The organism is Brevibacillus sp. NPDC058079 (assembly GCF_042885155.1).
GTDB lineage: Bacteria > Bacillota > Bacilli > Brevibacillales > Brevibacillaceae > Brevibacillus.
In genome coordinates this window covers 1-41,093 of sequence record NZ_JBHVSO010000024.1, presented here as the reverse complement: position 1 = coordinate 41,093, position 41,093 = coordinate 1, and the positions used below count along the sequence as shown (strand labels likewise).

The window sequence follows — 41,093 nt, the reverse complement described above, 5'->3', positions numbered from 1 at the left end:
TTAGCAATCATGCGTATTCAGTTTTGAAGGAATGAGACGAAAAGCTGTATTCCCGATTACTTGTAAAAAGTAATGGAGAATGCAGCTTTTTTTGTGTAATAAGTGTAACCGTGCATTTGTTCTGCACGGTTTTTTTGTTTTCTTTTTTTGTCCCGCTATTCTCCCCTACGCTAGAAACAATGGAGAGGAGGGGGAGAATGTCTATACATCCGCTACGACTATTGGCTATATTGCTTTTCGCTACATGTATAGGTGTAGCGACCTACATCATTTTGAAGCCGCATCAAGTGACCTATATACAATTGCAATCAACAGTGGAAAAAGAAAGTGGCCAATTACTTGAAGCGAGGGATATGGAGCCATTGACACTGAGACTGGGAGGGATCTTTCAACAACCCATTGCTCCAATTCCAGGCTTGATTCCATGGGAAGAAGGACAGAGCCTTGTCGGTTTAGCATTCACACGACAAGTGAAGGGAGGCCGACCATTATTGCAAAGTGATTTGGAACAAAAAAGCAAGGCGCAAGGCAGCGGAGGGATATCAGAAAAAATGACAGGTATGAGCATTCCCGTAGACAATGTAGCAGGAGTTTCACCACATGTATCAAGCGGAGAAAGTGTACACGTCTATGCTTCCTTTGAAGATGAGACAGGAGCACATTCTGGACTCCTATTGCAAAACATGCCGATCATTGGAGTTCAACGCGAAATGGAAGGTGATCATCCCAATTTGGTAGCTGTTACTCTCTCCCTGACACGTGATGAGGCTGTCTTGCTAACACACGCACTTCATTATGGAAAAATCAGATTGGGCTTGGCGGCAGTGAAGGATGGGGGAAATCCGGGAATAGGAGACGCAAAATTCGCTGCAGAGTTAATGAAGACGAAAACACGCTGGGGTATTCAAAAGGAGGAGCATGAGTGAAGAGGCGTTTGCTCATAGTAGATGATGATCGAGATTCAGTTCGCTTGTTAACGGCTCAACTTATAAACAGTAGATGGATAGAAGTGTGCGGCGAAGCAATTGGGGTGGAAGAAGCATGGGCAAAATTACAGGCAAGCCAACCCCATTTGGTGTTGCTAGGTGGTATTAAGGGAACGGAAAGAGGGGTGTTGTGTCAGCAGTTTCGGCTAGCCTTTCCTCATCTTTCATTTATTGCTGCTTGCTCAAGCAATGAACTGGTGTGGGAACCGTTTTTCCGGAACTTAGGCTTATGGGTTATTGCCAAGCCTATTGAACCAGGGCAAATCGAAGCGTTGGCCATGATGATACAGCCTTCAGGCATGGTAGCAGAAACTGCGCCACAACAACACCAGTATGTAGTCCAGGAACAATCCAAGGGCTATCCGAGCCAGCCGCCTTCATTCTCCGAGCCGATCATAGATAGACTAGTTCCTGAAATGACTCATCCCAAACAGCTTATTACTGTTTACGGCCCAAAGGGTGGCGTAGGAAAAACATTTATTTCTCGTGAGCTAGCGATTTTCTTTTCCATGCAAAAAAACGAAGGTCTCCCATTGCGGGTAATCGCTGTAGACTTCAATCTTGATCTCGGTACATTTGCGACTACTTTGAATCTCCCTCGTACCCCTAATCTTTTTACGTGGGTAAAGGATCTTGATGCTCAGTTGCATTCGTTTATTCAGAGTCAAGGAAAAGACCCGTATTCCATTAGCAGTGAGGAATGGCAGGAATACGCACAAGCCTTGCCGTTATCTCCTCAACAAATCGAGAAATATGTGGTTGCTCATCCTGATACGGGATTGCATGTACTTACCTCTCCCCGTGATATTCGGCAAAGCTTTGAAATCCGTGACTACCATTTATATCTGATTCTCGAAACGTTAAAACAAAGCAACTACGACGTCATTCTTATCGATACGGCTCCTGATACGACAGATGCAACGATTCAAGCTCTATTTTTTGCAGAGCATGTCGTGATGGTGGGAAATCCGGTGGTAGACTCCATTGAAAATATTCAACGATTGCTAAAACTATTGCGAGAAGCAGAGTACCCTGAAGAACGCATTCAAATTTGTATGAATCGTTTGCAGCGGAAAGAAATGTTTACCCTAGATGAAATTCGTGCTTACTTCCAACTTCATCCTAGCAAAAAAATCTTCTCAATACCTGACGATGTGGAAGTAAAAAAATCGATTAACACTGGAACGCCAGTCATGCTCCAGACAGGGAGAATTCCGGCCAAGGAAGCCATTGAGACATTAGGAAAAGCACTGTTTCCCGTAGATGGGGAGCAAATGAAGGCTGCTGGAAAAGAGAAACAAAAAGAGAAAACATCTCTCTTTAAGTGGTTATGGGGATAAGGGAGGGTGTCATGTTCGATAAAAAACAGTTACTAGGCATTTCTAATCAAGTCCGTACAGCGCATGAATTACGATCAGCGGGGAGGGGAATGGCGGGAGTTCCTTCGACGCTTCACGAAAAAATACAATTCCCCGATCACGAGCGGATGAATGAAAAATGGGTCGGGACAGATAGAGAAACATCGATACGTACCCAGATTGTCGAGAAATACGGAAAACGATTATGGGAGGAAAAGCAGTCCCCACTCTTGTTAGATGAGCTGACGGCAGATATTCGAATGCTGCTGGAGTCGCAAACCACCCTGACATCCATACAAATGGAAGCAGAAGTAAAACGATTACTGCATTCTTTGACCGGTTGGGGACCATTAGACGCTTTATTAGAGGATAACGACATCACAGAGATTCTTTTTCACCGCTATAACTATCTCGTTATTGAAAGAAAAAGTACTGGTCGTCTTGAATCGCCGGACAATGCTGTTTTTCGCGATGAAGAGGAGCTGCTGCGCTTATTGGAACAAATTGCAGCGACAATGGGGCGTGAGTTTAATGAAACAAAAGCAGAGTTGCATACACAGCTTCCAGACGGTTCCCGGGTTGCCGCTACGCATCGCTCTATTTCTCCCGATGGTCATATGCTCACGATCAGAAAACACCGTGAGCTACTCAGCGAGTTTGACTACTTGCGGTATGGATCCATTTGCGAGCCGATGCTTCTCTTTTTAAACAGAGCCGTCCGTTTATCTCGTGCATCTGGCATTGTCAGTGGAGGAACAGGTTCAGGCAAGACACACATGCTCAATCTCATCTCTCAGTATGTTCCTGATCATTTAAGTATTATTACGATCGAGGACGTTTTGGAGATGAAGCTTCAGCATCCTTTTGTGCGCAGATTTTTAGCGAAACCTGCGAATTATGAGGGCAAGGGTGGGTTTTCGATCAAGGATTGTGTTCGTTTGTCCTTGAGAAAAAGGCCAGATGTCATTATGGTCGGTGAGACACGAGGTGGTGAAATCGTAGATATGCTTTGGGCGATGAATACGGATCACCCTGGTAGCTGGAGCACAGCGCATGCAAACTCACCGCGAGCTTTGGTCGATTCAACATTGCCCATTTTATTTGGAAAAGCAGATGAAGGGTATAGTGCTGAAGAGCGCAATTTAATGATCGGTTCAGCACTGGATCTGATTGTTCAAGTAAAACGTTTTGAAGAAGATGGCAGTCGCAAGGTTGTTGCGATAACGGAGGTAGTGGGGACGGGTCAATCGCATGAAGAATGGATAAAACGAGCTTGCAACATTAAACAGGTTCTCCCTGATCGGGTGTATTTGCAGGATATTTACGTGTACGAAGCAACTGGGATGGAGAATGGGAGAGTAAAGGGTCATTTCAAATGGACAGGCTATCGCCCAGAGCGACTTATTAAACGATGGCTAGAGAAAGGACTGTCGCGAGAGGAGATTGAGCAAGTCTTTTTCACCACTCCAATACCTCTATAGGAGGAGAAGGTATGGATATTAGCTTACCTGTTGCGGTAGGGATGGGGATGGCCATCCTCTTATTGATCATGCCAAACAAATTTTATATGCGAGAACCGATGGGGAAGCACGAAATCGTAGAAGTGCTCCAACAGGAACGAAAAACAATTTGGAAGCAGTTTGAGGAGAGGTTGGCGAAATCGCGCTCAGGGTGGGGGGTAAACCAGTATGTGACCCTCTCTTTTTTATTGGGGATCGCGTCCTTTGGTGTGAGTAGTCAGATCTTGCAGTCTTGGTGGATGGCATTGCCTGCTTTGCTGGCAGGGATTATGTTTACCGAACGGTTGGTGAGTGTTTGGGGAGCTCGTCGAAAGGACGATTTCGAAGCAGGCAATGTAAAAGCGATTCGTCTCATGGCTAGTTCTTTACGTACTTCTCCATCGTATTTACATGCGTTTGAACAGGTAGCGGCTAGTCCATTTTTATCAGAAATCGTATTAGAGGAATACAAGCGTATTGTAGAGCTATTGCGGGCACAAGTCCCGTTAGAGCACGTAATGAATCGATTCTTTGAACGTACAGGATCAGCAGATGTCAAATATTTAGCGACCATTGTCTACATTCAACGTGAGATGGGCGGAGATATGGCCAAAACGCTCGATTTGGCTGCCTCTTCGATATTGCGACGCCGACAGTCGCTCCGTAGACAAAAAGCAGCTATGGCTCAGATCGTTGCACAAGTGAATTTACTAAGTGTCATGCCGTTTGTTTTTGTCATTGCTTTGTATGTGAACAATCCCAATCATTTCGATCCACTAACGGCCACAATGGGGGGACGGTTTCTGATTTTAGGAAGCTTGGCTTCTATTTTGGTTGGGGGAGAAGCAATTCGTTATGTTGCGCATAAAAGCATAAGCAGGGGAGCATAGGAGAGGGTGCAATGTTCGTTCTCGTTATAAGTATAGTGGTGAGTGTTGCTATATTTCTGTACGGCTTGCCGTCTTGTGTGAGTAAGGGAGAACCCTTCTCCGCCACACTTTTGGGCAGGATTGATTCTGAGAAACAGGCAAAGCTTGAGAAATCGTTTCAACAAGGACGAAAAAGGTGGACACTGATTCGAGGCTTGGAGAAAAACCAGGTGCTGCTACAGCATTTCTACAAATGGACGGGTGTCGATAAGAAAAAAATAGAGGAAACATTGGCGCGTCTGGGGATCGATATAAGTCTGACAGAGATTGTCTTGTTCCGGCTCATCAGTATGTGTTTCATTGCTTCATCTCTAGCTTCATTGGCAATGAGCATGGTTAACGGTGAAAAAATCGGTACGATGAATGGGCTTCCCTTAACGTTTAGTTTATTTTTGTACTTGTTGCCAAACATGCTGCTAGATTGGGCGGACAAGCGGGCAAAAGCTGAAATTCGTGAGCAGGTTCCTATTTTTTTCAGCATTGTGCAATCACTGGTGGAAGCAGGCATGCCATTGCAGCAGGCTGTTAAGCAGACAGCGAGACGATTTGATGCAAGACTTGGCAGAGAGCTTGCGAGCCTAGAAATGGGAGAAAAAAGGCATGGGAACTGGAGAAAGGCGCTTGAAGAGCTGGCTTTTCGATGGGAGGTAGATTCGTTGACTACCATCGCGTTGGAGATGAACGAGGCGATGAAAAAAGGGGTTAGCATATCACAAATGTTGTCTGTCCAAGTAGAGGAGCAAGTGAGACAACAAGAAGACGAGGCTGCTACCCATATGAATCGGTTAAATATCAGGTTATTGCCTTTTGTCATTTTGTTAATGGGCCTACCGTTGTTGTTCTTGGTGATGGGTCCTGCATTCATTGGCATCGGAGAAAGCTTGTAGAAAAATAAGCGCGTATAAATATTTTTGCGAGAGGCACTGTCTTTTGGCAGAGTGAAAATAGAACCAAAATCTCAATGAGGAGTGAATGGAATGGGAGCCATCGCAGATTACGTCAAGCGTTTTTGGTATGAGGAGGACGGTGTTACGATCGTGGAAATGGTCATTATCATTGCCGTCATCTTGATTGTGCTTATTCCGACACTGACACAACTAGGCACTGCCGAAGACGAGAAGCTGAAGGAACTGCAAGAAAAAATAAGCAAATGACAAACGTAGTCTTGCTGGGCGTATTAGGAGCGGCAGCATGGATGGATTGGAGACGAAGGAAAATACCGAATACTCTTGTTTTTCCAGCGATTGCTATCGGCTTCTGGTATCAGTGGGAAGGTGAATTATTAGCTGGAGCATTGTTAGGTGTGGCAGGAGCCTTTTTGTTGACAGTTGGTCCCGTATTCTTAAAAGGGATGGGGATGGGGGATCAAAAGTTGCTGATGGCTGTTGGTGCTTGGACGAGCTGGAGTGTGGTGTATTCTTTGTTTTTACATTCCATCATTTTGTGCCTGATTGTTATGGTGTTCTATCCGCAAAATTGGGCTCGCTTACGCAACAATCTTCAAATCATGGCAGCCGGATGGTCGGCTCATCGACAAGTATGGCTTCCAGGCAGGGAAAGAACAGCCTTTTCATTCCCCTACGCGGTATATTTGCTGGGTGCTTTTGTGTTCCAATCCGTACGAGATGTTATCGGAGCAAGCGGATGATCACACACATGGGACGAGTGATACGTACGAGGGTGAATGATGAGCGAGGCAGCCAAATGATTGAGTTTATTTTGGTGTTTCCTTTAGTTTGGATCTTGATCGTATTCTCCTTTGACCAATTCAGCATGATGTACAACAAGCAAAAGGCATTGGCGGCTGCTTATGAGGCAGGAAGAATTGCTGCAGTGCAGCCCAATTTCGGTTTGGCCAAATTCCATGCGAAACAGCGAGGTACATCGGAATTAGCACAAGGTATCGGAGTCCTTCACAAAGATGTGCAGTTGGAGCTTGATGGGAACGGCTGGAGAAAAGGTAGTCATGTAAAAGCTGAAGCAACAGTTTCATTTCGGCTTCTCGCTACGGGGGAATTATACGAGATAACCGAAAGCTATCACATGATGGTTGAAAATGCGGAGGAGAAGCAATGAATGATCTGTTGCACCATTTTTTGTTTCGAGTGAAGGAAGAGCGCGGGGCAACAATGATTACTGTGCTCTTCTTTCTCTTCTGCTTGGGCAGCCTGCTCTCTATCCTGTTATTTTTGGAGCAGACAGATTATCTAAAAATGAGGATGCAACATACAGCCGATCTGATTACCAAGGGAGCGCGTGTGGCTGGAAAATGGGAGTACGTGGATTCAAACGGTGATAAGCAAATCAGATTGTTTGCGACAACAGAAGAAGCTGAACGGCGTGATGCGGATATCATTCGCGGGGCACGTGAAGAAGCGGGGATTCTTTGGAGATTAAACAGGCCGAATCTGGAGGGGACAAGTGAAGAGGTCTCTATCATTCACCAAAAAGGTGAACGGCCTTATTTGTACTTGCAAGGAATCTATCATTTAGAAGTAAAGGTTGAAAAGAATATACCTGTATTTTGGGATGAGCTTTTTGTAAAAATGAACAGAGTCTCCCAGTCTGGAGTCTATGAATAAAGTCACAATTTTGAACAAAGGCACTGTTATTTTTGTCCTAATCCCGCATGGTAATTTAGTAGTATATTCCAGAAATGGGGATAGGAGTGAGATGACAGTGCCCTCAAAAATAGTCGATCGGTACAAACGAATTCTTAACGGAGAGCAAAAGCGTTTTTCCCCGTATGAGTTCGAAGAGGTGCAGTACCGTAAGCAAAAAGTCCAATTGGTTGTCAGATATGCGATTGAGAATGTAAAAAGATGGACACCAGAGCAAGCGCGACGTGAATTGAGCTTGCAAGATGTAAAAGAATTGAAGCTGCATTTAGTAAGAGAATTTATTGAGCCGCCTATCGAGGCGAAGGCTGAGGATGTGTATTATTTCTTAGAATTTGCTTATCCGTATTTACCTCGGCTTCCAGAAGAGCAACGAGTGCTATGGGTTTACCAAGAAGTGCTTTCAGGCATAAGACGTCATTTTCCCCCAGCTTATTTTCAGAGCATAAAGGGTGAGGAACGGGCAAAAATATGCGTCGACTATATGTGCAAGCATCTACTAAAGCTGGCAGATTTGCGTCAACTGCCAAGTATCTTCAGCAAAACAGAGAGAGCGTATACGCTCCTGAAAACATATAAACTAAAAATTCTCGTCGATACACTCTACTTTTCACCATTTGATATGGTCACTGAAATGTATCCCGAACTTAGTGATCCCTCTTATTGGGAAGAGTTATAAAAATATTTGCACAACCCTGCTGTCTTTTTTTACGGTAGAGATAGTTTCATAGGCTTATAAGCAGATGAAACGGCCGTACTCTACAGGTGAGAGAAGGAGGCGTTGCGTATGGCAACAGTAGAGGCTCACCAGAAATGCTCTGCATCCGTGGAGCAGCTTCTAGGGCGACAAGTACGCTACCAGAAGCACAAACCCGGCAGATATCTTTCAGTGGAAAGAGTTCCGCAGGGAGCGTTCCAGATCGAATCCGTACATCGATTTGGAGAGAGAGTAGTACTCAATGACGGACTGATTGTAATGGAGAATGCTCCAACCGTCATGGAGCGCGGGGGAAGGATCGCTCTTCTTTTCGCGACCGGAGAAGAACTTTACTTTGTAACGGAGTAGGTTCTCTTAATCGCCTTGCACGGGTGCGTGTGAGGCGACCCATAAAGCGAAATGCCTGGTTTATCAGGCTAAATAAGATTCGACGAGTCGAGAATGCTTTTGGAGAATATCTAACGCTCTATAAAAAGGAAAATGGGGGTATCTTGACGTGTTGGCAAAGAGTGCAATCGAATTAGTCAACCGCTGCTATGAGGAGACAAACAAGCTGACATTGTTGTCATTGGAAGAGTTTAAGGAATCCTTTATTGCTTTTGTTTTTGGAGATTACCAGGAAGAGTTTATGGTTCAGTATGATCTGGAAGAGTTTTATGAGCATCTGAATCAGCTTCAGTTATCGAATTGCCGGAGAGATTTTGATCGAGCAGTTGAGGAATGGTACATCACAGAGTATGGAAGCGGGTATAAAGGCGTCAATTATCATGACATTTTGTTTACGCTAGTAAAGGAAGCAGTCGTTCAATACCAATCGCCAAATCGGATAGCACTCATCCGAGACGTAACCAAGCATCTAACTATGCCAAATGGATTTCTTGCCCGTTGGCAAAATGGGCAGATACGTGAGCGTCCCATCCCCACATATTTTAAATACTTGATGAAGCTCGGTGTACGTACACATGAAGATATTGAAACGTTGGTAGACATGTGGCTGGTAGAGTACCCAAACGCATTTAATAAAAAGCAGCAGGAGCTATTTGCCAATCCACCGAGAAGAGGAAGACCTAACAACGTCGAACTTGCTCTGTTAATCGAGCTAGCTATGAAAGTGAGACCAGAAATGACAGCTCAGGAACGAGAGCGACTGCGCAAAATATACTATTATCATCGCAAGTCCCTCACTGTTCGAGAGATGGTTGAGAAATTTGAGAAATACATTGCCAGTAAAAATAAATCAAATGATTCCCAGGTGGGATAATCATGTTTCACCAAATGAGCCGCTTTGTCTCCAGGTTCCGTGATTTGGAGCAGCAGGAGTTTTCACAGTCTATTCAGGAAGAGCGGCAATGGAGAGTGCTTAAAGAAAAGCTTGCTTCGCCACCAATAGTTGAGCAACAGGAGTTGTATCAGCGTAAATGTATTGCTGTTATGAGTTTGTACGCACAGGCTGGAGCTAGTTTTCTTGCAAGTAACCTAGCGTATGCATGGTCAGGAAAAGGCATTCCTGTCACCCTTTGCGAGTTACCAAAAGTGACTTCCTATTATTATTTTGCACTTGATTTTGAACGTAGAGTTCGACAACAAGAAAGAGATTCTCCTACACCATCGCTCCTCATGCAGAATAACCATCTTCGCATCCAGATAGAATCCCCAGCACAACTTCAGCACGAATCTTCTCAAACAGATACAGCTAATTGGTTACTACGGATTTGTAAGGATAGTCCCATTGTTGTCATTGATGTTTCTTCCTACTGGAATGATATCCACTCCAAACAAATTTTTGAGCATGCCGACGAAATATGGGTAGTATTTGATGCAGATTTGGCTAGACTTACCCGTTTGTTCCTGGTAGATCCAGCCCCTACTTGGTGGAACACAGAAAGAAGAAAAATAAAAATGATAGCAAACAAGTGGAATAGCCAATTGTCTCGGGCAAGCATCATGAAAAAAGTAGAAGGAACGCTCTCCCTATGGGATCAGCAGCCTGGATCTACACAGGTAACTGACATGATTCCGTTGATGGATGGAGAGAAAACAGCAATGGCAAGCGCCAAAGCTAATCTACTATTGGAGCTTTTCCCGGAGGAAGAGATTGAGTTTCAGTCATTGATTCATGCTTATAAAGGAAGGATGTTATGAAGAAGCAAACATTGCTTGTCATTTGCTTAATTTCGTTTCTGCTAGCAGGGTCGTCCTTTTATGCGGCGACTCAATATATTGACGCGATGGCTGCAGAAAAGCTGTTTGCCCCAGTTGTAAAGGTAGCTGGAGGGAAAGAAATAGCAGCCTTCGAGCCGATTACACAAGATGATGTGATACTTGTACAGGAAGAAGTGGATGAAATTCTTCCAGGTTCAGCACGTGATTTGGATACCGTTTTGGGGAAAAGGAGCACGCAGACTATATACGAAGGCGAGCAATTATTAGTGGAAAAGCTGACAGATTCGCAGCTTTTACCGGAAAAAGGGGAGGCGCGCTACGAGTTCCCTCTACTATCCATCCATCCTTTAACGGAATTACGCAAAGGTGATCATGTGAAAATTTGGGTCAAATACAAGAATCTCTCGGAGCTGCAAGACTATCCTGCACCACTGCATTTTAGAAAAACCAATGATACGGCAGATTTGTTATTTGAAAGTCAGCTTGCAAGCGTGAGGGACAATAATGGTATTGAGATCTATACATTAAAGCCGAGCTTGTTGCCATCTCCTGATCAGATGGATTCTATCTTTCATGGATCACGAGAAAAGCCGTTGCAGAATGGCGAAAAACGATATCGTGACTACCGGGTTCAGCCAACAGCACTACCTGCTTTTATCGGCTTTAATTTGACAGACGAGGAGTATGTGATCGTAAGCGAGGCAATGTCATATGGGATGCTTCAGGTAGGTCATATCATGGGTTCAAAGGAGCAAGCATCATGAAAATTTTAGTTTGTTATCCGATGAAGTCACTCGCCAAGACGTATATGCCTGTGTACAGTGATGTGCTGGTAGCTGAGTCGGCGGCGGAGTTTTCACGGCTTGTACAGCTTTATATGCCAGAAGCTACCGTGATCTTTTCCGAAATGTTCAACTCTCCCGTTTGGGAATGGCTTCCGGCCTTGAAAGCACAACTCCCACCAAACTCACCGTTAATTATTGTTCCTCTCTATCGGGATGAGAAGATGATTGAGAAGGTAGCGGAGGAGTCCGGGCTAGAGCATGTATACCTGTTATCGGCCCATTTATCACAAGAAGAAATACGCCATCAAATCAGTCTGATTCTAGGCTTCGTGCAAGAGTGTACAGACATCGGATCGTCAAAAGAAAATGGGCTCGTTTACGCTTTATTAAGCTACGGAGCTTCTGGCATTACTACCTTTTGTATTAATTATCCCGTCATCCTAGCGAGACAGCATCCTGAAAAGCGCATTGTCGTACTTGATATGAATGACGCCAAGCCGGATCTAACACGTTTCTTCAAGCTCCAACAACATCAATTATCATTATTTCGTCCTGACTTTATCGATATACAAACAACTGCCAAGCGTAATTGGAGCAATGTCTGCAAACAGAGCGCGCACTTGCCAAATTTGTATTACGCACATGCTGCTAGCAAATGGAAAAGCTCAGAATTAAGCAATCTAATTCGTGTGTTTCGCATGCAATTTGACTATGTATACGTCGATTGGGGTTACTGCTTTCCTGAGTCTGAAACTCTACAGCGGTTGCTTCATACCGTTGACCGCAATCTTTTATTCGTGAGAGCTGATCCCTTTAGTATCGATAGTGCCAGAGAGTGGCTGCATAAATGGAGAGAAAGAGGAGTGAAATGCGAGGTTCTGCTCAGTCATTTAGATCCTGGGCAACCCTTTCGAATCGGGGAGGATGTTTCGGTCTACGGTGTAGTACCACGCATTTCAGAGAGCAGGCTCAATCAATCTCATCAGAGCTGCAGTGTATTAATAGAAGAGTTTTTCGCTCCCAAATCGTACATCAGCAGTTTGAAGGAAATTGCTAAGGCACAATATATGGATAAAAGTGCGGTGTTTTGCTGATGAGAGGGATAGAACGAGAACAACGAGAACAACGAGTTGGATCGGACATCGAAACGATCGAGGACATTAAACAAGCAGCAAGAGAGTATTTAAATCATTTTGGCAAAACTCGAGAAGAGAAGCTAGAGATGCAACGAATTCTCGCTTTGGCAGAACAGGGAGATCGTGATAGTCACAACCATATTATTCTTCGCTTGCAGCATTATTTTGAGGAAGTCCTCCAACGACCAGTAACCGAACAAATTTTGCCGCATGTCAATGGTTACGAAGGTCTCACCTTTTCTACATACGGGTGGGGCATACTCGATGCCGTCCTTCATTTGTCTCCGTGGGTAGAGGAAGTGCGAATTTCTGCAAACCGCAACATTGCCTACTTGGAGCAAGGGGTCAAAAAATTTCTCTCTTACACACCAAGCTGGAAAGAGGTTGAAACCCTTCAACAAAAGTTGACCAATACAGCGGGTCTATCTTTTAACGAGAAAAAACCTAGATTGAGTGGATACTTACATTCTCTAAAAGCGAGACTGACTATGTTCACTTTCCCTTATTCCAGAGTACCGACCATTCTGGTTAGACGATTTACAACGCCTACTTTTTCACTCGACCAACTTCGTACACAGCAACAGCCAGCCTTCGACGAAAGAATTCAATGGCTAATGGAACAGCAAGTGTACGGACGCAGCAATGTACTGGTTATTGGACCGATGGCTGCAGGGAAAACAACGTTGATGATGTGTATGATGAAACTGAAGGATCCTCGGACAGAATATATCACGATCTTTGAAAGTGAACATGAGATGCGATTTGGTGATATTTGGTCAGGTGAAGTGATTGAACTCCAAAACGTGGAGGAAATCGGCATTGAATTGGGGCATTGCTTCAAAGACATGTACCGATCAACCGCGAATACAATTTTGATTGGAGAAATTCGCGAGCCGATAGAAGCGTACCATTTTATAAATGCCGGAATCAGAGGGACGGACGCAACAATCGGAGCGATGCACGAAAGATTTGCTCATAGAGCGTTACATGATTTGACCGATCTTGTGTATCAATACGGAGGGCGGAGTGTCGAGCTGACCCAGGAGCGGATTAGCAGGGCAGTCAATTTTGTCAATTCGCTTACATACCGCAACAGTGGTCACCGTTTTATTGATGCCATTCATACAACGGAGTGGAATTCATCTTTTAACCGAGTCGAATCTATTCCTCTCGTAGGTCGCAACATGCAGACGGGAGCTTATGAATGGACGGGAAATCAACTGAGCCCACATTTAGTTGAATACATGTGTTACGTCGGCAAAGCAGACATTGAAGTGTTGAAAGAGCTACGTCTTACCGATATAGGCAGGCAGCTATGATTTACACATTTCTTTTCCCAGTGTTTCTATGTCTCTTCTCTGGCTTTCTGTTTCTCGGCTTACACTTGTATAAGGGATGGACAAGTCCACGCGTGTTCTTCCCGCGTACAGTTGAGGTATGGAGAGAGAAATTTTTAAGGCATTCTACCCGGCGTATGATGTATGAACGCTTTGAGCGTTGGTGTCAAATCGTGGGAGGTACACCAGAAGGGTACTTAATACTATCCATGATTGGCGGGATAGCGGGATTCATCTCAGGTATTTTGCTAGGAAATATGATTGTATCCTTGTCGCTTTTTCTCTTATTCCTCTTGCTGCCAACACTGATTCTATACGCACGCTATACCGTCCAAATGAATAAAAAAATCAGCTCATTCTGTCGTTTCGTAGAATTGTTTGCCCGTTATTATAACAGTCGCAAAAACATCGTCCTTACCTTTCGCGAAATGATAGAGGAATGCCCCAAAGAGTTATTGCCTGACCTCCTTCTGCTGAACAATAGCCTTTCGGACGGGGGAAACTCGGTTGCGGCAGTGGAACAATTTGCGCAGAGACTGGACCATCCGTGGGCTTTTGATTTTGCAACGTATATTTCCAGCGGTTTGGAAGGAGAAACAGAAGATATTCAATCACCTCTAAATCGGTTAACGAATGAGATGTTTGTACAACAAGATGAAAAGCATGAGCGTGATAGTGAAATATACTCCATTTGGATCAGTCTGCTTATCGTTATAGCCATTTGTATTTGTTTGATCCCCTACAATCAAGGGTTGCTTCAAGACTCCTATCGTCTCTATTTCTACACGCCAGATGGACAAGCCATATTAGCGATTGCGACGACTGTGTGGACCTTTTCGATCCTGTTGGCGTTTATTTGGGGAAGGAGATATCGCTAATGCCAATGCTAATCATGTATACCTACCTTGGATTAGGCGCTCTATTTGTTTTTAGTGCAACGTTTATGATCGGGAAGTATATGTTTCACAAGCAAAAGCCGAAGCTGTTTGTTTCCGGGGTGTGGTGGGGAAAGTGGGAGCAGGCACTCAAGCCTGACGAAGACGACAAATGGGAACAGTTACTATCACGAGCAGGAAGGCCTTTTGGATGGGGAAAACCAGAGTGGGTGTTTCTGCAATTGTTGACTGGAAGTATCGTTTGCATCCTGATTCTTATGTGGGTCGTCGTAAGCCGAATGGAATCATTTCCACTTCTGTCGATGTGCCTGGCATCTGCTGGGAGTTACATGCTGCCGTACATGGGCTTGAAGATGTGGGCAAATCACAGAGAAGATATGCTGAGCACAGATATCGCCAGATTTATCAATCGCTATGTGACCCTTCTAGAAAATCAGGTGCCCATTTACAATGCCATGGTCAAGGCAGCAAGACCTACTAGAAAGCTAAAAGAGTATATTCCTACTTTATCTGATTGGAACAGAGACCCTAATGAGGCGCTTGAGAGCTTTAAACGCAAAATTGGCGTCGACGACGGAATTATCCTCGTATCGAGCATGCGTACAATTGAGACGCTGAGCGAAGGACAAGTAAGTGCAACTATGCAACGAATGGAGTGGGCTGTCGATCACCGAAGAATGTTCCGTCATCGAAAAAAGATAAAATCTTTGGGGATTGGCTACACGGTCATTGTCTACCCGGCATTTTACATGGGGTTATTGGTAGCTATGTTTCCTTGGTATAAGCTGCTTACAGAAATTCTGGATAAATATTTGACCTGAGGAGGAGCAACTCATGACCAAGCTATTATCTATCATCATGTGCATCGTTTTCTCTTTAGGAATAATCGTTTCTAGCTTGTCCGAAATAAACACATCGGTAGTGAGAGAAGACGGGCTGAGAGATCGAGCAGTTGGGTGGATCGATAAAGCCATACCTTAAATCACGTATGAGAAAAGGGGAAATTCGAGATGTCGAAAATGTTTTTTATATTTTTAGCATGCGTCATGGTGTTAGGGATCGGTGTCAGCAGCTATGGCAATGAGTTAAGCCCCGCGGCAAACGATTCTGCCGAGAGCATTAACCAATCCATCACATCGCTGAACTACGATACTCGAAATGAAAACATCAACTATAGGATGCAAAACGGCACATCCTATACGTCGTCAAACTGATGCTGCACATCCACGTTCTTCTCATCATTTCGATTATGGTAGGGAGCTTGTGCGCGGTGCTTTGGAATCTCCAGCCAGAGGAGCAGCTTAAACAGACGCAACGGGAAAGGGTGTATCGAGCAGCGACGGTCATCTTCCATTAAAGAGGAGCTGGCGTTTCTAAAACGATGGTGAAAGCAAAAGTCTTTCTTATTTGTCTACTGGTCCTTCTATTGATCACTTCTGCACTGGGAGCTTACCACTTGTACGCAATGGAAAGGGCGATTGCCCGTGGAATCTATGCTGACTTACTGGATGATATGCAGGACATCGGGTATTTGGAACCTACGTTAGCAGATTACTATCTCCTTAAAATGAAAGAACTAGGTTGGGAAGTGACAGGGGATGTGTTTGCCGGGAGCTGGCCTCGAACCGAGAGCGAGCGAGCTCGCAAAGAGCGGCAGGAGGCGATTACCTTGTCGGTTACCATCCAGCCTTCAAAAGTGACCCAATGGCTGCACAAATTTGTGGAGGGGGATACATCCTTTTCCTTTACGGGAAGTCGGCCGTCCGAATACTTTGATCCAGGGTGGTAGTGTATGAATAAAATGATTAGCATTTTGGCTGTAATGGCTATTGTTTTGCCTTTGACGGTAGGTTTGCTTCTCACCGGTCCGCAAAATCTCCTATCGGCATGCACGCAGTTTTTCGGTGATTTGCTCGCTGAAGTAACGCGTTTTGGTACAGGCTAATGGGTCAATTAATCGCTGTGATTTTGAACATTATGGTTATGCTACTCGTTCCATTAGGGCTTTTACAGGTACATACGGTTGTTCAGGCCAGAAACGAATTATTGGAAGTGAGCTCGGCCGCTACAAAATACGTCAGCAACCACGGGGGAACGAGTGAAGCCAACTTGCAACAAGAGGTTCGGGCATTGATTGCTAGTGAGCTGAGGGAGAAAAAGTTTTCTGTTTCAGATCAGGACTTGTCTGTCAGTGTCACTCGCACTCGTTCACTTGATCCCGTCCTATGGAGCCACGAAGATGAGTTTGTTGTGGAGCTGGCAATTCCATACCCCCGCTTTACCTCATGGATTCCAATGCCGGCTGATTCCTTGCAAGTTCAAAGAATAGGAACAGTTAACATCATGGACTACGATCTGTAAAAGCTCCCGTTAGGAGGCTATCGTTACGGGTATAAACATCTTATCTATTTCTACGATGCTGTTCTTTTTGCTGGTAGGTATGTTTATTGTAGATGCAGACATCGCCATGCAGAAAAAAACAGAAGTGAAGATACTCCTGGAGTTGTCTAATCATCACGCCACCTTTGCTGTTGATCCTGTATTGAAAACAGAGGGTGTGATTGATCTGCTAGAAGACGAGGCTCTTGAACGTTTTGATGACAGAATGTACGAAAATGGTGGATACCGTCGTGAGCAAACCTTGTTCGTCCCTCAAGCAGACAGTGTGACCACTGATCCCATACCTTTCTCGCGTTATTATGTGGATTTCCGTTCGTGGCGTAATGACCTCCAATTACACCTACAGTACAATGGGACAACACTCGTGACAGAGCGGGCAACGAAGGGGCCAGCGCGTCCGGGAGGCGGAATGCTGCAGATTACCGTCGTAACTGAGAGTGGGGAGGAACTACAGCTAGCACCGAAAACAATGGTCGGTCCATCCCATGTCGTAGTTGCCTACATCGACGAGCGACCGTTTCTGCCGATGCTGCCGTCACATTCGTTTCCAGTCGTATCTGTAGAAGAACTGAAAGATTAGTCAGACTTATTTACAAATTGCAAATTCTTCTGGTACTATGTAGGAAAGTGCTTACCCAGCTTGCGATTGTGAGGAAGTCGCTCTCCGAACATCCCGTTTGCCGGTCCGTTAAGCATAGTAAAAGTGGGGTTATTGATTTGTTTGATAAAGATACCATTTATATCGTAGGCGATGCACAGTCCTCTTCGAACAATCCGATTACACAGCAATTCAGTGCTTTTTTTATCGGATTGGTTGTCGATACTTCCAACGACAAGATCGTAGATGCGGCCTGTTCCTCCACGGTCCAACTGACGTCTGACTTTGCTCGGTCGATCTTTATCGGTCATTCAATTATGGCGTCGGAGGAAATTGGCGAAGAGATTCGCTTTCGGTATTTTGGATCTTCCCAAAAAACATTGATCGCAGCGTTCAAGGACGCGCAAAAGAAGTACAAACAAGCAGTTTCCACGAGAAATAAAGCTACAGTCACCAAATGAATACACCCGCTGCTTTATTTATTCGTATGCACGGCATACACGTAAGTAAAACCCAGTAAATGCCATGATCGCGTGCATTTGCTGGGTTTTTTGCTTATTACGAGAGTTCAGTCCCTGCCACCAATATGGTTTTACGGATTTTTGATGAAAAGGAGGAGAGTCCTTGCTATCTTTTGTCTTCCGCAGATTTATCTCCATGATCGTGACTTTATGGCTCATCATTACCCTCACCTTTTTCCTGATGCATGCCGTTCCAGGATCTCCTTTTGAAAAAGAAGGAAAGGCATTAAACGAAGCGGTTGCTGCCAACCTCAATGCCTACTACAACCTGGATAAGCCACTACTCGTCCAATACGGGCTGTACTTGCAAAAGCTGGTGCAGTTTGACCTTGGACCATCTATTGCCAACAGCTCGGATACGGTCAACAAAATGATCGCCCGTGGATTCCCCGTTTCTTTTCAACTCGGTCTGATTTCTGTCGTCTTTGCGATTGTCACCGGTGTCGCTCTTGGTGTGATCGCCGCGTTACGACATAACCGTCTCATTGATTACCTTGCCATGATTATTGCTGTTATCGGGATATCTGTTCCCAGCTTTGTTGTCGCTTCCTTATTAATCAAATATTTGGCGGTCGAGTGGAAGCTGTTGCCGACTGCAACGTGGGGGTCTTGGCAGCATGTGATTATGCCAGCGCTTGCATTGGCGTTTGGTCCGATTGCGATTATCGCTCGTTTGACTCGTACCAACATGCTGGAAGTGTTGACCCAGGAATACATTGAAACCGCTCGCGCAAAAGGGCTGTCTCCGGCGACGATCGTGTTGAAGCACGCACTGCGTAATGCGATTTTGCCTGTTGTCACGCTTTTAGGCGCACTGATTGCCAACGTTTTAACGGGCAGCTTTGTGATCGAAAAAATATTTGCGATTCCTGGGATGGGGAAATATTTCGTCGCTGGCATTAATAATCGTGACTACTCCGTCATTATGGGAACGACAGTCTTCTATAGCGCACTTTTGATTTTCCTGATGTTTGTCGTCGATGTACTGTACGGCATCATTGATCCACGAATTAAGCTGCATCGAAAGGAGAGCGAAGGATGATCGTTTCTGATGATTTATTTATCCCCATGCGAAAAGACAACCTCAATGCGGAAGCGATTGTGCGACCTCAACTGACGTTTTGGCAAGAAGCTTGGCTTCGTCTGAGAGGAAACAAGCTGGCCCTGATGGGGTTGGTGGTTATTATCTTGCTTGGGGTTATGGCTACGATTGGACCGATGATCTCTGGTCATGAATACGCCAAACAGTCGATTATTATGAAAAATAAACCGCCATCGGAAGCGAACTGGTTTGGTACTGATGATTTTGGCCGTGATGTGTTCACCCGTGTTTGGTATGGTGCGCGCATTTCCCTGTTTGTCGGTTTGACGGCAGCACTTATCGATTTTTTCATTGGTGTCTTGTATGGAGGAATTGCCGGATATTTGGGGGGGCGAATCGATAATATCATGATGCGCTTCGTCGACATTTTGTACGGCCTTCCTTATTTGTTGGTTGTGATTTTGCTGATGGTCGTCATGGGACCCGGACTTTTAACCATTATTATCGCGTTAAGTGCGACAGGCTGGATCGGGATGGCGCGGACTGTACGCGGTCAGGTCCTGCAAATGAAAAACTCGGAGTACGTACTGGCGGCAAAAACAATGGGGGCAAAGCCTTTCTACATCATTCGAAAACATCTGCTGCCCAACACAATTGGCATCATCATTGTCTACGTCACGTTATCTGTTCCATCTGCAATTTTTGCAGAGGCGTTTCTGAGCTTCCTCGGTCTCGGTATTCAGGCGCCAATGGCTAGCTGGGGTGTGATGGCGAACGATGGACTCCCCACCATTTTGTCCGGTCATTGGTGGCGGCTCTTTTTCCCTGCTTTCCTAATCTCGCTGACGATGCTTGCGTTCAACGTGCTCGGTGATGGCTTGCGCGATGCGTTCGATCCGAAGTCAAGGAGGTAGGCAACATGGATAAAACGGAAAAGCTGCTGGAAGTCAGTGGGCTTCGGGTCACATTCAAGACGCATGGCGGTGAAGTGAACGCTGTTCGGGACGTGAACTTTACTTTGAACAAAGGGGAGACACTGGCGATTGTTGGTGAATCCGGATGTGGGAAGAGCGTGACTGCAAGGAGCATCATGCGTCTGATCCCGGAGCATATCGGAAAAATCGCGGGTGGAAGCATTCATTTTAAAGGGCAGGACCTGGCAAAGCTGCCAGAAAAGCAAATGCGCGAGCTGCGTGGGAAAGAAATCTCCATGATCTTTCAGGATGCGATGACGTCGCTCAACCCGACAATTACGATTGGCGAACAGATCATGGAAGGAATCGTTCGCCATCAAAAGGTAACCAGAAGCGAAGCCAAGCGGCAAGCGATTGAAATTCTCACCTTGGTCGGGATCGCTAATCCAGAAAGTCGTCTCAAGCAGTACCTCCATCAGTTCAGTGGCGGGATGCGCCAACGGATCATGATTGCGATTGCGCTAGTCTGTAAGCCGTCCATTCTGATTGCGGATGAGCCTACGACTGCGTTGGATGTGACGATTCAGGCGCAAATCATCGAGCTGTTCAAAAGCATTCAACGAAAGACGGGAGTCTCGATCATTATTATCACGCATGATTTGGGAGTCGTCGCCAAGATTGCGGATCGGGTCAATGTCATGTATGCCGGAAAGGTGGTAGAGTCCGGACCTGTTCGCGACATTTTTTACAATCCGCAGCATCCCTACACCAAAGGCTTGCTGGTGTCGATGCCACGTTTGGATGCGGATCGCTCTATTCCGCTCAGCCCCATACCTGGAACACCCCCGGATTTGTTCAGCCCGCCAATTGGCTGTGCATTCGCTGCGCGCTGTGACTACGCGTTGGAAGTATGTCGGAATTACCAGCCTGCGGAGACCCATGTCCATAGCAAACACGCAGTTTCCTGTTGGTTGCAGGACCCACGGGCGAAGAAGTTGCTGGCGTCGATGCAGTCACCAACGGGGACCTGATTCATGGCTGTCGAGGGCAGTGTGGTCAAGCCCGGCTTCATTCGTGTAAAAGAGGGTGTCGTCTAACGGCGCTAGCCTTTTACGTCATACAAAAACAAAAAAATAAGGGGGAAGAAACAGTGAAAAAACTATCAACATTGTTGCTGACGGCTACGCTGGGTGTGTCCATGCTCATGGCTGGATGTACATCGGGTCAACCAACTGCACCGAGTGAGCCTGCACCAGGCAACACGGCTCAGCCAAACGCTCCGACGCCGGGTGATCAAGCGGCAAAGCTCCTCTTGCTGAATAATATCAAGGAACCGACGTCATTGGACCCGCCGATTGGCTTCGATGAGCCGTCCTATAACATTTTGAACAACTTGATGGAAGGCTTGACTCGCCTGGACGAAAATCAAAAGCCTCAACCAGCGGCCGCTTCTGAATGGAAAATCTCCGTGGATGGAAAAACCTACACTTTTACCCTGCGTGACAACAAATGGTCCAATGGTGAACCTGTAAAGGCTCAGGACTTCGAATTCGCGTGGAAACGCATGCTTGATCCTGCACTAGCATCTCCGGCAGCATCCCTTGCGTACATTATTGAGGGCGCGGAGGCATATAACAGCGGGAAAGGACCGGCGGATGGCGTAAAAGTAAAAGCCGTGGACGACAAGACACTAGAGGTCGTTCTCGCTCAACCAGCTTCCTGGACGCTCCTGTTGGCATCCAACCCAGCTTTCTTCCCTGTACACAAAGCAACTGTAGAAAAAGATCCGAAATGGGCGGCAGAAGCAGCAAGCTTTGTTGGAAACGGACCATTCAAGCTGACAGAGTGGGCACATGACAGTGAACTGAAAATAATGAAGAGCGATACGTACTGGGACGCGGCTAATGTAACCCTGCCTGGTGCCGTTTGGAAAATGATTGATGACGAGAATACCGAGTATCAAATGTTTACGAACGAAGAGCTGCACAGAACGACAACCGTTCCTGCAGACATGGCAGACCAATTGTTCAAAGACGGCAAAGTATTCGTGCGTGATGGAGCAGGTACAGAGTTCTATCGTTTCAACGTAACGAAAGAGCCATTTGATAACGCCAATATTCGTAAAGCCTTTAGCTTGGCGATTGACCGTCAAACGCTGGTCGACCTGGTGCTGATGCGTCAACAAAAACCGGGAACAGGCTTCGTATCTTTTGGTTTGCCTGATGCCAACGGTGAAGGACAATTCCGTGAGGTAGGCGGAGAATTGGTGAACTTCAACCCAGATGAAGCGAAGAAGCTCCTGGAACAAGGAATGAAAGAAAAAGGCTACACAAAGCTGCCAGAGGTTACACTCACGTACCGTAGCGGAACGGCTAACGAAAAAACGGCACAAGCCGCGCAAGAAATGTGGAAGCAGACGCTGGGCGTAGATGTGAAGCTGCAAAAAGTTGAAGGAAAAGTTTTGACGGATATGCAAAAGCAATTGCAGTATCAAATTGCTCGTTCTTCCTGGTTGCCTGACTTCGGTGATGCGATCAACTTCCTCGACATTTTCCAATCGAAGGCAGCAAGCAATCGTACGGGCTGGAGCAATGCGCAATTCGACAAGCTGATCCAAGACGCATACAAGGAGCCAGACGATGCAAAACGTCTGAAGCTGCTCCATAATGCAGAAAAACTCTTGTTGGATGAAGCGCCAATCGCACCTCTTTATTTCTACAACACTTCCTTGCTCTCAAGCGACAAGGTGAGTGGTATTCAAAGCTCTTCACTGAGCTACACAGACCTGAGAAAAGCTGTCGTGAAGTAAGAAAGAGTGAGTTGGGAGAAGTCATTTCAGGCGGATGGAATGACTCTCCCCCCTTTTTTGCTAGAATTTTTAATAGTGCTATAATTTAGTATGTCTATTAGAAAAAACACAACTAAAGAAAGCACGAGTACTGGAGAAGATGGAGGAAAACATGATTATTCAAGCCATCGAAGTAAAACGAATATCTGTTCCATTGAAAAAGCCTTTTAAAACCGCTTTGCGTACGGTGCACAGTCTGGAGTCCATTTTAGTGAAAATCACCTGCGACAACGGTATGGTCGGGTGGGGCGAAGCTTCGGCAACCGTCGTCATTACAGGAGACAGCATCGAGAGCATCGAGTCGGCGATTATGAATACGATGAGACCTCAGCTCATCGGCTTGAATTTGCTTGCCTATGAACGAGTTTTCCAAACCTTGCATCAATCCATGGTAGGAAATACGAGTGCGAAGGCAGCAGTTGACATTGCGTTGTACGACCTCATTTCTCAGCGCGCAGGAATGCCGTTGTATCAATTCCTGGGTGGTTACCGTGACCAATTGGAAACTGACTATACCGTCAGCGTGAACTCCCCGAAAGAAATGGGTGAGGATGCGGCTGCCTATCTCAAGCAAGGCTTTAACGTACTGAAAATCAAGGTCGGCAAGGACAATATCGAGGATGACATTTTGCGCATCCAGGAAATTCGCAAATCCGTGGGCAATCAGGTGAAGATTCGTCTTGATGCCAACCAGGGATGGAATGTAAAAGAAGCGGTGCAATCCATTCGCAAAATGGAGGACATGGGTCTTGGCATCGAACTCATTGAGCAGCCTGTAAAAGCGCATGATCTGGAAGGCTTGAAGCGGGTAACAGATTCGGTCGATACGCCAATCATGGCTGACGAGAGTGTGTTTTCACCAGCACAGGCCCTGCAGGTTTTGCAAAACCGTGCGGCTGACATGATTAATATCAAGCTGATGAAGGCTGGCGGCATTTACAAAGCACAATTGATCAACCAATTGGCTGAAGAGTACGGTATTCCATGCATGGTTGGCAGCATGATCGAATCGCGTCTGGCTGTATCAGCGGCAGCTCATTTTGCAGCTAGTAAGAAGAACATCACCCGCTTTGATTTCGATGCTCCGTTGATGCTTTTGCACGATGGCATAGAAGGTGGCGTAACGTACGAGGGACGCTTGATGCGCATGCCAGAAGAGTCTGGGCTCGGTATTCGTTCCGTCAGCCTGTGGGAGGGGGGGGAACTAAGATGAAATCTGCCATTGTTTCTGTTTCTGTCGCCACTGTGTGGACCAAGCCGGAGTCGCCGCGTGATATGGACCAAGTGGCACTCCAATCGCCGGTAGATGCACGAAGCTGGCTCGCTTCCCTTACTGTTGAGGAGAAGCTTGGTTTTTACGACAATAACGCGATTCAAACACAAGCGCTGTACGGTACGCGCGTAGAGGTAGTCGAGGAGCAAGGGGAATGGTCACAAATTCTGATTCCTGATCAGACTACGAACAAAAACGCAACAGGCTATCCGGGCTGGGTTCCGTCTCGTCAGCTAGCACCGTGGTCAGATGCTTTTGAGGTACAGCAAGGCCAAAAGCTGGCGATGGTCACGGCGGCGTTTACCCGTCTACATACACCTGACCAAAATCCAGACATGGAGCTTGCGTTTTTGACCAAACTGCCGCTGATCGAGGAAACCGCGGACTGGGTAACGGTAGCGACACCGAACGGCACAGGACTTTTGCCAAAAGCAGACGTCCAAATCGTGAAAGCAAACGAGCCCATTGAGCTTTCCGGTAATCGTGGAGAGGCAATCGTAGAAGCGGGTAAGCGATTCCTCAACCTGCATTATTTATGGGGCGGCATGTCCTCTTACGGGTATGACTGCTCGGGATTTGCGTACAACATGCACCGATCTGTCGGTCTCCAGATTCCACGTGATGCTTCTGATCAGGCAAAAGCCGGACAGCTCGTGGAAAAAGATGCTTTGCTTCCGGGCGACCTGCTGTTTTTTGCCCATGAAGAGGGGAAAGGCAGAGTCCATCACGTGGGCATTTACAAGGGGAATGGCGAAATGATTCATTCTCCAGATTCACGAAGCGCCATCGAGATCGTCAAGCTGGATGGCTACAAGCTCGAAAAGGAACATTGCGTCTCCAGACGATACTGGTAAACGGATAACGGGGAGGAGTGGCCAGATGCAACGAAAGAAGCTGGTCCAGGTAAAGAACCTGACAAAAACCTTTACGTTGGGTAAAGGGCTCTCACTTACGGCAGCGGACAATGTTTCCTTCGATATATACGAGGGGGAAACGTTTGGACTGGTAGGGGAATCTGGCTGCGGAAAATCGACCACAGGCCGTACAATCATCGGATTGTATCAACCGACGACAGGTGAGGTTATTTTTGACGGGCAAAACGTCCATCAGGCATCATCTGCTGAGCGGAGTAAGCTGACACGCCATATGCAAATGATTTTTCAGGACCCATATGCTTCTCTGAATCCCCGAATGAACATTGCGGAAATCATTTCGGAGGGCCTGTATCTGAACGGGCTATATAAAGGGAAAGAACGAATGAATCGTGTGATTGAGCTGTTAGAGATGGTTGGTTTGCAAAAAGAGCATGCCAACCGTTTCCCGCACGAGTTCAGCGGTGGTCAGCGACAACGGATAGGGATTGCTCGGGCGCTTGCCGTCAATCCTACCTTCATCATTGCCGATGAGCCGATTTCCGCACTCGATGTTTCGGTTCAGGCACAGGTCGTTAATTTAATGAAGAAATTGCAGCAGGAACAAAAGCTGACGTATTTGTTTATCGCGCATGATTTGGCGATGGTCAAGCACATCAGTGACCGTATTGGCGTCATGTATTTGGGCAATATGGTCGAGATGACTGCCAGTGAAATACTTTACGAATCACCGAAGCATCCTTACACGCAGGCGTTGTTGTCGGCTATTCCTGTCCCCGACCCCGATTTGGAGAAAAGCCGTGAGCGCACCATTATCGAAGGTGACGTTCCCAGCCCGATCAATCCACCTAGCGGCTGTGTATTCCGTACACGCTGTCCGGTAGCCAAAGCCGTATGCGCCGAAAAGAAGCCTATCTGGCAGGAAGTAGACACCAACCACTTCGTCGCCTGTCACTTGTATCAGTAGCCTTCTGTTTTATCAGAAGATTCGACATTGTCTTTTTGCCATCCCTCGTTAATGGGATGGCTTTTTCTTCATAAACTTTTAACTCTAAACTATGAAAGGGCTTACATCAACTATTCGGAGAGGAGAACTGTTAATATTCTGTTAACTGGCAGGAATCAAACAGGTTTTGTCGAAATACGGATACAGTAAAACATTCCGTGACTCACCTACTTCATCGTGAACTTCCATTCCAGAGAAGTGAGGGTTGCATATGACTCTGAGTACCTCCTCGTTCCATTCAACTCCCCGTCGCTGGCGGGAAGTGGAGACACAGTTGGGAATTGTTGTTCCTAGATCACTTCGATCGGACACTTCTGCTCTACTGTTTTTGGAAAGCGTCGCTGCAACACCCATGTTGGACAAAGAAGAAGAGCTTGCTTGCCTGATTCGCTATCAAAGGGATGACGATCTTGAAGCACGTGAAACGATAGTGCGCGCCTATTTACGATACGTAGTTAGTACCGCTTTGCGCCATTTGAAAAGAGGGATGCCGTTCCTGGATTTGATTCAGGAGGGCACGATAGGTTTGTTTACCGCGATTGACAAATTTGATGTGGGACGTGGCGTGCGTCTCTATCATTACTCACACTGGTGGATCTCTCAAGCGATCACCCGTGCCATCAACGACAAAGCAACTTTGATTCGCATTCCTGTCCACATGCATGAGCAGATTCGTCAGTATCAGAAGCAAGTATTACATCTCGTCCACGCATTGAACCGTACGCCTGATCGGCAGGAGATTGCCGTACTCTTGGATATTCCACTAGAAAAGGTGGAAGCCATCGAACTGGCTTTAATGATGAAGATGGAGTCCATCGACGCTGAGCTGGATAGTGAGAAATGGCAGGCTTGGCATGAAGACGAGAGCTTGAGCTACGCAGAAATCATGGATGATGGGTTGTCCTCTCTGGATGACTGGATTGAAAAGGTAGATCTTCGCTCGCAAATGCGCGCAGCGTTGGAGCGACTTAGTCCCCGCGCCCAAGAAATTATCTCCATGCGTTATGGTCTCTATGATGATCAAGTGTATACGCTGGAGGAAGTGGGGAAAATGTTTGGTCTTACCCGCGAGCGTATTCGCCAAATTGAAGCGACGACGATTGACCGATTGCGTACGCAAAAAGCTTCACACGTATTAAAAGATTATTTAACCTAACATAGGATTTAGTTAATTCGGCCCCTCTTCTTACAGAGGGGTCTTTTCTGTCAGAAATGGTCGAATTCACAAAGTGTCAGACTCACAGTGGGAGAAGCGTAGTCTTTTTCTCCTTGTGGTAAACTGGTAAGATAGCTTCATGTTTTTTTCACTATGTAAAGAGGTAGTTTGAAAAGGAGGATCGCTACATGGGCGATTATATGATAAGAGCAACCGGTTTTAATGGGCATGTTCGTGCATTTGCCGCACGCACGACAGAATCTGTCGAAGAAATGCGTCGTCGTCACGACATGTGGAATACAGCGACAGCAGCAGCGGGACGTACGCTGACTATTACCTTGATGATGGGGGCTATGTTAAAAGGAAACGAGAGCCTCCATGTCAAAGTAAAAGGAGGAGGACCAATCGGGCAGATCATGGCGGAAGCCAACGCACATGGTGAAGGAATCGCTTATGTAACCAACCCGCATGTCCACTTTGAGCTAAACGATAAAGGTAAGCTCGATGTAGCGCGTGCAGTGGGAACAGACGGGTTTGTGTACGTAACGAAAGATCTCGGTCTCAAGGAGCCGTATCAAGGCAGTTCGCCGATCGTCTCTGGTGAGATTGGGGAAGACTTCACTTATTATTTTGTGATGTCCGAGCAAACGCCCTCAGCAGTAGGCGTGGGTGTACTGGTTAACCCTGAGGACCGTTCTGTTTTGGCTGCGGGTGGATTTATTCTTCAGCTGTTGCCGAATACGCCAGAAGAGGTTGTAGCAGCAATTGAAGAACGCCTCGGACAGCTTCCGCAGGTTTCTCGCATGATTGGCGAAGGTTTGACTCCTGAAGAGATTTTGGCCCGCGTATTGGATGAGCCAAAAATCCTGAGCCGCACGGAGATTCAATTTAGCTGCAAATGTACAGCGGATAAGGTTGTTCAGGCACTGATCAGCATGGGACGCGAAGAAATGGAAGGTATGATTGAAGAACAGGGCGAAGCAGAAGTACACTGTCATTTCTGTAATGAACGTTACCATTATGACAGATCCGCGTTGGAAGACATCCTGAAAGACATGTAAGCGCGGCGTCAAGTAGGGGAGTGTTGGCATGACCAACGTAAAAGGGTTGTGGGCATTCATTGGGGCGCTTGTATTGTTGCTGCTTGCCGTTACCTGGGCATGGTACCAGGCATCAGGCAAGCTGCAGCCTGCCGCCATCGTAGGGGATAAGACGATTAGCAACGATGAGTATGTAACGGCGCTGAAACAAAAGTTCGGTAAGCAAGTGCTAAACGACATGATTAATCGGGAAGTCGTTTTTCAAGAGGCGAAGCGATCCGGCATCACGGTTGATCCGAAGCAGCTGGACCAAGAGCTTTCCCAGATTCGCGACAGCTACGGCAGTCGGACAGATAGCGAGTTTGAGGCTGCGCTGTTAAAACAAGCGGGGACGACCGTGGAAGCCCTGAAGCAGGAGATTTCTTACCAAATCCTGCTGCAAACCCTGGCAACGAAGGACATGACCATCAAGGATGAAGAAGTACTAAACGTCTACAACAGCCGATCTGACCGTTATACCCGACCGATGCAGATGCGTTTAGGACAAATCGTCGTGGCTTCCCAAAAAGAAGCGGAACAAGTTTTGGCTGATGTAAAAAACGGGGCAGACTTTCAGACGATTGCCAAAGAGCGCTCGATTGATGCGGATACAGCGGTGAACGGCGGCGACGTGGGCTGGGTTTCCATCAAGGATAATCGATTGCCCGACGAGGCGAAGCCCATTGTAGAAAAGCTGGAGAAAGACAAATATAGCGAAGCGATCAAAATAGAAGATCATTACGTCATTTACCAACTGACAGAGCGCAGGGAAGCCAGTCAACGGACGTTTGAAGAGGTAAAAGATGAGCTGCGCCGAGAAATCGCATTTGCCCAGGTCGAGTCGCTAGATGTCGTGCTGGAGCGATTGCGAAAATCGGTAGGGGTCCAGATTTCTGGGCAAATGCCTCATTGACCAAATAGGCTACCGTTGATATAATTATGTCAATAAATCCTAGCGTTTTACTCGGTTATTGAAAATAGGAGGGGCAGAACATATGCGCGTGGCTAATTCCATTACCGATTTGATTGGATTTACTCCGCTTGTAAAGCTGAATCGTATTGTCACCGAAGATATTGCAGACATTTACTTGAAGCTGGAGTTCTTCAATCCGGGCAGCAGTGTAAAAGACCGAATTGCGTTGTCGATGATTGAGGCAGCAGAGGCAGATGGAAGTCTGAAACCGGGTGATACCATCATTGAACCTACGAGCGGAAATACCGGTATTGGACTCGCGATGGTTGCTGCTGCAAAAGGATATCGTGCTATTCTGGTCATGCCAGAGACGATGAGTATTGAGCGACGCAACCTGTTGCGTGCCTATGGTGCGGAGCTGGTTCTCACACCAGGCAGCGAAGGGATGGGCGGAGCGATTCGCAAAGCGGAAGAGCTGGCGAAAGAAGATAGCTCGTATTTCATTCCGCAACAATTTAAAAACCTGGCAAACCCGGCCATTCACCGTGAGACAACTGCTCGTGAGCTGTTGGACCAAGCGAAGGAAATCGGCGGCGTAGATGCGTTTATTTCCGGTATTGGTACAGGCGGAACGATTACGGGTGTAGGGCAGGTTCTTCGTGAACACTATCCGAATGTACAAATCGTGGCTGTTGAGCCTGCTGCTTCGCCAGTTTTGTCTGGCGGCAAACCAGGTCCACATAAGATCCAAGGTATCGGCGCTGGCTTTGTTCCAGATATTCTCGATACACAAATTTACGACGAAATCATTAAGGTAGAAAACGAGGACGCTTTTGAAACGGCGCGTCGTGTTGCTCGTCAGGAAGGTATTCTCGGCGGGATTTCGTCTGGAGCAGCGATTCATGCGGCTCTGCAAGTAGCAGCGAAGCTCGGCAAAGGCAAAAAAGTGATCGCTGTCATTCCTTCGAATGGGGAGCGTTATTTGTCCACGCCTCTGTATCAGTTCGAAGATTAATTGTAAAAAGATAACGCAAGACCACGGAGCGCTACGTTGGCGACGTGGTCTTTTCTTTTTGTGTCAGGCAACTATATAATGAACGGATAAATAGTGAAAACCGGAGCGTGAAGAGGAAGAATGTTCCCTACCTTTGCTGATTGCCAGACGTATGCCTTATCTTATCCGTTGGTCCCCCTTGCCCTGCGTAAACCGTGGTCTTCGACGATGGATCCGTGGCAGGTGCTCACAAAACTACAGCCTTCTCTGCAACATGCTGTCCTGTTGGAAAGTGGACGAGCTGGGCGGTATACCTTTTTGGCATATGAGCCTATCGCTACGCTGCGCAGTCAGCGAGGAGAAACCATCGTTTCGTACCCAGAAGGAAAAATCGAGAGCATAGAGACTCACAACCCATTGAATGCTTTACGAGAGCTGCTCTCTCGTTACCGTACGCCTGCGCTTCCAAGTATGCCAGATTTTGCTGGGGGCGCCGTAGGCTATATCAGCTATGAGATGAACCGCTTTTTTGAGCCGAGCTTGCCACAGATAGCGACTGACGACTTACAGTTACCAGACCTGTATGTTATGATAATGCAAGACCTTCTTGTCTTTGATCATGAGACCCGAGAGATCATTTGCCTGACGCATTTGAGCGCGGACAATTTGACCGAAGAGAGCTATCGACAAGCAGCATTCCACCTGGAAAAACGCATGGACTCGATTGCTTCCTTGGCAATGGATCGCGATGAGACAGATTGGGAAGCTTTGCGCAAAAAACCGCTTGCCAAGCTAGTGCCAGCGTCAGTATCCTTTGCCAAAGACCAATTCGAGGATGCCGTTCGTCGGGTGCAGGAGTACATCGCCCAAGGGGATGTTTTTCAGGTCAATCTGTCGGTACGGCAAAGTAAGCCAGTGCAGGTGACTGCCCCAGAAGTGTACGATGTGCTTCGCAAGCTGAATCCTTCTCCCTATATGGGCTATCTGAGCTTCCCTGAATTTCAATTAGTTAGTGCCTCGCCAGAGCTACTTGTAAAGGTAAAAGGCAAGGAAGTGCATACGCGTCCGATCGCCGGTACACGTCCGCGTGGATTAACGGATGAGCAAGACGATGCATTGGCACGTGAGCTGATTGATAATGAAAAGGAACGCGCAGAGCATGTCATGCTGGTTGATTTGGAGCGCAATGACATGGGCCGTGTCTGTCGCTTTGGCAGTGTGGAGGTCAGCGAATTCATGGTCGTGGAGAAATATTCCCACGTCATGCATATCGTCTCTCATGTCAAAGGAGAGTTGGCAGCAGGCAAGGATGCGCTTGATGCGATCGAAGCGACTTTTCCAGGAGGGACGATCACCGGAGCGCCAAAAGTTCGCACGATGGAAATCATCGAAGAGCTGGAGCCAGTCAAGCGAGGCGTCTATACGGGATCAATCGGCTGGTTTGGCTTCAATGGTGATATCGAGGTCAACATTGCCATCCGCACTATGGTGATCAAGGATGGCGTAGCTCATGTCCAGGCTGGAGCGGGTATCGTGATTGACTCGGTTCCAGAGGCCGAGTATGCCGAGTCATTGAAAAAGGCAGAAGCGTTGTGGAAAGCGCTTGAGTTGAGCGAGCAGAGAACGATGAGTTGAGAGGAGATGAGTGTACGATGATTTTGATGATTGATAACTACGATTCCTTTACCTACAATTTGGTGCAGTATGTGGGAGAGCTTGGGGAAGAGCTACAAGTGTATCGCAATGACAAAATTTCACTGGAAGAAATCGAACGATTGGCACCTGATTATTTGATGGTGTCTCCAGGACCGTGCACACCAAATGAAGCGGGGATCAGCATGGATGTTATCCGCCATTTTGCCGGAAAAATTCCGATTTTGGGTGTTTGTTTGGGTCATCAGTCCATTGGGCAAGTGTTTGGCGGAAAAGTCATTCGGGCCGAGCGCTTGATGCACGGAAAAACGTCGGAAGTTTTCCATGATGGCAAAACTATCTTTCAGGACATTCCTTCTCCCTTTACGGCGGCACGCTACCATTCCTTGATTATTGAGGAAGCGTCCATTCCGAGTGAGCTGGAAGTAACCGCCCGGACAGCCGAAGGCGAAATTATGGCTGTGCGCCATCGGGAGTACCCAATTGAAGGCGTCCAGTTCCACCCTGAATCGATTATTACCGAGCACGGCAAGCAATTGCTGAAGAACTTCCTTACTGCATACGCGCGCCATACGACAGGTTAACACATAGATACGACAGGAAAACCGCCTTTTTACGAGGGCGGTTTTTTGTGTTCTTCGACAAATGTAAATCTATCTTTACTGTTTCCTTAAACTTCTTTACATTCCCCACGTCATTTCTCAATATTGGAAGATTACAATCTAGTTGAAAATAAATAATAATTCATTTCTTAGGAGGTACATGATGTTCCGTACATTCCCCAAAAAGCTTGTTCCAGTTGCAGTAATCTCCTCGCTGGCTTTTACAGCGTTCTTCGGTCCTACTACAGGTCTTGTAAAAGCAGCAGAAAATAATAACAACGCAAAAGTGAAAAATGTAATCTTCTTAATCGGTGACGGTATGGGTACTGCTTACACAACTGCACATCGTTACATGAAGGACGACCCTTCGACTCCACTGATGGAGCCAACAGAATTCGATAAATATTTGGTCGGTGCACAAATGACTTACGCAGAAGACCACAAGCAAAACATTACAGACTCCGCTTCTGCTGCTACGGCGATGTCTTCTGGTAAAAAAACATACAATAATGCGATTGCGGTAGACAACGACAAATCAGAAGTAGAAACCGTACTCGAGCGTGCGAAAAAAGTAGGTAAATCTACTGGCTTGGTAGCTACCTCCGAAATTACTCATGCTACCCCTGCTTCTTATGGTGCTCATGACGAAAGCCGCAAGAACATGGATGCGATTGCGAATGATTACTATGATTTGAAAATTAACGGCGAGCATTCCATCGATGTGATGCTTGGCGGTGGCTTGAAAAACTTCGTTCGTAAAGATCGTGACCTGACGAAAGAGTTTAAGAAAGATGGCTACAGCTACGTTACTTCGAAGAGCGAACTATTGGACGACAAAAACGGCAAAATTCTCGGATTGTTTGCAGATGGCGGAATGGACAAAATGATCGACCGTTCCAAGGAAACACCTTCTCTGGAAGAAATGACAAATGCTGCAATCGATCGTCTGAGCAAGGACAAGGATGGGTTCTTCCTGATGGTAGAAGGAAGCCAAATTGACTGGGCTGGTCATGACAACGATATCGTTGGCGCAATGAGCGAGATGGAAGATTTCGAGCGAGCTTTCCAAGCAGCGATTGACTTCGCGAAGAAAGATGGCCATACACTGGTTATCGCAACGGCTGACCACTCCACGGGTGGATTGTCAGTAGCGGCTAAAGATGAATACAACTTCTTGGTAGAGCCAATTAAAGCAGTGAAACGTACGCCTGATTTCATTTCGACTGAAATTGCAAAAGGTGCAAATGTAGAGGAAACACTCAAGAAGTACATTGACCTGGAGCTGACTCCGCAAGAAATCGCGTCTGTGAAGAAAGCTGCTGAAACAAAAGACCAAGTGAAAATTGATAATGCCATCGAAGCGATTATCGATACACGCTCCTTTACTGGCTGGACAACAGGTGGACACACAGGGGAAGATGTAAACGTCTATGCGTATGGTCCTGGTAAAGAGAAAGTATCTGGATTGATCGACAACACTAAAAACGCGGATGTCATTTTCGAAATCCTGGGTGGAAAGAAATAAGCGAGAGTAAAATTTTCGTGAGTGATGGGCTACCATGCTACAGTGGTAGCCTTTTTCGCTTGGGGCTGGGAGTAGATTGGGTGCTTTATGCACATCCTTTGAAGAGACTGGGTAATTGACAGGAAAAGGAGTGTTGCCAGCAATGCTGTCGAGCATCGGTATTCCCGGATTGATTTTGCTCTTGATCATTTCCTTGTTGCTTTTCGGACCGAAGAAGCTGCCGGAGATTGGTCGTGCAGTCGGACAGACTTTGAATGAATTTAAGCTGTCGATGAAAGATTTGACGCCGGATGAAGAGGAGAAAAAGATGTGATATGATGCTCTCGACTATATTATCGGGAGAGAGCGCAGATGCACGTTTATGTTAACGGGACGATTTGTCCGGCTCACGAGGCTACAGTATCGGTATTGGACCACGGGTTTTTGTACGGTATTGGTTTGTTTGAAACGTTACGTGTATACGACCGCAAGCTATTTTTATGGGATGCTCATTACGCCCGGCTTTGTTCCGGGCTTTTTGCGTTGCAGATTCAACCTGCTTGGACAAAGGAGGAGCTCGCTTGCGCCATCTTGATGACCATAGATGCCAACGAGTTGCGTGATGCTTACGTCCGCTTGAGTATTACGGCTGGCGCAGAAGGAGTGGGCTTGGTAGCAGGGGGGTACGAGCGTCCGTCCTTATTCGTATTTGCCAAACCTGTAGCACCTCTGGCAGTACCTCCTCCGCCTAAGGGATTGCAGACATTGGCGTTGGCTAGACAGACAGCGGAAGGCCAGCAGCGCTTTAAATCGCACAATTACTTAAACAATGCCCTTGCACGTCAAGAACTCGGCGCCCGTCCCGATGTGGAAGGTCTGTTTTTGACGCATGATGGCTTCGTGGCGGAAGGAATTGTGAGCAATGTGTTCTGGGTCAAGAACGGCAAGTTGTTTACCCCTTCTATTGATACGGGCATTCTTGATGGTGTAACGCGGCGACATGTTTTGACTTTGGCACAGCAATTATCGATGCCTGCCGAAGAAGGTCGATATCGCTTGGAAGATCTGCTCAACGCCGATGAAGTCTTTACGACAAATTCCGTGCAAGAGATCGTTCCGATTGCCGAAATTGACGGGCAATCCGTCCCTTCGACATATGGTACATATTCGTGCGAACTGCACCGCGCCTACTGTCAGTCTGTAGCGGCTAGCGAGTAAATTATGGTATGCTACTATTCAATGTGCGAAGACGGATAAAGGGAGTTTGATCATGAAATACAATTCATTTCGAATCCATGCTGCGACCTTCGCTGAGATGGTATCGGAGCTTGTTAAAAGGGGTGTTCCTGTTGCGGAAGCCGAACGCATGACGGAAGCAGGGACGAGCCTGAAGATTCACACGGAAAACATGAGTGTGGCAACAGCACAGAGTGTGAGAGAGATTATGCACTCTTTTGATGCGGAAGCCATTCTTTCAGACCAACCAGGTACTTCCGACAAAAAATACGTGCTGCTGTTGGCTTCACACACGAAGATGGATTTGGCGTTGGATCATATGAAAACCCAAACAGAAGAACTACGAGCGTTGGCGGCAGAGGTACGGGAAGTTTTAGCTATGCCTGCCAAGCTTCGTGCGCGGCGCGAGCTGAACTGTGGTAAGTATGTTCTGCCACTGGGGGAGCGTACGCTAGTCATGGGCATTTTGAATGTGACACCTGATTCATTCTCAGATGGCGGTCGCTATGTCGATGTGGAGGCAGCACTGGCACAAGCGCGTGCGATGGTTGAGGCCGGAGCTGACCTGATTGATATCGGCGGTGAATCGACACGTCCGGGGTCGGAAGCAGTCGATGAGGCGACGGAGCTGGACAGAGTGCTACCAGTCATTCGGATACTTTCGCAGGAATTGTCTGTTCCGCTGTCCATTGACACATACAAAGCGGCGGTTGCAGAACGGGCTATTTTAGAAGGGGCACATATCATTAATGATGTATGGGGAGCGAAGCGTGACCCGCGGATGGCAGAGGTAGCTGCTCGTCTCGATGTGCCCATTATCCTGATGCACAATCGGGAAGACACGGACTATCACGACTTTTTCCCAAACTATATCAAAGACTTGCGTGAGTCAGTACAGATCGCCTTGCAGGCAGGGGTAAAACAGGAGCGTATCATTCTCGATCCGGGGATCGGGTTTGTAAGGACTGTTGAGCAAAATCTCGAAACGATGCGCAGGCTGGATGATCTGGTAGGGCTGGGCTATCCCGTTCTGCTTGCCACTTCACGCAAGCGGATGATCGGTCATGTTCTCGACGTGCCTGTAGATGAGCGAGTCGAAGGTACCGCAGCGACAGTTGCCCTCGGGGCGGCAAAAGGCTGCCATATGGTACGGGTGCATGATGTCAAAGAAATGAAGCGCGTGACGAAGATGATGGATGCGATGCTAAAAGGGGGCATTTAACCTTGGATAAAATCTACTTCAATGGCATGTCTTTTTACGGATACCACGGTGTGTTTGGAGCAGAGGCTGAGCTGGGCCAACGGTTCTATGTCGATCTGGAGCTATCGCTCGATTTATCCAAGGCCGGAGCAAGTGACGATCTTCACGATACAGTCAATTACGCCGATATCTTTACTTGTGTGCAAAAAATTGTCGAGGGTGAACGATTTCATCTGGTAGAAAAACTGACTGCTGTGATAGCAGAACGCTTATTGGAGCAATTCCCTTTGCATGAAGTTAAAGCAAAAGTGACCAAGCCGAATCCGCCGATCAATGGGCATTATGAGTCGGTTGCGATTGAGATGATCCGTAGAAGAGAGGATTTTGCTTCATGACAGTTTGTGCGTATTTGGCGTTAGGCTCCAATCTTGGGGATCGGGCACAGAACTTGCGCCGGGCGATACAGAGATTGAACGAGCAACCTGGAATTCGCGTGCTTCGTGTCTCCTCTGTTTATGAGACCGATCCATTTGGTAACGTCGAACAAGACGCATTTCTGAATATGGCGATCGCTGTGGAAACAGAACAGAGCCCGGATCAGCTGCTAGAGACGGCGTTGTCAGTAGAGCGAGAGCTAGGTCGTGTGCGAACGGTTCGGTGGGGACCGCGAACGATTGATATTGACTTACTGTTGTACGGGACATCGCGTGTTTCGCAAGACAATCTCATGATTCCTCATCCTGGGCTGAGCGAGCGTGCTTTTGTACTCGTGCCGCTTCGAGACGTTTGGGAAGGCGGCGTTTTACCTGAGCATAACCAGACCATTGATCATTATCTTTCCTTATTGGTAGAAGATCACAAGGGGGTACGTGAGTGGGGAGCAATCAACTGGGAAATCGAATCCGGTCCTTCCGAAAGCTAAAAGGGTATACGCAACAGTCCCTTTCGGACAAGATGGGAGTGTCACTGTCGTTTGTTGGATCACTAGAGAGAGGAACTCGTATGCCAACAGAGCCTGTATTACGGAAGATCGCCAGCACTTTACAGGTAGACTACGATGAATTATGTGCTATAAATAGGTGATGTAATGAAGTTTGGATAGGATTGTCCTCTCCAAGACCCCGACTAAGCGGGAATAAGGAGGCGAAAATAGATGAAAATCGGCAATATCGAGTTAAAAAACAACGTAGTTCTCGCTCCAATGGCAGGTGTCTGTAATCCTGCTTTTCGTCTGATTGCCAAGGAGTTCGGTACTGGATTGGTTTGCGCCGAGATGGTAAGCGACAAGGGTATTGTGCACGGAAACAAAAAAACGATGGATATGCTGTTTGTCGACGAACGCGAAAAGCCACTAAGTTTGCAGATTTTTGGTGGAGACAAGGAAACCTTGGTGAGTGCGGCGAAATATGTAGACCAGCATACGAATGCGGATATCATTGATATCAACATGGGCTGTCCTGTGCCGAAAATTACGAGCTGTGATGCAGGTGCGCGTCTGTTGCTCGATCCAGATAAAATCTACGAAGTCGTATCTGCTGTGGTCGACGCGGTCGACAAGCCGGTTACCGTGAAGATGAGATTGGGTTGGGACGAAGATCATCTGTACGTACTGGATAACGCCAAGGCAGTAGAACGTGCAGGCGGCAAAGCGATTGCTGTTCATGGACGCACCCGCGTACAAATGTACAAAGGAAAAGCTGATTGGGACTGGATCCGTCAGGTGAAGGAAACCGTTTCGATTCCGGTGATTGGTAACGGGGATGTCGCTACTCCTGAGGATGCGAGACGCATGCTGGATATAACGGGTTGCGATGGTGTCATGATTGGACGCGCTGCACTCGGGAATCCATGGATGCTGTATCGCACCATTCAATACTTGACGACGGGAGAGCTCGGACCGGAGCCATCCGCACGGGAAAAGATGAATATTTGTTTATTGCACGCAGAGCGTTTAATCGCGCTGAAGGGTCCGCGAGTGGGCGTTCTTGAAATGCGTAAGCACGCGGCGTATTATTTAAAAGGCTTGAAGGGCTCGACGCACACGAAAAATCTCGTGAATGCGGTTGAGACAGAAGAGGAGCTTCGCAGCGTCCTCATGAACTTTGTCGATTGGATCGAAAACTATGCAGATGACAGTGAAGAACCGCTGGAAACAGCAAGTGATGAGGCTGTCAGCTACTAAAATTGGTGGTTCATTCCAGACATTGACAAGGGTTCCTTCATATCCTATAATACTCCGTAATATTGGGAGTCGAGCTGCCAGTCCACACTGGCAGCTTTACCTTTGAACCTCACTGACGATTGCATTCTGCTGTATATTGTATAGAACATCTACATATAATCCTTTGTACTTTACCCAGTATAAATGGAATCATTTTTTAAAACGGGGGAATTGAACCATGTCTGAAAAAGAAGTCATCCTTACACCAGAAGGTTTAACGAAACTGGAACAAGAACTTGAAGATTTGAAAACGGTTAAACGTAAGGAAGTAGCTGCTCGTATTAAAGAAGCGATTAGCTTTGGAGATATCAGTGAGAACTCTGAATACGAAGAAGCAAAGAATGAGCAAGCGTTCATTGAAGGTCGCATTCTGACCCTGGAAAAAATGCTGCGCAATGCCCGCATCATCACAAATGAAGATGTAGATACAGGTGTTGTAAGTGTTGGTTCCCGCGTGAAGCTGAAAGATCTCGAGTTCGGTGATGTTATGGATTACACGATTGTAGGTTCTGCTGAATCCGATCCGATGAACAACAAGATTTCCAACGAGTCCCCGGTAGGGCAAGCGCTCCTCGGCAAAGCAAAAGGCTCGATTGTTGATGTAAACGTACCGGCAGGAGTCATTCAGTACGAGATTCTTGATATTAACCTGTAAGCAGTCGATCTATGGCGTACCTTTTGCGAGGTACGCCGTATCGCTATTATAAAAGTCTGTACAAAATTGTTAATGCAGGCATTTTCTAGAGGAGTGAGTGAAATGGCAAACGAGCAAGACCTCCAGCAAGAGGACCTTCAACAAGAAGAACAGCAACAGGAAGGGCTCCACGAGCTTCTTCAAGTGCGTCACGACAAAATGAAGCAATTGCGTGAGTGGGGCTTTGATCCGTTCGGTAAAAAATTCGAGCAAACGCATCACGCTGCAGATATAACAAAAGCTTTTAGCGAAAAGAGCAAGGAAGAGCTGGAAGCGGAAGAGAACGTGGTTACGATTGCAGGCCGCTTGATGGCGAAACGTGGAATGGGTAAGGCGAGCTTTGCTCAACTGCTGGATCGTTCCGGTCAGATTCAAATCTACGTTCGTCAGGATACCGTTGGCGAAGAGCTGAGCAAAGTATTTGATTTGGCTGATATCGGTGACATGATCGGTGTAACTGGTGTTGTTTTCAAAACAAAAACTGGCGAGCTCAGTGTAAAAGCAAAGGAACTATCCTACCTGACCAAATCACTGCGTCCACTGCCTGAGAAATACCATGGTCTCAAAGATATCGAGACTCGCTATCGTAAGCGTTACGTGGATTTGATTGTGAATCCAGAAGTTCGCGATACGTTCATTACTCGTAGCCGCATTCTGACTTCGATGCGTCGTTATTTGGACAACCTTGGCTATCTGGAAGTAGAAACACCTACACTCCATGCGATTGCCGGTGGTGCATCTGCTCGTCCATTTATCACGCACCACAATGCATTGGATATGCAGTTGTATATGCGTATTGCAATTGAGCTGCACTTGAAACGCCTGATTGTCGGTGGCTTGGAAAAGGTGTATGAGATCGGTCGCGTATACCGCAACGAAGGGATCTCTACTCGCCACAACCCTGAGTTCACGATGATTGAGCTGTACGAAGCATATGCCGACTACCAGGATATCATGAGCCTGACTGAAGAAATGGTTGCTCATATCGCTCAGGAAGTATTGGGCACCATGAAAATTCAGTACCAAGGCAACGAGATTGACCTGACACCAAAATGGCGTCGTGTACACATGGTAGATTTGATTAAGGAAAATCTCGGCGTCGATTTCTGGAAGGAAATGAGCGACGATGAAGCTCGTGCTTTGGCAAAAGAGCATGGCGTATCCGTTGAGCCTCACCATACGTTCGGACATGTAGTGAATGAATTCTTTGAGCAAAAGCTGGAGCATACGTTGATTCAGCCAACCTTTGTTTACGGTCATCCTGTGGCGATTTCGCCATTGGCGAAGAAAAATGATCAGGATCCACGCTTCACGGATCGTTTTGAGTTGTTTATCGTAGCTCGTGAGCATGCTAATGCATTTACAGAGCTCAATGATCCAATTGACCAGCGTGAACGTTTTGAAGCACAGCTATTGGAAAAAGAAGCTGGTAACGACGAAGCGCATGATATGGACGACGATTTCATTGAAGCGCTTGAGTATGGTATGCCGCCAACTGGAGGATTAGGAATCGGAATTGACCGTCTGGTAATGCTGTTGACCAACTCTCCTTCTATTCGCGACGTACTGCTGTTCCCTCATATGCGTAACCGCGATTAGTCTTGCAGAATAGAACCATCTGAGAAAAACTCAGATGGTTTTTATTTTTTACTTGCACTTAAAAAGGTTAAGTGTTATATTAATACCTGTTCTTCTTTTTTACTTAATCGATCACGAAAAATGATGTGAAATTAGTTCTTGCTTTTCCTTCAGGGTTTGTGGTAGATTAATGAGGTCGCTGAAAAACACGTTAAAAAAACTTGTTGACACGACCTGGACAACCTGATAAGATGAAATGGTTGTTGTGAAAATGTTCTTTGAAAACTGAACAGCGAAAGCGTTAATGAGTCTATCATTAAATGATTTGCCAGCTTTGAACCAGTAACAAACTTTATTGGAGAG

General features: G+C 46.7%; 48 protein-coding genes. All 48 read left to right on the top strand.

The genetic code is table 11. From position 1 onward, the window contains the following. The first annotated feature begins 197 nt into the window (after nt 1-197). The 48 genes from cpaB to lysS all read left to right on the top strand — a co-directional run bounded on the left by cpaB (nt 198) and on the right by lysS (nt 40,751). Nucleotides 198-926 (top strand): Flp pilus assembly protein CpaB, encoded by a 729-nt coding sequence (cpaB, locus tag ACFVS2_RS33475; protein ID WP_390240861.1) that lies wholly within the window; start codon nt 198-200, stop codon nt 924-926. Beyond that, a complete protein-coding gene (locus ACFVS2_RS33470; RefSeq protein WP_390240859.1) occupies nt 923-2,326 on the top strand; it encodes a CpaE/TadZ family protein in 1,404 nt (467 codons plus the stop codon). Before cpaB ends, ACFVS2_RS33470 begins: the two co-directional genes overlap by 4 nt. An 11-nt stretch (nt 2,327-2,337) precedes the next feature. Further along, nucleotides 2,338-3,825, top strand: a complete 1,488-nt coding sequence (locus ACFVS2_RS33465) for a TadA family conjugal transfer-associated ATPase (protein ID WP_390240857.1) — start codon at nt 2,338-2,340, stop codon at nt 3,823-3,825. Between the two features lie 11 nt (nt 3,826-3,836). Next, nucleotides 3,837-4,733: a type II secretion system F family protein gene (locus ACFVS2_RS33460; RefSeq protein WP_390240855.1), complete on the top strand. Its 897-nt coding sequence runs from the start codon at nt 3,837-3,839 to the stop codon at nt 4,731-4,733. Between the two features lie 11 nt (nt 4,734-4,744). Further along, entirely contained in the window at nt 4,745-5,659 is a 915-nt protein-coding gene (locus tag ACFVS2_RS33455) for a type II secretion system F family protein (protein WP_390240853.1), read from the top strand. 90 nt (nt 5,660-5,749) lie between these two features. Beyond that, nucleotides 5,750-5,926, top strand: coding sequence for a hypothetical protein (locus ACFVS2_RS33450; RefSeq protein WP_017246982.1), 177 nt, complete (start codon nt 5,750-5,752; stop codon nt 5,924-5,926). Further along, nucleotides 5,923-6,420 carry an A24 family peptidase gene (locus tag ACFVS2_RS33445; protein WP_173621219.1) on the top strand — a complete coding sequence of 166 codons (498 nt, stop codon included), beginning with the start codon at nt 5,923-5,925 and terminating at the stop codon, nt 6,418-6,420. Before ACFVS2_RS33450 ends, ACFVS2_RS33445 begins: the two co-directional genes overlap by 4 nt. After that, nucleotides 6,417-6,848: a TadE/TadG family type IV pilus assembly protein gene (locus ACFVS2_RS33440; protein WP_390240850.1), complete on the top strand. Its 432-nt coding sequence runs from the start codon at nt 6,417-6,419 to the stop codon at nt 6,846-6,848. The genes ACFVS2_RS33445 and ACFVS2_RS33440 overlap by 4 nt, the downstream gene beginning before the upstream one ends. After that, the gene (locus tag ACFVS2_RS33435; RefSeq protein WP_173621221.1) at nt 6,845-7,354 is read left to right on the top strand and encodes a hypothetical protein; all 510 of its coding nucleotides are present in this window, start codon (nt 6,845-6,847) and stop codon (nt 7,352-7,354) included. Before ACFVS2_RS33440 ends, ACFVS2_RS33435 begins: the two co-directional genes overlap by 4 nt. A 97-nt stretch (nt 7,355-7,451) precedes the next feature. Beyond that, nucleotides 7,452-8,069: a DUF4046 domain-containing protein gene (locus tag ACFVS2_RS33430; protein ID WP_390240848.1), complete on the top strand. Its 618-nt coding sequence runs from the start codon at nt 7,452-7,454 to the stop codon at nt 8,067-8,069. 108 nt (nt 8,070-8,177) lie between these two features. After that, complete coding sequence (locus ACFVS2_RS33425) at nt 8,178-8,456, top strand: hypothetical protein (RefSeq protein WP_007725157.1); 279 nt, start codon at nt 8,178-8,180, stop codon at nt 8,454-8,456. Between the two features lie 148 nt (nt 8,457-8,604). Next, nucleotides 8,605-9,369, top strand: a complete 765-nt coding sequence (locus tag ACFVS2_RS33420; RefSeq protein ID WP_007725159.1) for a hypothetical protein — start codon at nt 8,605-8,607, stop codon at nt 9,367-9,369. Between the two features lie 44 nt (nt 9,370-9,413). After that, nucleotides 9,414-10,250 (top strand): CpaE/TadZ family protein, encoded by an 837-nt coding sequence (locus tag ACFVS2_RS33415; RefSeq protein ID WP_390240846.1) that lies wholly within the window; start codon nt 9,414-9,416, stop codon nt 10,248-10,250. Continuing rightward, nucleotides 10,247-11,035, top strand: a complete 789-nt coding sequence (locus tag ACFVS2_RS33410) for an SAF domain-containing protein (RefSeq protein WP_390240844.1) — start codon at nt 10,247-10,249, stop codon at nt 11,033-11,035. Before ACFVS2_RS33415 ends, ACFVS2_RS33410 begins: the two co-directional genes overlap by 4 nt. Continuing rightward, nucleotides 11,032-12,150 (top strand): hypothetical protein, encoded by a 1,119-nt coding sequence (locus tag ACFVS2_RS33405; RefSeq protein ID WP_390240842.1) that lies wholly within the window; start codon nt 11,032-11,034, stop codon nt 12,148-12,150. The genes ACFVS2_RS33410 and ACFVS2_RS33405 overlap by 4 nt, the downstream gene beginning before the upstream one ends. Then, a complete protein-coding gene (locus ACFVS2_RS33400) occupies nt 12,150-13,511 on the top strand; it encodes an ATPase, T2SS/T4P/T4SS family (protein ID WP_390240840.1) in 1,362 nt (453 codons plus the stop codon). The genes ACFVS2_RS33405 and ACFVS2_RS33400 overlap by 1 nt, the downstream gene beginning before the upstream one ends. Nucleotides 13,512-13,702: 191 nt before the next feature. Continuing rightward, on the top strand, nt 13,703-14,407 hold the full coding sequence (locus tag ACFVS2_RS33395) for a hypothetical protein (protein ID WP_228088432.1): 705 nt from the start codon (nt 13,703-13,705) through the stop codon (nt 14,405-14,407). Continuing rightward, nucleotides 14,407-15,246: a hypothetical protein gene (locus ACFVS2_RS33390; protein WP_390240838.1), complete on the top strand. Its 840-nt coding sequence runs from the start codon at nt 14,407-14,409 to the stop codon at nt 15,244-15,246. Before ACFVS2_RS33395 ends, ACFVS2_RS33390 begins: the two co-directional genes overlap by 1 nt. Nucleotides 15,247-15,259: 13 nt before the next feature. Then, nucleotides 15,260-15,406, top strand: coding sequence for a hypothetical protein (locus ACFVS2_RS33385; RefSeq protein ID WP_007725181.1), 147 nt, complete (start codon nt 15,260-15,262; stop codon nt 15,404-15,406). Between the two features lie 29 nt (nt 15,407-15,435). Further along, entirely contained in the window at nt 15,436-15,639 is a 204-nt protein-coding gene (locus ACFVS2_RS33380) for a hypothetical protein (protein ID WP_173621229.1), read from the top strand. A gap of 251 nt (nt 15,640-15,890) precedes the next feature. Further along, on the top strand, nt 15,891-16,214 hold the full coding sequence (locus ACFVS2_RS33375; protein ID WP_228088535.1) for a hypothetical protein: 324 nt from the start codon (nt 15,891-15,893) through the stop codon (nt 16,212-16,214). Between the two features lie 3 nt (nt 16,215-16,217). Continuing rightward, a complete protein-coding gene (locus ACFVS2_RS33370) occupies nt 16,218-16,370 on the top strand; it encodes a hypothetical protein (protein ID WP_007725191.1) in 153 nt (50 codons plus the stop codon). Beyond that, on the top strand, nt 16,370-16,786 hold the full coding sequence (locus ACFVS2_RS33365; protein ID WP_390240835.1) for a hypothetical protein: 417 nt from the start codon (nt 16,370-16,372) through the stop codon (nt 16,784-16,786). The genes ACFVS2_RS33370 and ACFVS2_RS33365 overlap by 1 nt, the downstream gene beginning before the upstream one ends. A gap of 55 nt (nt 16,787-16,841) precedes the next feature. Continuing rightward, nucleotides 16,842-17,405, top strand: coding sequence for a hypothetical protein (locus tag ACFVS2_RS33360; RefSeq protein ID WP_390240833.1), 564 nt, complete (start codon nt 16,842-16,844; stop codon nt 17,403-17,405). Nucleotides 17,406-17,542: 137 nt separating this feature from the next. Then, the gene (locus ACFVS2_RS33355; protein ID WP_012683929.1) at nt 17,543-17,884 is read left to right on the top strand and encodes a DUF3870 domain-containing protein; all 342 of its coding nucleotides are present in this window, start codon (nt 17,543-17,545) and stop codon (nt 17,882-17,884) included. 163 nt (nt 17,885-18,047) lie between these two features. Further along, nucleotides 18,048-18,986: an ABC transporter permease gene (locus tag ACFVS2_RS33350; RefSeq protein ID WP_390240831.1), complete on the top strand. Its 939-nt coding sequence runs from the start codon at nt 18,048-18,050 to the stop codon at nt 18,984-18,986. Nucleotides 18,987-19,012: 26 nt separating this feature from the next. Then, nucleotides 19,013-19,900, top strand: a complete 888-nt coding sequence (locus tag ACFVS2_RS33345; protein WP_369751232.1) for an ABC transporter permease — start codon at nt 19,013-19,015, stop codon at nt 19,898-19,900. Between the two features lie 5 nt (nt 19,901-19,905). After that, complete coding sequence (locus ACFVS2_RS33340) at nt 19,906-20,931, top strand: ABC transporter ATP-binding protein (protein ID WP_390240829.1); 1,026 nt, start codon at nt 19,906-19,908, stop codon at nt 20,929-20,931. A 119-nt stretch (nt 20,932-21,050) separates the two neighbouring features. Next, nucleotides 21,051-22,709, top strand: coding sequence for a peptide ABC transporter substrate-binding protein (locus ACFVS2_RS33335; RefSeq protein ID WP_390240827.1), 1,659 nt, complete (start codon nt 21,051-21,053; stop codon nt 22,707-22,709). Between the two features lie 151 nt (nt 22,710-22,860). Continuing rightward, nucleotides 22,861-23,961 carry a dipeptide epimerase gene (locus tag ACFVS2_RS33330; protein WP_390240825.1) on the top strand — a complete coding sequence of 367 codons (1,101 nt, stop codon included), beginning with the start codon at nt 22,861-22,863 and terminating at the stop codon, nt 23,959-23,961. Continuing rightward, a complete protein-coding gene (locus ACFVS2_RS33325; protein ID WP_390240823.1) occupies nt 23,958-24,875 on the top strand; it encodes a C40 family peptidase in 918 nt (305 codons plus the stop codon). Before ACFVS2_RS33330 ends, ACFVS2_RS33325 begins: the two co-directional genes overlap by 4 nt. Before the next feature lie 25 nt (nt 24,876-24,900). Then, nucleotides 24,901-25,860 (top strand): ABC transporter ATP-binding protein, encoded by a 960-nt coding sequence (locus ACFVS2_RS33320; protein WP_390240821.1) that lies wholly within the window; start codon nt 24,901-24,903, stop codon nt 25,858-25,860. Nucleotides 25,861-26,110: 250 nt separating this feature from the next. Continuing rightward, nucleotides 26,111-27,055, top strand: coding sequence for a sigma-70 family RNA polymerase sigma factor (locus ACFVS2_RS33315; RefSeq protein WP_007725227.1), 945 nt, complete (start codon nt 26,111-26,113; stop codon nt 27,053-27,055). 188 nt (nt 27,056-27,243) lie between these two features. Then, complete coding sequence (hslO, locus tag ACFVS2_RS33310; RefSeq protein ID WP_173621238.1) at nt 27,244-28,116, top strand: Hsp33 family molecular chaperone HslO; 873 nt, start codon at nt 27,244-27,246, stop codon at nt 28,114-28,116. 28 nt (nt 28,117-28,144) lie between these two features. Beyond that, nucleotides 28,145-29,047 carry a peptidyl-prolyl cis-trans isomerase gene (locus ACFVS2_RS33305; RefSeq protein WP_390240818.1) on the top strand — a complete coding sequence of 301 codons (903 nt, stop codon included), beginning with the start codon at nt 28,145-28,147 and terminating at the stop codon, nt 29,045-29,047. Nucleotides 29,048-29,129: 82 nt separating this feature from the next. Next, the gene (cysK, locus tag ACFVS2_RS33300) at nt 29,130-30,062 is read left to right on the top strand and encodes a cysteine synthase A (RefSeq protein WP_056493393.1); all 933 of its coding nucleotides are present in this window, start codon (nt 29,130-29,132) and stop codon (nt 30,060-30,062) included. A 120-nt stretch (nt 30,063-30,182) separates the two neighbouring features. After that, the gene (locus ACFVS2_RS33295) at nt 30,183-31,676 is read left to right on the top strand and encodes an anthranilate synthase component I family protein (RefSeq protein WP_390240816.1); all 1,494 of its coding nucleotides are present in this window, start codon (nt 30,183-30,185) and stop codon (nt 31,674-31,676) included. A 17-nt stretch (nt 31,677-31,693) separates the two neighbouring features. Then, nucleotides 31,694-32,278: an aminodeoxychorismate/anthranilate synthase component II gene (gene pabA / locus ACFVS2_RS33290; protein WP_390240814.1), complete on the top strand. Its 585-nt coding sequence runs from the start codon at nt 31,694-31,696 to the stop codon at nt 32,276-32,278. 181 nt (nt 32,279-32,459) lie between these two features. Further along, nucleotides 32,460-33,821 carry an alkaline phosphatase gene (locus ACFVS2_RS33285; protein WP_173621249.1) on the top strand — a complete coding sequence of 454 codons (1,362 nt, stop codon included), beginning with the start codon at nt 32,460-32,462 and terminating at the stop codon, nt 33,819-33,821. Between the two features lie 142 nt (nt 33,822-33,963). Beyond that, nucleotides 33,964-34,134 carry a twin-arginine translocase TatA/TatE family subunit gene (gene tatA, locus ACFVS2_RS33280; protein ID WP_012683944.1) on the top strand — a complete coding sequence of 57 codons (171 nt, stop codon included), beginning with the start codon at nt 33,964-33,966 and terminating at the stop codon, nt 34,132-34,134. Nucleotides 34,135-34,172: 38 nt separating this feature from the next. Further along, nucleotides 34,173-35,018, top strand: coding sequence for an aminodeoxychorismate lyase (gene pabC, locus ACFVS2_RS33275; protein ID WP_390240811.1), 846 nt, complete (start codon nt 34,173-34,175; stop codon nt 35,016-35,018). A 52-nt stretch (nt 35,019-35,070) separates the two neighbouring features. Further along, nucleotides 35,071-36,258, top strand: a complete 1,188-nt coding sequence (folP, locus tag ACFVS2_RS33270; protein ID WP_390240809.1) for a dihydropteroate synthase — start codon at nt 35,071-35,073, stop codon at nt 36,256-36,258. A 2-nt stretch (nt 36,259-36,260) separates the two neighbouring features. After that, the gene (folB, locus tag ACFVS2_RS33265) at nt 36,261-36,632 is read left to right on the top strand and encodes a dihydroneopterin aldolase (RefSeq protein WP_064203224.1); all 372 of its coding nucleotides are present in this window, start codon (nt 36,261-36,263) and stop codon (nt 36,630-36,632) included. After that, nucleotides 36,629-37,159 (top strand): 2-amino-4-hydroxy-6-hydroxymethyldihydropteridine diphosphokinase, encoded by a 531-nt coding sequence (gene folK / locus ACFVS2_RS33260; RefSeq protein WP_390240807.1) that lies wholly within the window; start codon nt 36,629-36,631, stop codon nt 37,157-37,159. Before folB ends, folK begins: the two co-directional genes overlap by 4 nt. Continuing rightward, a complete protein-coding gene (locus ACFVS2_RS33255; protein WP_173621246.1) occupies nt 37,111-37,320 on the top strand; it encodes a helix-turn-helix domain-containing protein in 210 nt (69 codons plus the stop codon). The genes folK and ACFVS2_RS33255 overlap by 49 nt, the downstream gene beginning before the upstream one ends. A 70-nt stretch (nt 37,321-37,390) precedes the next feature. Then, nucleotides 37,391-38,419 carry a tRNA dihydrouridine synthase DusB gene (dusB, locus tag ACFVS2_RS33250; RefSeq protein WP_173621247.1) on the top strand — a complete coding sequence of 343 codons (1,029 nt, stop codon included), beginning with the start codon at nt 37,391-37,393 and terminating at the stop codon, nt 38,417-38,419. A gap of 217 nt (nt 38,420-38,636) precedes the next feature. After that, the gene (gene greA, locus ACFVS2_RS33245; protein WP_064203223.1) at nt 38,637-39,113 is read left to right on the top strand and encodes a transcription elongation factor GreA; all 477 of its coding nucleotides are present in this window, start codon (nt 38,637-38,639) and stop codon (nt 39,111-39,113) included. A 102-nt stretch (nt 39,114-39,215) separates the two neighbouring features. Next, nucleotides 39,216-40,751, top strand: coding sequence for a lysine--tRNA ligase (lysS, locus tag ACFVS2_RS33240; RefSeq protein ID WP_390240804.1), 1,536 nt, complete (start codon nt 39,216-39,218; stop codon nt 40,749-40,751). Nucleotides 40,752-41,093 lie beyond the last annotated feature (342 nt).

Excerpts from the sequence above, each read along its gene's own strand:
- cpaB (WP_390240861.1), top strand. The coding sequence starts at position 198 with ATGTCTATACATCCGCTACGACTATTGGCTATATTGCTTTTCGCTACA.
- ACFVS2_RS33465 (WP_390240857.1), top strand. The coding sequence starts at position 2,338 with ATGTTCGATAAAAAACAGTTACTAGGCATTTCTAATCAAGTCCGTACA.
- ACFVS2_RS33460 (WP_390240855.1), top strand. The coding sequence starts at position 3,837 with ATGGATATTAGCTTACCTGTTGCGGTAGGGATGGGGATGGCCATCCTC.
- ACFVS2_RS33455 (WP_390240853.1), top strand. The coding sequence starts at position 4,745 with ATGTTCGTTCTCGTTATAAGTATAGTGGTGAGTGTTGCTATATTTCTG.
- ACFVS2_RS33450 (WP_017246982.1), top strand. The coding sequence starts at position 5,750 with ATGGGAGCCATCGCAGATTACGTCAAGCGTTTTTGGTATGAGGAGGAC.
- ACFVS2_RS33445 (WP_173621219.1), top strand. The coding sequence starts at position 5,923 with ATGACAAACGTAGTCTTGCTGGGCGTATTAGGAGCGGCAGCATGGATG.
- ACFVS2_RS33440 (WP_390240850.1), top strand. The coding sequence starts at position 6,417 with ATGATCACACACATGGGACGAGTGATACGTACGAGGGTGAATGATGAG.
- ACFVS2_RS33435 (WP_173621221.1), top strand. The coding sequence starts at position 6,845 with ATGAATGATCTGTTGCACCATTTTTTGTTTCGAGTGAAGGAAGAGCGC.
- ACFVS2_RS33425 (WP_007725157.1), top strand. The coding sequence starts at position 8,178 with ATGGCAACAGTAGAGGCTCACCAGAAATGCTCTGCATCCGTGGAGCAG.
- ACFVS2_RS33410 (WP_390240844.1), top strand. The coding sequence starts at position 10,247 with ATGAAGAAGCAAACATTGCTTGTCATTTGCTTAATTTCGTTTCTGCTA.
- ACFVS2_RS33405 (WP_390240842.1), top strand. The coding sequence starts at position 11,032 with ATGAAAATTTTAGTTTGTTATCCGATGAAGTCACTCGCCAAGACGTAT.
- ACFVS2_RS33400 (WP_390240840.1), top strand. The coding sequence starts at position 12,150 with ATGAGAGGGATAGAACGAGAACAACGAGAACAACGAGTTGGATCGGAC.
- ACFVS2_RS33390 (WP_390240838.1), top strand. The coding sequence starts at position 14,407 with ATGCCAATGCTAATCATGTATACCTACCTTGGATTAGGCGCTCTATTT.
- ACFVS2_RS33385 (WP_007725181.1), top strand. The coding sequence starts at position 15,260 with ATGACCAAGCTATTATCTATCATCATGTGCATCGTTTTCTCTTTAGGA.
- ACFVS2_RS33380 (WP_173621229.1), top strand. The coding sequence starts at position 15,436 with ATGTCGAAAATGTTTTTTATATTTTTAGCATGCGTCATGGTGTTAGGG.
- ACFVS2_RS33375 (WP_228088535.1), top strand. The coding sequence starts at position 15,891 with ATGGAAAGGGCGATTGCCCGTGGAATCTATGCTGACTTACTGGATGAT.
- ACFVS2_RS33370 (WP_007725191.1), top strand. The coding sequence starts at position 16,218 with ATGAATAAAATGATTAGCATTTTGGCTGTAATGGCTATTGTTTTGCCT.
- ACFVS2_RS33365 (WP_390240835.1), top strand. The coding sequence starts at position 16,370 with ATGGGTCAATTAATCGCTGTGATTTTGAACATTATGGTTATGCTACTC.
- ACFVS2_RS33360 (WP_390240833.1), top strand. The coding sequence starts at position 16,842 with ATGCTGTTCTTTTTGCTGGTAGGTATGTTTATTGTAGATGCAGACATC.
- ACFVS2_RS33345 (WP_369751232.1), top strand. The coding sequence starts at position 19,013 with ATGCGAAAAGACAACCTCAATGCGGAAGCGATTGTGCGACCTCAACTG.
- ACFVS2_RS33340 (WP_390240829.1), top strand. The coding sequence starts at position 19,906 with ATGGATAAAACGGAAAAGCTGCTGGAAGTCAGTGGGCTTCGGGTCACA.
- ACFVS2_RS33330 (WP_390240825.1), top strand. The coding sequence starts at position 22,861 with ATGATTATTCAAGCCATCGAAGTAAAACGAATATCTGTTCCATTGAAA.
- ACFVS2_RS33325 (WP_390240823.1), top strand. The coding sequence starts at position 23,958 with ATGAAATCTGCCATTGTTTCTGTTTCTGTCGCCACTGTGTGGACCAAG.
- ACFVS2_RS33320 (WP_390240821.1), top strand. The coding sequence starts at position 24,901 with ATGCAACGAAAGAAGCTGGTCCAGGTAAAGAACCTGACAAAAACCTTT.
- ACFVS2_RS33315 (WP_007725227.1), top strand. The coding sequence starts at position 26,111 with ATGACTCTGAGTACCTCCTCGTTCCATTCAACTCCCCGTCGCTGGCGG.
- hslO (WP_173621238.1), top strand. The coding sequence starts at position 27,244 with ATGGGCGATTATATGATAAGAGCAACCGGTTTTAATGGGCATGTTCGT.
- ACFVS2_RS33305 (WP_390240818.1), top strand. The coding sequence starts at position 28,145 with ATGACCAACGTAAAAGGGTTGTGGGCATTCATTGGGGCGCTTGTATTG.
- cysK (WP_056493393.1), top strand. The coding sequence starts at position 29,130 with ATGCGCGTGGCTAATTCCATTACCGATTTGATTGGATTTACTCCGCTT.
- ACFVS2_RS33295 (WP_390240816.1), top strand. The coding sequence starts at position 30,183 with ATGTTCCCTACCTTTGCTGATTGCCAGACGTATGCCTTATCTTATCCG.
- pabA (WP_390240814.1), top strand. The coding sequence starts at position 31,694 with ATGATTTTGATGATTGATAACTACGATTCCTTTACCTACAATTTGGTG.
- ACFVS2_RS33285 (WP_173621249.1), top strand. The coding sequence starts at position 32,460 with ATGTTCCGTACATTCCCCAAAAAGCTTGTTCCAGTTGCAGTAATCTCC.
- tatA (WP_012683944.1), top strand. The coding sequence starts at position 33,964 with ATGCTGTCGAGCATCGGTATTCCCGGATTGATTTTGCTCTTGATCATT.
- pabC (WP_390240811.1), top strand. The coding sequence starts at position 34,173 with ATGCACGTTTATGTTAACGGGACGATTTGTCCGGCTCACGAGGCTACA.
- folP (WP_390240809.1), top strand. The coding sequence starts at position 35,071 with ATGAAATACAATTCATTTCGAATCCATGCTGCGACCTTCGCTGAGATG.
- folK (WP_390240807.1), top strand. The coding sequence starts at position 36,629 with ATGACAGTTTGTGCGTATTTGGCGTTAGGCTCCAATCTTGGGGATCGG.
- dusB (WP_173621247.1), top strand. The coding sequence starts at position 37,391 with ATGAAAATCGGCAATATCGAGTTAAAAAACAACGTAGTTCTCGCTCCA.
- greA (WP_064203223.1), top strand. The coding sequence starts at position 38,637 with ATGTCTGAAAAAGAAGTCATCCTTACACCAGAAGGTTTAACGAAACTG.
- lysS (WP_390240804.1), top strand. The coding sequence starts at position 39,216 with ATGGCAAACGAGCAAGACCTCCAGCAAGAGGACCTTCAACAAGAAGAA.